Below are 40,431 nucleotides of genomic sequence, written 5' to 3' on the forward strand. Positions count from 1 at the left end.
AGGCCCGGGCGAAGCCCCGAAGCCCTCGGGGTGGGCCTGCCGCAGGGCCTGCAGGCCACCCCTGTCAAGCGCCGAGGGGACCCACACACCACGGGACGGCCCCACGAAGCGAGCCCACCCCGACACCGGTCAGGCCCGCGAAGCGAGCCCACCCGGGCGGCACCCACCCGGGCGGCGCCCCCATGGGAAGCACCCACGCACCGCCGTTCGGGCGTACCCGCGCCGTGGCGGGAATAGCCCCCCGATCTGGCCGGTTACCGCTGGGCGTACCCGCCCCCGACCCGAGGGAACGACCCGTCGTGAACCAGGCTCCGCACCAGGTCCCCACCATCCGGCTCAACAACGGCATCCACATGCCCCAGCTCGGCTACGGCGTCTGGCAGGTGCCGGACGCCGAGGCGGCGCAGGCCGTCGGGACCGCCCTGGAGGCCGGCTACCGCAGCATCGACACCGCCGCCGTCTACGGCAACGAGGCCGGCACCGGCAAGGGCATCGCCGCGTCGGGCCTGCCGCGCGAGGACGTGTTCGTCACCACCAAGCTGTGGAACGGCCCGGGCGAGCGCTGGGGCCGCGACAACGTGCTGCGCGAGTTCGACGCCTCGCTCGCCAAGCTCGGCCTCGACTACGTGGACCTGTACCTGATCCACTGGCCGCGCCCGATGCGGGACGACTACCTGGCCATCTGGAAGGCGTTCGAGGAGATCGCCGCGAGCGGGCGGGCGCGGGCCGTCGGCGTGTCCAACTTCCTGCCGGCGCAGCTGGAGCGGCTGCGCGCCGAGAGCGCGCTGGTCCCGGCGGTGAACCAGGTCGAGCTGCACCCGCTGTTCGCGCAGGCGGAGCTGCGTGCCCTGCACGCGGACCTGGGCATCGCCACGATGGCCTGGTCCCCGCTGGGCCAGGGCAAAGACCTGCTGACCCGCCCGGCGGTGCTCGCGGCCGCCGAGAAGCACGGCCGCAGCGCGGCACAGGTGGTGCTGCGCTGGCACCTGCAGACCGGCAACATCGCGATCCCGAAGTCCGTCACGCCCTCGCGCATCCGCGAGAACCTCGACGTCTTCGGCTTCGAGCTCGACGCGACGGACACGGCGGCGCTGGACGCGCTGGAGTCGGGCCGCCGGATCGGTCCCGACCCGGCGGAGTTCGACGCCTGAAGGAGGGCGGACGGCCCACGTCCCCTCCCGCACCGCCTCCGGTCGACGGCCCGCGCGGCCTCCCGCCGCCTACGAGGCTTCGTACGGACCCGACGCAAGGCCACCTGAGGCCCGCGCCGCAGCCCCGCACCACACCAGCCCCCGCACCAGCACCAGCACCAGCACCAGCACCAGCACCCCGAACGTCGGACCCGCCGGTACGCCACCATCCGGTACCGCGGGTCGGCGCGCGGCCGGTCCGGGGCCGGCAGGGCGAGGATCCGGACGGCCAGGGCCTCGGCGTCCTGGTCCAGGAGCGGCCGGGTGGTCGGGGTGCGCCCCCTCAGCTCGCGCCGTGGACCGGCGCGAGGGCGTGGACGCGTTCGGCGAGGGCGAAGTCGCGGTCCGTCAGTGCGTCACCGGCCGCGTGGGTGTTCACGGCGAGGTGGACGGTGTTGTAGCCGAGGGTGAGGTCGGAGTGGTGGTCCAGCTCGTCCTGCACCGCCGCGATGCCCACGACCAGCGCGGCGGCGGCGAAGTGCGACGGGGCCCGGAAGGTGCGGGCGAGCCGGTCGTCCTCCACGGCCCAGCCCGGCAGCTCGCGCAGCCGGTCCTCGATGTCCTTCTGCGACAGCGGCTCCAGTGCCATGGTCCCTCTCCTCCGCCAACAGCCGTTCCCGGCATGACATGTGACGTCCAGTTCCCGTTCTGCCCCAATCTTTCACAGCACACCGCGCGCTGACACGTTCCCGCCATAGTGCGGCCGGGTCCGTGTCGGACCGGGCGCCGCTCTTCCGTATGGCGTGGGCCGTCCCTATGCTCCTCCGCCGGACGCAACCTGTTACCGGCGGTAGCTCGGGGGTCTGGATGAGTTCACGACGTACCTTCCTGACGGGCGCGACGGCCGCGACGGCCGCAGCGACCGCGGCGACCGCGGCCGGCTCCGCGACCGCCCGCGCGGCGACCGGCGCACCCGGCCCGCACGGGGCGCCCGCCCCGGCCGTCCCGCACTCCGGGACCGGCGCGGCCCCCGCCCGGGTCGCCGTGCTCGGCGGCGGGGTCGCCGGCCTGACGGCCGCCCACGAGCTGGCCGAACGGGGCTTCGCCGTCACCGTCTACGAGCGCCGCGCGCTGGGCGGCAAGGCCCGCAGCATGGACGTCCCCGGCAGCGCCCGGGGCGGCCGTCGGCCGCTGCCGGCCGAGCACGGGTTCCGCTTCGTCCCCGGCATCTACCACAACCTGCCGGACACGATGCGCCGCATCCCGTTCGCCGGGAACCCGAACGGCGTGTGGGACAACCTCGTCACTCCCCCGGAGATGATGTTCGCCCGGGCCGGGGGCCGCGAGGACCTGCGCGCGCCCATCCCCTGGTCGGCCGAGCCCGCCCCGCTCACCCCGGAGGAGGTCGGGTGTGCACTGACCGGCATGCTGCAGACCTTCGTCCGGCTGCCGGCCCACGAGGTGGCGTACTTCGTCAACCGGGTCACGGTGTTCCTGACCAGCTGCGACGAGCGGCGCAGGGACGAGTGGGAGCGCACGCCCTGGTGGGAGTTCGTACGGGCCGAGCGGATGTCCTCCGAGTACCGGCGCATCCTCGCGGTCGGCATCACCCGCAACATCGTCGCCACGAAGGCGGAGGAGGCCTCCACCCGCACCGTGGGCACCCTCGGCGAGGCGTTCGTGTTCAACGCCCTGGGCCGGGGCGCCGACGGCCCGCCGGACCGGATCCTCGACGGCCCGACGAACGAGGCCTGGATCGACCCGTGGACCGCCCATCTGCGGTCCCTCGGGGTGGAGTTCCGCATCGGCTGGACCGTACGCGACCTGGCGTGTGTCGACGGGAGGATCGGCCACGCCGTGGTCGAGGACCCCGACGGCACGCCCGTGCGGATCACGGCCGACCACTACGTGAGCGCCCTGCCCGTCGAACACGCCCGCCGCACCTGGGGCCCCGCCCTGCGGGCGGCCGACCCGATGCTGGCGCGCTGCGACCTGCTGCGCACCGACTGGATGACCGGCATCCAGTTCTACCTCACGCGCAGCGCCCCGCTGGTCCACGGCCATCTCAACTGCATCGACTCCCCCTGGTCGTTGACGGCCATTCAGCAGGCGGAGCACTGGCAGCGGAGGCGGCCCGGCCGCGGTTTCGCGGACGTCTACGGCGACGGCACGGCGGTGGACTGCCTGTCCGTCGACGTGTCCGAGTGGGACAACCCCGGGATCCTGTACGGGAAGACGGCGAAGGAGTGCACCCGCGAGGAGATCGCGCGCGAGGTGTGGGCCCAGCTGAAGGCCTCGCTCAACGACTCGGGGGCGGTCCGGCTGCGCGACGGCGACCTGCACTCGTGGTTCCTGGACCCGGGCGTCACCGGGACCGGCACGCCGCATCCGGCCAACGAGGACGAACTGCTCGTCCACCCCGTGGGCACCCTGTACAACCGGCCCACCGCCGCGACCGCCGTCCCCAACCTCTACCTGTGCGGGGACTACGTGGCCGTGGACATCGACCTGGCCACGATGGAGGGCGCCAACGCCGCCGCCCGGGCCGCCGTCAACGCCCTTCTGGACCGGGCGGGTTCGACGTCGGAGCGGTGCACGGTGACGCCGATGTACCGGCCGCCGGAGCTGGAGCCGTTCCGGCGGCACGACCGGCTGCGCCACCGTCTCGGCCTGCGGAACGCGTTCGACCTGGGCTGACGCACGTCGACTAGGGTCACGGCCATGACGACTGCGACTTCGGCCGGGACGCCGGTACCGGACAGGGGAGTTGGGGCGGCGCCGGGCGGGGGCGGCCGCCCGGCTTCGGCGGGGAGCCTCCCGGACCCGGGGGCCGGCGTGGGACCGCTGCTGCGCGCCTGGCGGCAGCGGCGCCGGGTCAGCCAGCTGGACCTGGCCCTGCGCGCCGACTCCTCGGCCCGCCACATCAGCTTCATCGAGACGGGCCGCTCCCGCCCCAGCGAGGAGATGGTCCTGCGGCTCGCCGAGCACCTCGAGGTGCCGGTACGGGAGCGCAACGCCCTGCTCCTGGCCGCCGGTTACGCCCCGCAGTACACCGAGACCCCGCTCGCGGACCCCTCGATGGGCGCGCTGCGGGAAGGGCTCGAACGCCTGCTGACCGGGTACGAGCCGTACCCGGCGCTGGTCGTGGACGCGACGTACAACGTGATCGCGGCCAACCGCGGGATCGCGATGATGCTGGAGGGGCTGCCCGAGCACCTGCTCGCCGGGCCCCTCAACGCGATGCGGATCACCCTGCACCCCGAGGGGCTGGCCCCGCGGATCCTCAACCTGCGGGAGTGGCGCGGCCACCTGCTGGCGCAGATGGAGCGGCAGATCGCGCTGGCCCGGTCGGAGCCGCTGCGCGCGCTGTACGCGGAGGTGTCCGCGTACCCGCTGCCCGACCGGCACCCCGAGGACCCGGGCGAGGACCCGGAGCCGGTCCCGTACTTCGCCCTGCCGCTGCGCATCGAACTGGGCGGCCAGATCCTGTCCTTCGTCTCGTCCATCTCGACCTTCAACACGCCGATGGACGTGACCGTCGCCGAGCTGGCCATCGAGACGATGCTCCCGGCCGACCCGGCGACGGTGAAGTTCCTGCGCTCACTGGGTCCGTGAGCGCAGCGCCAGCTGCTGGAGCACGGCGAAGCCGAGGACGGTGACGGCCTGGAGGGGGATCCACACCGCGCCGGCGGCGGTGGGCGTGAGCCACACCACGAGGGCGACGACGCTGAGCGCGGCCCAGGCGAGGTTCGCCTCGACGACGAAGCGGACGCCGAGGGCGGGGGGCTCGCGGCGCGCCGCGAGCGCGCCCACCCCGAGGGCGTAGACGGTCAGGAAGAGACCGAGCTCCAGCACCAGGCCCTCCCCGACGCCCAGCAGCCGCCCGAGCGGCCCGGAGAAGGCGACGTACGCGAGCCCGTTGGCCCCCGTGACCACCGCGTCGAGCCCGAGGAAGCGCCGGAGCATGCCGCTCGGCTCGGCGGTCCGGGCGATGCTGCTGATGAGGGTCGCGGACATGACGAATCAGCCCCTTCGAGGTGGTGGGTGCGGGATGCGTGGACCGGGCCCCGGAGGCGAGTGCGCGCCCCCGGAACCCGATGCCCCCACTCTGCCGCCGCCCTTCTCCCACCGCGATTACCCCCGAGGTAATGGGCCCGCTCTACCCGCCTGCCCAGCGCTCCCGCTGGATGGAGGCGGAAGCGCGGGGTATGCGGGAGGAGCGGAGCTGGAGGCCGAGTTCCCGCGGGAGCAAGAGCGCCTGTCGGTGTCGGTGGCCTTCACGCCGGGGGCTCGGGTTCGGCGAGCGGGCCGCGGATGCGCTGCTCGGTCTCGTCGCGGATCGGCCGGATCGACGACGACGGCCGGATGCCGACCGCCCCGCCCCGTCATCGTGGTTCAGCGTTCCGAAACCCGGCGGTCGGCTGGCTGTGCACAACGGCACTTCTGCGTCGCACACTTGCCTGACAGGATCCACTCCATGCTGAAGATCACCAAGACCCGGACCGCGTCGAAGGTCGCCCAGCTCGCCGCGGTTGCGGCGACCGTGCCGATCCTCGTGCTGACGAACTCCACCTCCGCCGCGGCCTGGAACCCCCCGGGTGGAGTCGTCACCTGGGAGAACAACGAGACGCATGTCTGCCTCAACTGGAGCGACGACATGTACACGAGGAGCCCCAAGGCCCAGGTCGGGGACTGCCACAAGAGCAACTCGGACGTCTCCAACTGGTGGGAGGTGCCGGTTGACTCCACGTGGTGGACCTTCCACCCCACCCGCGTCGACAAGTACGGCAACACCGACAACCTGTGCCTGACCTCCTACAACTCCCTCGTCTACCTGGAGACCTGCCAGCCCGGAAACTGGTGGCAGCAGTGGCAGGAGTTGAAGATGGCCGACGGCGTCTGGAGGCTCAGGCACCGCGGCGCCGGCGCCTACGCGGGCTTCTTCCTGGACACCAACGGCCGGGACCTGTACACGCACCCGGAGAACTCCGGCAACTTCCAGAACTGGCACTGACACCCGGACCGCCAGGCCTCCGTGGTGACTACGCCGGCTCCAGCATGACCGCCGGCAGGGTGCCGGCCACGATCGGGGCCTTCGGTAGGGAGAGGCCGAGGAACTGCTCGACGACGCCCAGCGCGGTGTGGTGGACCTCCCTGCGGTCCAGGTCGGGGTCGGGCAGGCCGGCGGCGGTGAACAGGTCCTGGAGGCGGAGGGCCGTCGCAGCGTCTCCCGTGACCCCGGTGTAGCCCCACGAAGCATCCAGGTGCAGGTTGCACGCGCTCATGAGACGGCCGTCGTGGGCGTACTCGAACTGCGGGGGCACCGGCTTGCCGTTCTCCTCCTCGTATTCCAGTAGGCAGGCATGCACACCACCACGTGAGACCGGCTCCAGAGAGCCGAACTCGCCTTGCCAGCCTCCGTACGCGACCGCGTAGGCCCAGTCTCCCGCGCGGCCGAGGCGCAGGCCGATGCCGGCGTAGAGGTCTCCGAAGGTGTCGTCCAGGAGCTCTTCGAGCGAGCTGCCGGTGTGCTCCCCGGCGGCCACGGCGACGTGTCGCACTCCGTCTACGTTCTCGGCGAGGCGATCGGCGAGTTCTTCCGGAGTGAGACCGCGGGCCAGTACCACGTGGTAGCCGCCGAAGGTGATGGACCGGGGGGCAGCAAGCCAGGTTGTTCCGTCTGTCATGGCGGCCATCTTCGCCTGGCCCACTGACAACGCGGGGCGGGGCCGTGCGACCCGACCGCTATGACCGGAAGTCTGGTGGACTGACGGCATGAAGATCTTGTCCCCACGCGTCCTGCGAGGTCTGGAACGGCTCAATGCCGCCTACCCCTGGGACCACAACGCACGCTTCCACGGCTGGATCCTGCGGCAACTGCCCGAGCGGTTCGACCGCGCCCTGGACGTCGGCTCGGGGGCCGGGGATCTCGCGAGGCTGCTGGGACGCCGCGCCGAGGACGTGCTCGGGGTGGACTCCGATCCGAGGATCGTTGCCCGGGCCCGCCATGTGACGCCCCCGGACGCCCCGGTGGCCTTCAGCGTCGCCGACGCCATGACGGACGCGCCCGCGGGCCCCTTCGACGTCATCACCTGCGTGGCGACGATCCACCACCTGCCGTTCACCGAGGCGCTGACCGGCTTCCGAAGCCTCCTGGCCCCGGGAGGAAGTCTGGTGGTCGTGGGACTGTCGCGTGCCGAGAGCCGAACGGACCACGTCCTCGGCCTGCTGTCGATCCCGCTCAACCCGGCCCTGGGCTGGCTGAAGAACGGGGGCAGGCGGTCTCCACGGCCTCTGTCGATGACGGCACCCACGCGCGAGGCGGACATGACGTTCGACGATCTCGCCCGCCAGGCCCGAGCTCCTGCCCGGCGTGCGACTGCGCCGGCGGCTATTCTGGCGCTACACGCTCGTCTGGCACAACCGGTGAGAACGGCCGGTTCGGAGACGCCTCATGGATGCGTGAGCCGCCGAGGCGTGCTGAACTGCCTTCGTGTGCAGGGAAGTCACGCCCGCACCGTCCGCGGAGAGCGGCGCCGTGATCCGGAGTCGGAAGGCTCAAAAACTGCCTCTTCAACTTTCGTGCGGGCGCTGCCGTGTTCAACCTTTTCGGGAGGCAAGCGGGCCCTTCGTTCCCGGCGGACCGCGAGTTGCCGGGAGGGAATTCCGGAGGGAACGTGAACGGAGGGGCGACGTCGGGCGGAACCTGGAGCGCGTGATGACGAAGATCAAGTTCGAGAGCGTGTTCGCGGTGGTCATGGAAGGCTCTGGCCAGCGATCGATCATCCTCCGCGTGGACGACGAGGAGGTCTGGGAGGGGGCGATCGGCCAAGGAGACTTCGTCGACATCAACGTGACGTTGCCGATCACCACGTTGTTCGTCGAGTTGGGGACCAGGAGATTCGACGACCACGGAAATCCCGACGGGTTCCTGAACTACAAGCACCTCGTCGAGTTTCCACCGCCCTCGGAGGAGGACGTCTGGAAGGTCACGCTCTTCGACGAGAACATGACCAGGCCCAAATTCCGGAGCCGCATCGAGGGCCTCGGAGGAAGATTCGAACTCGAAGTCTCCTTCCACGGCTGACCGGGGCGACGCGCGACGCCCCGGGCGGGCTGCCCGGGGCGTCGTGGTGGTCTTCGCCGCGGTGCTCCTCGCGGAGGCGGAGGGTCAGGCGAGGTCGATGCCGAGCTGGGTGGCGGCGGCCTGGACGGTCTGCTCCAGGAGGACGGCGATGGTCATCGGGCCGACGCCGCCCGGGACCGGGGTGATCAGGGAGGCGACGGCGGCCGCGGAGTCGAAGTGGACGTCGCCGACGTTGCCCTCGTTGTAACCGGCGTCCAGGACGACCGCGCCCGGCTTGATGTCCTCGCCCCGGATGAGTTCGGCCTTGCCGACGGCCGCGACCAGGACGTCCGCCTGGCGGACGATCGACGGCAGGTCGGCGGTGCGGGAGTGGCAGTAGGTGACGGTGGCGTCCTTGGCCAGCAGCAGCATGCCGGCCGGCTTGCCCAGGATGGCGCTGCGGCCGACGACGACCGCGTGCTTGCCGCGCAGGTCCACGTCGTACTCCTCCAGCAGGCGCATGATGCCGCCGGGGGTGCAGGAGACGAAGCCGGGCTCGCCGAAGCTCATGGCGGCGAAGGAGTGCATGGTCACGCCGTCGACGTCCTTCGACGGGGCGATGGCCTCGAAGGCGGCGCGCTCGTCGATGTGCGCCGGGACGGGGTGCTGGAGCAGGATGCCGTGCACCTCGGGGTCCTCGGAGAGGGCGGTGATGGCCGCGACCAGCTCCTCGGTGGTGGTCTCGGCCGGCAGCGGTACGTGGCGGGAGGTGATGCCGGCCTTGGCGCAGCGGTTCCGCTTCATCTTCACGTACGTGACGGAGGCCGGGTCGTCACCGACGAGGACGGTGGCCAGGCAGGGCGCGGTACCGGTGGCCTCGGTGATCTTCCGGGCGTGTTCGGCGGTCCGCTCGGCGATGCGGCGGGCGACGGCGGTGCCGTCCATGAGGCGGGCAGTCTGGGCAGTCGTCACGGGGTCTCCTGAACGTCGCTGCGGTCGCGGCTAGCGGTACGCGGTAAACGGTTCGCGGTGTCGCCCAGGCGCGCGGCTGCGACGTACGAGGGGGCCCGTACGGCTCCCGGTACGCGGGCCGCTCCCCGGTGGTGATCCACCCGAACGCCAGTCACGGCCCGCCGACCACTGTAGTCGAACCCGTAATCGGGTGGCAGCCCGGCCCCGGCCGCTGGGATGATCACGGCATGACGCCCACTTTCGACAAATTGGTCGCCGAAGCCGAATCCGTCTCCGTCGAGGGCTGGGACTTCTCCTGGCTCGACGGCCGCGCCAGCGAGCAGCGGCCGTCCTGGGGGTACCAGCGGATGCTCGGCGAGCGGCTGGCCCGGGCGAGCGCCGCCCTCGACATCCAGACCGGCGGAGGCGAGGTGCTCGCCGGGGCGGGGCCGCTGCCGCCCCTCATGGTCGCCACCGAGTCCTGGCCGCCGAACGTCGCGAAGGCGACGCGGCTGCTGCACCCGCTCGGCGCCGCGGTGGTCGTGGACCCGGACGAGCCGCCGCTGCCCTTCGGGGACGAGGCGTTCGACCTGGTCAGCAGCCGGCATCCGGTGACGATCTGGTGGTCGGAGATCGCGCGGGTGCTGCGCCCGGGCGGCACGTACTTCTCGCAGCAGGTCGGACCGTCGAGCGTCTTCGAGCTGGTCGAGTACTTCCTCGGCCCGCAGCCGGAGGAGGTGCGGCGCGCGCGGCACCCGGACGACGCGGCCCGGGACGCGGAGGCCGCGGGTCTGGAGGTGGTGGACCTGCGCGCGGAGCGGCTGCGCACCGAGTTCGGGGACATCGGGGCGGTGATCTACTTCCTGCGGAAGGTGATCTGGATGGCGCCCGGCTTCACGGTCGCCCGGCACAAGGACCGGCTGCGGGAGCTGCACGACAAGATCGAGAACGAGGGCCCGTTCGTCGCGCACACCGCCCGCTTCCTGATCGAGGCCCGCAAATCTTGATCGACGCCGGTCCGCCGTCGACGCCCGCGGTCGTGATCAAGGCCCCGGCGGTCCTGATCAAGACCCCGCCGTCCCGGGACGCCCGCCGCCGACGCCCGCCGGCCGCCCCGGGACGGCGCGCACTTGACGCGCGCACGCCAATCAGGCCGCCCCCGGGAATGACGCTCCGGCCCGGTGCGTTGACGCTCGCGAGGGGACACATCGGGTGGTAAGGGGGCGGATGCTGCGGGGGGCGGAACGGTTGTCTCCCGGGAGCGTGGCGCAGGTCACTCAATTCCGCGCGTAACGAATCGACTCGACCCGCCGATGAACCGACAGGTGTCCTCGCGCGGCCCCGTTGGACCGACCCGGTGGAAGCCGGATTGGTACGGCGTCCTGCTGTCGCGCGATGATGTCCCGCCCGTCCTTTATCTGTTCGCAACGAGAGGCTCCTTGTGTCGCTCAGCCCGTCCCGTACGTTCCCGCCGGAGATCGCCGAATCCGAGGCCCTCGTCGCGCTCGTCGAGCGCGGCCGCGAGCAGGGTCACATCAACGGTGACGACGTGCGCATGGCCTTCGAGGCCGGCCGCATCCCGGTGGACCAGTGGAAGCGGGTCCTGCGCAGCCTGAACCAGGTCCTGGACGAGGAGGGGGTGGCCCTGCACGTCAGCGCCGCGCCCGCCGCCAAGACCGCCGCCAAGAAGCCGCGCAAGGCCGCGGCCGCCACGACCCGCAGCGTGGCCAAGAAGACCACTCCGACCGCCGCGCCGCGCCCCATCGGCGTGCGCAGCGCCAAGGCCACCGCGGCCGCCGCCGCGGCAGCCGCTGCCGCCCCCGCGGCGGCGATATCCGCTCAGCCGCAGGCCCCGGCCGCCGAGGGCACCGCCGTCGCCGACCCGGCCGCCGAGCCGAAGAAGCGCACCGTGAAGAAGGCCGCCGCCAAGAAGACGGTGGCCGCCAAGAAGACCGCCGCGAAGAAGACCACGGCCAAGGACGCCGACCCGGCCGCCGGCGAGGAGATCAACCTCGAGGGCGAGGACTGGGCCGCGGAGATCACCGGCGGTACCGAGGAGCCCGAGGAGGACGAGTCGAAGGCGGGCGGCGCCGGCTTCGTGCTGTCCGACGAGGACGACGACGACGCCCCGGCGCAGACCGTCATGGTGGCCGGCGCCACCGCCGACCCGGTCAAGGACTACCTGAAGCTGATCGGAAAGGTGCCGCTGCTCAACGCCGAGCAGGAGGTCGAGCTGGCCAAGCGCATCGAGGCCGGCCTCTTCTCCGAGTTCATCCTGGACGAGGACGAGGCGAACGAGCTCGAGCGCGGCTACAAGCGCGAGCTCGAGATCCTCGTCGAGGACGGCAAGCGCGCGAAGAACCACCTGCTGGAGGCCAACCTCCGCCTCGTGGTCTCGCTCGCCAAGCGCTACACCGGCCGCGGCATGCTCTTCCTGGACCTGATCCAGGAGGGCAACGTCGGTCTGATCCGCGCCGTGGAGAAGTTCGACTACACCAAGGGCTTCAAGTTCTCCACCTACGCGACCTGGTGGATCCGGCAGGCGATCACCCGTGCCATGGCCGACCAGTCGCGCACCATCCGCATCCCCGTGCACATGGTCGAGATCATCAACAAGCTCGCCCGCGTGCAGCGCCAGATGCTCCAGGACCTGGGCCGCGAGCCCACCCCGGAGGAGCTGGGCAAGGAGCTCGACATGACCCCGGAGAAGGTCATCGAGGTCCAGAAGTACGGGCGCGAGCCGATCTCCCTGCACACCCCCCTGGGTGAGGAGGGCGACAGCGAGTTCGGTGACCTCATCGAGGACTCCGAGGCGGTCGTGCCGGCCGACGCGGTCTCCTTCACCTTCCTCCAGGAGCAGCTGCAGTCGATCCTCGGCACGCTCTCCGAGCGCGAGGCCGGTGTCGTGTCCATGCGGTACGGCCTGAACGACGGCCAGCCGAAGACGCTGGACGAGATCGGCCGCGTGTACGGGGTCACCCGCGAGCGGATCCGGCAGATCGAGTCCAAGACCATGTCGAAGCTGCGCCACCCGTCCCGCTCCCAGGTGCTGCGCGACTACCTCGACTAGTCGCACCGCGCCGGTCCGGACGACCCGGCGGCACGTACCGGAGGCCCGGTCCCCTCTCGAGGGGGCCGGGCCTCCGGCCGTCGATCCCGCCCCACCGCGGCCGGAACGCGCCGCCGCACCCCGGCCGGAACGGGCGCGCCTCAGCGCAGCCGGAACACCGGTCCCCGCGCCGTGAACGGCAGCGACGCCCCCTGCGGGATCAGGAAGGCGTGCTCGCGCCGGATCCGCAGGACGTCGCACCACCCGTCGGTGATCACCAGCACCGGCGCGGCCGCCGGGAAGTCGGGGGCCCGGGCCAGCAGGTCGATCCCGGGCTGCAGGACCGTACCGCCGCGCCCGCGCACCCGTACCCGGCCGGCGATCTCGGCGGGCGGCAGGTAGCCGGCGTCGTGGGCGGCCGCGTCGCAGAAGACCACCCGGGCCGCCGGCACGTCGCGGGAGGCCGCGTACGAGGCGATGGCCCCGAGCGCCTTGCCGAGCAGGGCCCGGTCCATGGAGCCCGAGGTGTCCAGGACCACCCCGAAGGTGCACCGGGCGATCTCCTCGGGCGGGACGTACCGGCCGGCCCGCGGGATGTCCGGGGTGGCCGCCTGGCGGCGGGCCGGGCGGGCGAAGCTGCGCACCGGTTCCGGCCGCGGCACGTACTCGTCGAACCAGCGGGCCAGCCGGGCGTCCCACGGCACCGGCGGGTGGGCCAGTGCCCTGATCTCCTCCACCAGACCGGCGGGCAGCAGCCCCCGCTCCTGGTACCGGTGCAGGTCCAGGCCCTGCACCAGGCCGCGCCGGTAGAAGGCGTCCAGGTCGACGTACGGGCGGCCGGCCGCGTGCGGCAGCGGCTCGCCGAGCATGTCGCCCAGGCCCTTGCCGCGCAGGGTGGACAGTCTCCGTCTGCGGCGCAGGTCGGTGGCGACGCGGTCGTAGACCTCCTCGACCGACAGGTCCCTGAGGTCCGGGTCGTACAGCAGGCCCTCGGGCATCTCGCCCACGGCCATCTCGACGAGCCAGCCGTTGACCACGTAGTCGGCGGCGACGTTGAAGAGGTACGGGTCGCGCGGGCCCCGGCGCTCGCCGTGCCGCAGCGCGGCGTGCAGCATCTCGTGGGCCAGGACGAACCGCCACTCGGGGTCGGTGAGCGTCCGCAGCGGGTTGACGTAGATCTCGCCCGCGGCCGCGCTGACCGCGGCGACGGAGATGTCGTGGGCCCGTGCCAGCTCGGCGTCGGCGACCACGGTCAGCCCCGCGGCCAGCCCGCCGAGCAGCGGGTACGAGGAGACGAACCAGTTCAGGGCGCGGTCCCAGGGGCGCTGGGGCACCAGCTGCCCGGTGGCCCGGTCCCGGCGGCCGCCCGCCTCGTCCATGGCGGCCGAGACGCTGCGGGTCAGGGCGTGTGCGAACGCCGTCTCCCAGTCGGTGGGGGCGCGGTCGCCGTACGGCCACGTGCGCAGGACCTGGTCCGGCTCGCCGGGGGCGGTGCCGCACTCCTCGTACCCGGCCGGGACGCCGTCGCGGCGCCAGCGGGCGGCCAGCTCCTCCTCGTCGCCGCCGGGGTACTGCCCGGGCAGGCCCTCCGGGGCGCGCCCGGCGGGGAAGGTGAGCAGGAAGCGGTTGACCACGGCGCAGCGGGCCGCGCGGGCGGACCGGTCCGGGGCGGGACGGTCGTCCTCGCGGCTCGCCGGAAGGTGGCCGAAGCCGAGGTGGAGCAGGCTGTGGGCGAGGGACCAGGCCCAGGCCGCGGGCTCGGCGAGGCGGGTGGGGTGGACGTGCACGTAGCCGTTGGAGTCCACCCGGGTCAGGCCGTGGCGGGGGCTGAGGGTGCACGAGGCGCTGCGGCAGAACTCGGCCTCCACGGCGGCGAAGGCCGGGTTCCGTTTGATCAGCGCGAGGCCGGCCGCGAAGGCCTCGGTCGCGGGGTCGGGCCGGTCGGCGCGCCTGCGGGCGGTACGGGTCACCGGGTGTCCCCGTCCGTGCCGGGCGGCGTACGGCCCAGCGGTCCGGCCCCGGGCGGCGTGCACGGCGTACGGTTCACCGGCGGGCCTCGACCAGGCGGGGCATGTCGCGGGCCGCCTCGACGAGGAACCAGGCCGGCAGCACCGGCTGCCCGTCGACGTCGTCGGCGATCACCGTCTGGGCCACCTCCACCGAGATCTCGGCGAGCTGCACCAGCAGGGACTTGGCCCGGTACGCGGTCTGTCGGACGGCCGGCGAGACGTGCTCCTTGCGCGCGGGCAGCTCCTTGACCAGCCGGCCGCGGAAGGCCTCGGCGAGGTAGTAGAGCAGGTCGCGGTCCTGCATGCGGGCCGGCCAGGACGCGTCGCCCTTGATGATCGCCTCGATGCCGAAGGCATGCCGGACGATCTTGGCGTACCCGCAGAAGGAGACCGCGTGGGCGGGGGTGAGCGTGCCGTGCACGACGACCTTGAGGGTGTCCTCGTCGAGGTCCGGCCCGAAGGAGTGCAGGGCGTCGGAGAGCATGTGCCAGGAGCGGGGCGTGGAGAACGGCTCCTCGGTCTTGGGCGGGGCGGACCACAGGTGGTCGGGCCGGTCGGTGAGGTAGTCGGTCACCCAGGGGTGGATGCCGTGCTCCCCCGCCCACACCAGCCAGTCGGCGGCCGAGGCGGCCAGGTGCACGTGGGTGAGGCGGTTGACCAGCGCCGAGGCGATGGGGCGGGCCAGGGCGTTGTCGGTGGCGCGGTTGCCGGCGCCGATCACGATCGAGCCGGCGGGCAGCTCGTAGCTGCCGATGCGGCGGTCGAGGATCAGCGAGTAGAAGGCCTTCTGGACGTCCGGGGTGGCCGCGTTCAGCTCGTCCAGGAAGAGGCAGTACGGCTCGTCGCGGGCGATCGCCTCGGGCGGGCAGAACACCGAGCGGCCGTCGCGGATCTGGGGGACGCCGATCAGGTCCTCGGGCGCGAGCTGGGTGCCGAGCAGGCTCACGCACTCCAGTCCCAGCGACTCGGCGAACTTCCTGACCAGCGAGGACTTTCCGATGCCGGGGGCGCCCCAGAGGAAGACCGGCCGGACGGTGGCGAGGCCGAGGAGCAGTTCGGGGACCTGGGCGGGGGTGACGGTGACGGCAGCCTGCAAGGCGGGGGTTCCTCCGGGGAGTCAGGGGCGCCCGGTCCGTCGCGGATCCGGTGCGCCCCCAGTCTGGGCACACCGGATCCCCGACCGCAGCCCAATTACCGCCCGGCGGGCGCGGGTACGGGCGGCCCGGCGGGCTCCCGTACCGCCTCCCCCACGGCGTCCCCCACGGCCTCCTCCACGGCCTCCTCCACGGCCTTCCGCTCGGTCTCCGGTACGGCCTCCAGTACGGCCTCCGGTACGCGAGCGCCCGCGGCCCGGTCGCGGCGGGCGGCCATCCAGGCGTACACGGCCACGCCGGCGAACAGGAACAGCACGCCCTGGTACACGGCCGCGTACCCGGAACCCGCCACCAGCCACACCGAGAAGGCGAAGGCCGCGCCGGCCAGGGCGGTGTCGCGGACCAGCCGGCCGCGCCGGACCCGGTCGCGCTGCCCGGAGGCGAGGAAGTACAGCTGGGCGGCGCTGGACAGCAGGTACGGCACGGTGGCGGTGAAGGTGGTGACCAGCACCAGCGTCTCGAAGACCCCGCCCGCCCCGAAGGCGTAGTTGTACACGGTCAGGGACGAGGCGAGCACGGTGGTGACGAGCACGCCCGCCACCGGCACCCCGCGCCGCTTGACGGTGAACACCCGCGGGAACAGCCCGTCGTGGGCGGCCGCGTACGGGGTCTGGGCGCTCAGCAGCGTCCAGCCGTTGAGCGCGCCGGTCATGGACACGAGGGCCGCGACGGCGACGGCCGCGCCGCCCCAGGTGCCGCCGAACATGGCGTCCACGGCGGCCGAGAACGGCGCCTGGGAGGCGACGAGTTCGTCGTGCGGGACCAGGCCGAACACGGCGAGGGTGCCCAGCAGGTAGACCAGTGCGGCACCGAGGGTGCCGAGCACGGTGGCGCGGCCGACGTTGCGGCGCGGGTCGCGGACCTCGCCGGCGCTGACGGCGGCGGACTCCACGCCCAGGTAGCTGAAGAGCAGGATCGCCGCGGAGGCCGAGACGGCGCCGAGGGCGCTGTGGCCCTCGGTGCGGAACGGTCCGAGGTGGGCGGGGTCGAAGAAGAACAGCCCGCCGACCGCGACCAGCAGCAGGGGCACGAACTTCAGCACGGTGGCGACGACCTGGACCGCGCCGACGTACCGGGTGCCGGCCAGGTTGGCCAGCGCGGGCAGCCACTGCACCAGCAGGGCGGCCGCGCACATGGTCAGCGGGCTGCCGCCGACCGGGAGGAGCACGTCGAGGTAGCCGACGGCGGCCACGGCCAGGGCCGCGTTCGAGACCCAGGTGGTGATCCAGTAGCTCCAGGCGGCCAGGAAGCCGGCGAAGTCGCCGAACGCGGCGCGCGCGTACACGTACGGGCCGCCGGTCCGCGGATGCCGCTCGGCCAGCCGGCCGAAGACCAGGGCGAGGGCGAGGGCGCCGGCGGTCAGCACGCCGAAGGCGACGAGGCTGACGGTGCCGAACGGCGCCACGCTCGCGGGGAGCAGGAAGATCCCGCCACCGATGATGTTGCCCATGACCAGGGCGGTGGCGACCGGAAGACCGAATCGCCGGGTGTGGGGGCTCGTGGCCCGCTCGGACGTCTCATGCGCAGGGGTGGGCGTCATGGGGTGGTACAGGCCTTACGTCGTGCTCCGTTGCGAAAACCCGACCATGGTCCGGTACGCCGCAGGAGCCGCAAAATCACCGCGTTTCGTCCGGCACGACGGCCCCACCGGGCGGAATTGTTGCGTCCGCGGCGCCCTCCGGCCGGGGATCCTGCGGCATCGTCTCCCCCAGGGGGACCTGCGGCCCGGCCGCCTCGCGCAGCCAGCGGCGCAGCACCCGGTGCACCCGCTCCGCCCCGGCCGGCTCGCCGGGGGCGGACAGCTCGACGGGCCACATCAGGAAGGGCCGGCCCTGCTCGCCGCCCAGGCCGCCGTGCGAGCCGATCTGCTCCTCGAAGGCGTGCACCTCTCCGGTGTCCGGCCGGTACGCGGAATTGACCATGACGTCCGCGACGTGCGGGAAGGCGTCGGCGCGCCGGACCGCCTCGGCCGCGCCCGGGCCGAACGCGGCGAGCAGTGCCTCGGCGGCTCCCGGCTCGTCCAGCCGGGCCTCGACCCCGCCGGCCGCGAGCAGCACGGACCCGCCACCGGACCCGCCACCGGACCCGCCCCCGGACCCGCCCCCGGACCCGCCCCCGGCCGCACCGTCCCGGACGAGCAGGAAGCCGATGCCCGGATGGTCTGCGAGGGTGCGCAGCAGGGCCGGGTGGCGGCGCTCGATGCGTTGCCGGGTCAGGCGCCCGGGCACGTCCGGGAAGGAGATCAGCCCGAGGTTGCCCGAGGCCAGCACGACCGGACCGGCGCCGACCGCCACCCGCTCCCCTTCGCCCGCCTCCGGGTACCCGTCCTCGTCGGGCCGGTGCAGGGCGGCCCGTACGGCGGCCCGGGCCTCGGCCCCGCTGCGCGAGCGCCGGGCGCGGCGCGGTACGGGCAGCCCGCAGCCGGCCCGGACCAGGTCCTCCAGCGTGAGCCCGTACCGGCTGCGGAAGGTCTCGCCGGGGCTCTGGCCGTGGTCGGAGAGCACCACGAACCGGTAGGGGCGCGGGGCGTGTTCGGCGACCTTCGCGAGCAGGGCGAGGGACCGGTCCAGCCGCCGCAGGACCTGCTCGGCGTCCCGGCCGTGCGGGCCCGAGTGGTGGGCGACCTCGTCGTAGGCGACGAGGTCGGCGTAGACGGCGGCGCGCCCCGCGAGCAGGTCGCCGATCACCGCGGCGACCACGACGTCGCGCTCGACCACGGTGGCGAAGGCGCGGACGAAGGGATAGGCACCGCCCCGGGACACCCTGGGCCGGTCCCCGCGCAGCCGGGCGCGCACGGACTGTCCGATCTCCCGGCCGACCTCGGCGACCAGGGAGAGGGCGGTGCGGACCGCGTTCGCGGGGTCGGAGAAGTAGGCGAAGTAGCCGGCGCGGGAGCGGTTGGCGCGGCCGCGCCGGGCGGCCACCGACAGCACGAGGGCGAGCTGGTCGGCCCCGCCGCTGAACAGGTTGCCGCGGCTGGCCCCGTGGACGGTGAGCAGCCCCCCGTCGCGGGTGCGGGCGATGGCGCGGCGCTGCAGCTCGGCCGCGCCGGTGGGCCGGTTGCAGACCATGACCTCGCCGGTGTCCTTCTCGTACCAGCGGAAGGCGGGCACGTCGAAGGTCGAGCCGTGCAGGATGCCCAGCTGGCTGGCGCCGGTCTGGCTGGACCAGTCGGTGCGCCAGGGGGTCACCCGGTGGGTGCCCGCGTCGAGCCAGCGGGCCAGGGTGGGCAGCACCCCGCGCTCGACCGCCCGGCGCAGCACCTCGTGCCCGACCCCGTCGAGCTGCAGGAAGACGGTGCCCGGCGCGGACGCCGTCGGCCCCGCCGGACCGTGGGAACGCCGCCGCCGGCGGGCGGCCAGCCGGTAGAGGCGGCGGCGGTAGGCGTCGTCGTCACGGACCGCGAGGGCGGTGGAGGTGGCGGAGGCGACCGCGGACATGACGGCGGCCACGACCACGGCGGTCCGCGGATCGGCCTCGCCGCGCCCGTCGGGGACCAGGTCGAGGGCGAGCAGCAGCAGGGAGCCGTTGAGGAAGAAGACCAGCAGGCCGAGGACGAGCGCGGGCACCAGCAGCAGGGCCCGTACGAGCACCGGCCAGACGAGGGCCCCCAGCAGGCCGAAGGCGCCGGCTCCCCAGGCGGCGGTGAGGGCGATGCGGGTGACGCTGTCCCCGTCGTCGGACTGGAGCCGGAAGTCGGGCAGCAGGCCGGCGAGGACGAGCATGGTCAGCGTCGACACGGCCCACACCGCGGTCACCCGCAGCAGGGCCCCGCCCGCGGTGCGCCAACGCCGGTGCCTCCGCCGCATCCCGCACCCCCGCTCGTCGCCACCGCTCCCTCGTCAGCGTCGCACGAAGCGGGCACAAGCGGGAGTTCCGGACGGATCGGAGCGAAGCCCCCTCAGCTCCCGTCGTACCCGGCCGTGGGCATCGACAGCCGCCGGTGCACCTCGGCCTTCATCGCCGAGGTGTAGGTGGGCTCGGCCTGCCCGACGGTCTCCAGCCGCACCCCGCGCCGCGCGCACTCGGCGGTGAACTCGTCGACCGACCGCAGCGCCCGCTCCAGCACGCGCCGGTTGGGCGCGACGAAGAGGTCCACCTGCCCGGCCTCGACGTCGGACCAGAGCCCGCAGTGGTCGGGGCGCAGACCGTAGAAGAAGAGCTGGCGGGTGACGACGTACCCCTGGTCGGCGGCCCAGCGGGCGCACATGGCGTGCTGACCGCGGGTGTCGACCACGAACGGGTCGGCGTCGAGCTGTTCGAGCGGGGCCAGGCTGGCGATCGCGGCCACGCGCACCTCATCCATGGCGCCGAACCATACTCTGATCGGGGGCATCCGAGGAGGGGGCGGTACGGGGCGAAACGCGCACCGCACCGCACCGCGGACCCGCACCGCGTCCCACCAGGAACCCGGCATCGGAACGCCCGGTGGCGGACGGCCTCCGCGCCCCCCGCATACTGGCGTGCCATGAGCACGTACACCTCTCCCCCGCCCGCCCCGACCGAGCGCGTGCCGGACGTCTCCGTGATCATCGCGGTCTACAACGCGATGCCCTACCTGACCGAGTGTCTGGAGTCCGTGGCGGGCCAGTCCCTGGGGCTGGAGCGGATCGAGGTGATCGCCGTCGACGACGGGTCCACCGACGGCAGTGGCGCGGAGCTGGACCGCTGGGCGGCCCGGCACCCGCAGTTCCGGGTGGTGCACCAGCCCAATTCGGGCGGTCCGAGCGTGCCGCGCAACCGGGCGCTGGACCTGGCCCGCGGCCGGTACGTGTACGTGGTCGACGCCGACGACTACATCGGCCCGGAGACCCTCGAGCGGCTGCTGCGGATGGCCGACATGCAGGGCAGCGACGTGGTGCTCGGCAAGCTGGTCGGGCTGGGCCGGACCGTGTCCGACAAGGCGCACCGGCACGCCGAGCAGGTCGACCTGTACACCTCGGAGGTGTACCGGGCCCTGCACAGCGCCAAGCTCATCCGCCGCCAGATCCTGGAGCGCGACCGCATCCGCTACCCCGAGGACCTGTGGTTCGGCGAGGACCAGCTGTTCGTCACGGCCGCCTTCCTGGCGGCCGGGCGGATATCCGTGGTCGGCGACTACGACTGCTACTACCTGCGGCGCCGCGAGGACGGGCAGAACATCACCTCCCGGGGGCGCACCGCCCACGAGACGGTGGAGCACATCGAGCGCGTGATGCGGATGGTCGCCGAGCGGGTCACGGACCCGGTCGGGCGCCGCCGCATGCTGGGCCGCCACTTCCGGGCCCTGCTGGCCAAGGCGCTGCGGCCGGCGGCCTGGGCGCGCCGCGACTACCCGGAGTTCGCCGCCGAGGTCTACCGGCGCGGCCGGGCGCTGTGCGAGGCGTACTGGACGCCGGACATGACGGGCGAGCTCACGCAGATCGACGCGATCCGGATGTACTGCTTCCTGGGCGGGGCCGTGGAGGCGTTCGAGCAGCTGGCGGTGTACGACCCGGCGAAGAACCCGCCGGAGCAGCTGTCCGAGGGGGGCCGGCTGTACCGGCTGTTCCCGTACTTCCGCGATCCGGCGGTGGGGCTGCCGGACGAGCTGTACGACGTCACGGACACCGTCCGGGCCCATCACCACCTCCAGGCGATGGCCTGGAAGGACGGCCTGGTCCGGCTCACCGGGCACGCGTACCTGGAGTCGGCGGCCCCCGACGGCGTGACGGCCGGCGAGCTGCTGCTGCGCGAGCGGGCGACGGGCCGCGAGCTGTCCGTGCCGGCGGCCGCGCGGCCCACCCCGGAGCTGGCGCAGGAGGGCACCCAGCGCGGGGTGGACCTGACCCGGGCGGGCTTCCGGGCGGACGTGGACCTGAGCCGGGTGGACGGCGGCGGACCGCTCCAGCCGGGGGTGTGGGACGTCTTCCTGGCCGTCCGGGCCGCGACCGGGGTCGAGCGGACCGTGCGGCTGGGCCGGACGCACGGTCCGGAGCTGGACAAGACCGCGCGCCGCTCGCGGGTGCTCGCGCGGGACGAGGCGGCGGGGACGGAGCTGGCGGTCTCGCCGTTCTTCACGGCCAAGTTCGACAACCTGAGCTTCGAGGTGGTGCGGCGGTTCGCGCCGCCGGGCGAGTGAGGGCGCGCGAACGACGGCACCTCCACCCGTCGGCGGCCGAGTGGGGGCGTGCGAAGGACGGCACCTGCCGCCCCGTCGGGTGAGGGCGGTCCCGACCGGCGCGGGCCTACCCTCGTAGGGGGCGGGCCGTCGCGGTCGAGGAGGGGTGCGCGTGCCGGTGCGGATCACGTGGTGGGGTCATGCCACCTGTACGGTCGAGGAGTCCGGCGTACGCGTGCTCACCGACCCGCTGTTCGCCGGCCGCCTCGCGCACCTGCGGCGCCGGCGCGGGTCGCTGCCGCCCCCGGAGGCGGCGGCGGCCGACGTGGCCGTCGTCTCGCACCTGCACGCCGACCACCTCCACCTGCCGTCACTGGCGCGGCTGGCCCCCGGTACGCCGGTCCTCGTGCCGCGGGGCGCGCCCCGCGCGGTGCCGGGGCTGGCGCGGCTGGGGCACCTCGCCCTGGCCGAGGTCGGGCCCGGGGACGCTGTGCGGGTCGCGGGGCTGCGGATCCGGGCGGTCAGCGCCCTGCACGACGGGCGTCGGCTGCCGTACGGGCCGCGGCTGGCGCCGGCGCTCGGCTACGTGGTGGAGGGCGAGGACCGCACGTACTTCGCCGGGGACACCGGCCTGTTCGCCTCGATGGCCGCGGAGGTCGGCCCGGTGGACGTGGCGCTGCTGCCGGTCGGCGGCTGGGGCCCGTTCCTGGGGCCGGGGCACCTGGACGCGCGGCGGGCGGCCCGGGCGCTGGCGTCGCTGGCCGCGCCGCGCCGGGCGGTACCGGTGCACTACGGCACGTACTGGCCGATCGGCCTGGACGCGGTGCGGCCGCACGAGTTCCACGCGCCGGGTGAGGAGTTCGTGCGCCACGCCGCCGAACTGGCCCCGGAGGTGGCGGTGGCGGTGCTCGCGCACGGCGAGAGCGTGGTGGCGTGATGGCGCCCGCGGGGGCCGGCGCGCTGCTCGTGGGCGGCCCGGTGCCCGGCGGGCTGGTGGTGCTGGGTGCGGCGGCCGGGACGGTACCGGACGAGTCGACCCAGCAGGTGGTGGGCTATCCGGCGCTGTTCGTGCTGGTGGCGCTGGGGGCGCTGGTGCCGGTGATTCCAACGGGGGCTCTGGTGAGTTCGGCGGCGGTGGTGGCCTTCCACCACCGGACCCTGCCGGTGGGGCTGCTGCTGGTGTTCGCGGTGGCCGCGTTCGGGGCCTTCGTGGGCGACGTCGCGCTGTACTGGCTGGGGCAGCGCGGGGTGCGCTCGCGGCGCGGTGCGCGCCGGCTGTCGGCGCTGCGCGAGCGGGTGGCCCCGGAGCGGCTGGCGGCGGCGCAACGGCAGCTGACCGAGCACGGGGTGGCGGTGCTGGTGCTGTCCCGGCTGGTCCCGGCGGGCCGGATCCCGGTGATGGCGGCCTGTCTGCTGGCCGGGATGCCGCTGCGCACGTTCGCCCGCGCCGACGCCCTGGCCTGCCTGGCCTGGGCGGCGACGTACCAGCTCATCGGCATCCTGGGCGGCTCCCTCTTCGCCGAGCCGTGGAAGGGCGTGGCGCTGGCGGTGGGGCTCACGGTGCTGCTGAGCGCGGGTCCCACGGCTTGGCGGCGGCTACGCCGTCGGCCGTCCTGAGGGGGCCGGCGCGCAGCTTCTCAATCTGTTGCGAGAGCGGGTGGAGATCTCTCTCCTCCCAGCCGTCCTCCGCCCCCGCCCCGTCCGAAGACACACCGAGGCCGTCCCCACCGTGCGCAGGAGCGGCACCAGGGGCTGTCCTCCGTACGGCCCCGCTCCGATTGCCGCCCGCGAGGGCTGCGCGGACGATCGCCAGTGGCGGCGTCCGCACACTCCTGCGGCTGCCGGACGCCTCCCGTCGGCGGAGGCTGCGGGAAGGAGGAGCCGTGACGCATCTGGCTCGGATTCGGCTCGCGAGCGGCGGCTCCCTGCTGGTCGAGGCTCCGGCGACGACGGACGGACCGGTGAAGGCGGGGCGCATCGGCGACGCCGTCCACGAGCTGCCGGCGACCCTGCAGGACGCCCTGGGCCCGGTCACCGACGCGGCACGCGCCACGCTCGAGCAGTTGCGCAAGGCCGGTCCCGACGGGATCTCGGTCGAGTTCGGCGTCGACCTCGCGGTCGCGGCCGGCGCCGTGATCACCAAGAGCAGCGCCACCTGCCATCTGAAGGTGACCATGACCTGGAAGAGGGAGACCGGCGGGGGTCCCGGTACGGACGAGCGGTCGGGCTGAGCCGGTGGCCGTCACCGGCGAAGGCGAGAACGGCCGGACCGCGGGTCTGCCGCGCGCGGTCGCGCAGGTCCTGGACGCCGACGGCGGCGTGGCCGGTGCCGGGTTCCTGGTCGGGGAGGGCGTCCTCGTCACGTGCGCCCACGTCGTACGGGCGGCCGGCGGGGGGCCCGGCGCACGGGTCCGGGTGGTCTTCCCGCACGCGGCCGGGGCCCGGCCCGCCGAGGGCCTCGTCCTGGAGGACCACTGGCGCGCCCCGGAGGACGAGGACGTCGCCCTCGTGCGGTTGGGCGGTCCGCCGGTCGGCGCGGCCGTGCTGCCGCTGGGCTCCGCGGCAGGGTGCCAGGGGCACCCGGTGCGCTCGTACGGCTTCCCGGCCCAGGCCCCGGTCGGCGGGCACTTCGGCTTCGGCGTCGCCGGCGACCTGCTGCCGGCCGTCGCGGGCAGGGGCGTCCATCTGCAACTGACCGCGGCGAACGACCTGACCGCCGGTTTCAGCGGCGGACCGGTCCTCGACGAGGTGACCGGACTCGTCGTCGGCATGCTGACCGAGATCACCGCCCCCGACGAGCTCGATCGGGGGCAGGGGATCGCGTACGTCACGCCCACCCAGGTGCTGCGGACCGTCTGGCCCGAGCTGGCGGAGCAGGACGTCGAGCCCTACCGCGGGCTCGAACCGTTCACCGAGGAGGAGGCGCGCTGGTTCGAGGGCCGCGGGGACGCCGTGCGCCAGGTCCTGGCGAACCTGGCCGAGCAGCGGGTGACCCTGCTGCTGGGGCCCTCGGGGTCGGGCAAGTCGTCCCTCGTCCGGGCCGGGGTGCTGCCCGCACTGGCGGACGGCGCGATACCGGGCAGCGACACCTGGCTGCCACTGATCGTGCGGCCGCGACAGGACCTGCTGGTCGAGCTGGAACGAGCGGGGCTGCCGGGCGCGGTGGGTGACGGCATCGCCGCGGCGGTCACCCGCCTGCTCGAGGCGCGGCCCGCCCGCCGGCGCATCGTAGTGATCATCGACCAGTTCGAGGAGCTCTTCACGGAGCCGTTCACCGGCCGCGAGCAGGAACGCCGCCTGGCGGCCACGCACCAGATCACCGCTGCGATCCGGTCGCAGGCACGGCTCAGCGTGGTCCTCGTCATGCGCGACGACTTCTACCCGCAGCAGGCCGCCCTGGCGCCCAAACTGCTGGAAGCGGCGATGCCGGGCCTGCTGAACGTACCGGCCACGCTGAGCCGGGAAGCGCTGCACGACATCATCACGCTGCCCGCCCTGAAGGCGGGTGCACACCTCGAACCCGGGCTGGCCGAGCGGATCACCGGGGACGTACTGGCCACCACCCCCGACGGCCCCACGACCGGGCTCGCCCCGGTCACGGTGCTGCCGCTGCTGGAACTCACCCTCAGCCAGCTGTGGCAGCGGCGCCACGACGGCCACCTCAGCCACGACGCCTACCGGCGCATCGGCGGAGTCACGGGCAGCCTGACCACCTGGTGCGACACCGCCCTCGACCAACTGCCGGCCGAGCACAAGCCCGTGGCGCAGCGCATCCTGACCTCCCTGGTGCGCTCGGCCGATCCCCGCCACAACATCCCCGCCATCCGCGAGCAGGTCCCCCTGGCGGAACTCCGTGAACTCGCGGCCGGCCCCGGCGCCGATGCGGTGGGCGGCGAGGACGTCGACGACGTCCTCGCCGCCCTCACCCGCCACCGGATCATCACCACCCACACACCGAGCATCTCCCTGGTGCACGACTCCCCTCCCGCGCAACCGGTGGCCGAGCTGATCCACGACGCTCTCATCCGCGACTGGCCGACCCTGCGCGACTGGGTCGGCCAGGACCACCGCTTCAAGCAGTGGCTCGACCAGGCCCGTGCCCGGCACGCCCGGTGGGCCGACCGGAAGGACCCCGGGGACCTGCTCGCGGGAACGGCGCTGGCGGAGGGCCTCGAGTGGTCCCAGCAACGTCGGCTGCCGCACGACATCGCCGCCTTCCTCGCCGCCAGCAGGGAACGGCAGCGGGCAGTGATCCGGCGCAGCAGGCGCCTGAACGCGGTCCTGGCCGGGCTGCTGGCCCTGGCGCTCCTCGCGGCTGGTGGGGTGCTGTGGCAGTCTCAGGAGGTGCGCAGCGAGCGGCAGGCGGCCCTGTCGCGCCAACTGGCCGCGCGGTCCGGCACCCTCCTCGACGCGAACCCCGATCTCGCTTCGCTGCTCGCGATCCGCGCGTACCGGACCGCCCCCACGTCCGAAGCCGCCGAGAGCCTCGCGAACGCCGCCGGCCTGCCGCTGCGGGCACGCTTGACCGGTTCCGCCTCCGCGGTGAACCGGCTGGCGTTCAGCCCTGACGGACACACCCTCGCCACGGGGGGCCGGGACGGGACGGTGCTCCTGTGGGACGTCGTCACCGGCAAGCGGCGCATGACGCTCGAAGGACACCGCGCCGAGGTGTGGGCAGTGGCCTTCAGCCCCGACGGCAGGACCCTCGCCACCGGCAGCCACGACAGGACGGTGCGGCTGTGGGACCCGGACACCGGTGCGGTCCGGCACGTCCTGAACGACCACTCCGACAAGGTGTGGTCGGTGGCGTTCAGCCCCGACGGCAAGACCCTCGCCACGGCCGGCAGTGACAAGACCGTGCGGTTGAGGGACCCGGGCACCGGCAGGACGCGCACGGTACTGCACTCGGAGGCAGGAGTCGCTGCGGTGGCGTTCAGCCGCGACAGCAAGGCACTCGCCTCCGGGGGTGCCGACCGGACGGTGCGCATATGGGACGTGGACGGTGCCAGGCTCCGGGACGTCCTGGCAGGCCACACGGACACCGTGTACGCGGTGGCGTTCAGCCCGGACGGCAAGACGCTCGCCACCGGAAGTCAGGACCGTACGGCGCGGCTGTGGGACCTCGCCACCGGCAGGTCCCGCCACCTCTCGGGCAGCCGCAGCCACATCGACGCAGTGGGCGCGGTGGCCTTCAGCACCGACGGACGCACCCTGGCCACCGGCGGCTTCGACAACGCCGTGATGCTGTGGGACACGGCCACGGGAGCACTCGCCGCCGTTCTGTCCGGCCATACCGACGCCGTCAACGCCTTGGCCTTCAGCCCCGACGGCCGCACCCTGGCCAGCGGGAGCTACGACACGACCGTGCGGGCGTGGGACGTGGCCGCCAACCAGGTGCGCCGCACCCTGAAGGGGCACACGGCCCCCGTACGGTCGGTGGCCTTCAGCCCGGACGGCAGAACCCTGGCCTCCGGGAGCCACGACAGGACGGTCCGGCTGTGGGACGCGGTCACCAGCGCGCAGAGTCCACCTCTCAAGGGCCATACGGGCCTCGTCGATTCGGTGGCCTTCAGCCCGAAGGGGGAGATCCTCGCCTCCGGTGGCGAGGACGGGACCGTGCGGCTGTGGAACCTGGCCGCCGGCACCTCCCGCGTCCTGAGGGGCGACGGCGCTCCGGTCGTGGCGGTGGCGTTCAGCCCCGACGGACGCACCCTGGCCTCCGGAGGCTCCGGCACCTCCGTACAGCTGTGGGACGTGCGCACCGGCAAGCCCCGCGGCACTCTCGAAGGCCACACCGACGGCGTGCTCGCGCTGGCCTTCAGCCCCGACGGACGCACCCTCGCCTCCGGGAGCTACGACAACACCGCGCGCCTGTGGGACGTGCGCAAGAAGACGGGGCGCGTCCTCCAGGGGCACATCGACTTCGTGTGGTCGGTCGCGTTCACCCCCGACGGACGCACCCTCGCCACGGCAGGCCAGGACCGGACCGTGCGGCTGTGGGACGTGGGCACCGCGGCCAACCGCGCCACCCTGGGCGGGCACCGCGGCTCGGTGACCTCGGTGGCGTTCAGCCCCGACGGACGCACCCTCGCCACCACCAGTGGTGACGCCACCGTACGCCTGTGGGATGTGGACAGGCGCATCGCCCGTTCCAGCATCCCGCTGCCGAGCGTGGGGTTCTCGGTCGCGTTCAGCCCCGACGGCCGCACCCTCGCGTGGGGCGGCCAGGACAAGACCCTGCGCCTGCTGGACATCGTCCTGCTGCCGCCCGTCGAGGAGATCGACAAGATCTGCCACGCCGTCAACCGCGACCTCACTTCCCAGGAGAAGAAGGACTACCTGCCCGGGCAGTCCGTCGGCCCGGTGTGCCACATCTAGGTCCTCGTGGGAGGCAGCCCCGGTCGCCTGCTCCTCGGCACTGCCGGTGGGTCGTGTGGTGTGCGGGGGAGGCGCGTGACGGGGGTGGCAGGCTGGTCCGGAGGCAGGCCCACCCCGGAGCCACCGCACCCCCGACCCACCCGCACCATCAACCCAGCCACCCCACCCCGCACCCCACCCCCCCTCACCCCTCAGCCAAACTCCGCGACCCCCCGATGGCCAGGTCCCACAGGTCCTCGCGCGGCAGGCCGGCCCGTGCCCAGGCCTGCCGGACGCGGAGCAGCGGTTCGAGCACGGGTTCGGCAGAGAGGACGAAGGTGGCCCAGTGCATCGGGGCCATCCGGCGGGCGCCGAGGTCGAGGTGGGCCCGGACGGCCTCCTCGGGGTCGGCGTGCACGTCGCTGAGCCACCAGCGCGGGGCGTAGGCGCCGATCGGCAGCAGGGCCAGGTCGATGGCGGGGAAGCGACGGCCGATCTCGGCGAACCAGTGGCCGTACCCGGTGTCGCCGGCGAAGTAGACGGTGCCCCGGGTCGCGAGGTCGGTGAGGACCCAGCCGCCCCACAGGGTGCGGCAGGTGTCGAACGGGGTGCGCTTGGACCAGTGGTGGGCCGGTACGAAGTCGAAGCGGACCCCGCCCAGCACCGCCCCCTCCCACCAGTCGAGCTCGGTGACCCGGGTGAAGCCCCTGCGCCGGCACCAGCGGGCGAGTCCCGCCGGCACGAACAGCGGGGTGTCGCGGGGCAGCCGGCGCAGGGTGGGCGCGTCGAGGTGGTCGTAATGGTTGTGGCTGATGACCACGGCGTCCACGCGCGGCAGGTCTTCCCAGCGCACGCCGACGGGGGTCATCCGGGCGGGGGTGCCCAGGATGCGGCGGGACCAGACGGGGTCGGTCAGGACGGTCAGACCCCCTACGCGGAGGACCCAACTGGCGTGGCCCGCCCATGTGACGGAGAGGGTCCCGGGAGCCGCGGCCGGCAACGGCTCGGGGGCGAACGGCAGGTCGGGGATCCCCCGCAGCCCCTCGGTGGTGGGGCGGAACGCGCCCTCGCGGGCCAGCCGGGCGAAGGCCCGCACGCCGGGCAGCGGCGCGGTGAGGCGGTCCGCGAAGGTCCGGGGCCAGGTGCGGGGTTCGCCGAGCGGGCGGACTCCGGGTGCGGTGGCGACGGCCTGCTCCGGGCGCGGGCCGCGGGCCGTGCGCACGGCCCGTTCCGTCTGTTCCGTCATCGGGGCGACTCCATTCACAGGCGTTCGCGGGCGGTTTCGCGGCCGGTACCGGCGGCCGGCCCGCACCGGCCGGGGGCCGGCGCGGCCGGCCGGATCGGACCGCACCGCGGACCGGACCTCAGCTCAGTTCGTCGATCACCGCCCCGAAGCGGCTCAGCGATCGCCGGACGTGCGGCAGTTCGAGGGGGTCGGGGGCGTTGAGGGCGGCCAGCCGCTCGGCCTCGGTGGCGCCCAGCAGGGGTCCGGTGGCCAACCGGACGCGCGGGGCGCCGAGGTCGTCCGCGAAGCGGTGGCCGCCGGGGGCGGGCGCACCCAGCCGGTCCGCGAGGTACTCCTCCAGTTCCATGGCGTCGCCGATGCCGTGCCGGGCGAGGCCGGCGCGCAAGGGGGTGAGGTCGGCGTACAGGTGGCGGCCGGCCCGGGGCGGTCGGGCGAGGGCGCCGGCGGTGAGCAGGGTGTGGTGCAGGGCTGCCGCGATCCGGCCGTGCAGGGCCGCGGCGGTGCGTACCCCGGTGGTGATCGACTCGGGTTCGGCGAGGGCGTGGGCGGCGGCCGCGGCGACGGGGGCGGCGAGGAGGGCGCCGGTGGCGGCGAGGATGTCGAGGGTGCGGGCGTGCAGCCAGTGACCGCGGGGGGTGTCGGGGAAGCGGGCGACGGCCGCCGGCCAGGCCGGCGGCAGCAGTGCGCCGGACAGGTCGACCAGGACGGTGACCTGCTCGGGGGCCATCTCGGCGGGGCTGACGAGGACGGTCTCGCGGGGGCGGTGGAGGGTGTCGCGCCAGGTTTCGTCGCTGACGATGGACAGGCCGGCGTCGACGGCGGCCTCGCAGGCCTGGCTGAGGATGCCGGGCGGGGCGACGGTGGCGGTGGGGTCGTCGACCACGGAGAGCAGGAGCAGTCGCGGGTCCCCGCCCTCGGCGCGGACCCGGGTGACGGTCTCGAGCAGCGCGTAGGGGTCGGGGACGCCGCCGCACTCGGCGGGGGTGGGGACGTGGTACGCCCGGCGTCCCAGCAAGCGGACCTGCGGGGTCCACCAGGCGGGACAGGGGCGGGGCATGAGCACGTCTCCGCCGTACGCCCCGAGCAGTGCGACGAGCAGCGCGGGCGCGCCGGGGGCGGCCGCGATCCGGTCGGGGGCCCCGGCGGGGCCCGCCGGGGCGTCGAAGAGGCCGCGACGCTGCCAGTACCCGCGCGCGGCCTCCCGTACGGTCCGTCCACCGCCCGGCGGCTCCGGCGCCGCCCGGTCCGCGGCGGCGGCGAGTACGGCGGCCAGCTCGGGGGGAACCGGGAGGCCGGGGTCGGGGGCGGGTGGCCCGTACCGGACGGGGCCCCGGTCTTCAGGCACCGTCCGCCGCATCTTCCCCACCGCCCCTTCCGCGCCGCCGCCTCGCCCCGTCTCGCCACCACCGCATCCCACGCCCCTTTATACGGAGGTTTGCCAGGTTTCGCCCCTTTATCCAGGTCTCGATGACCGCACACGGGCCCGCACGCAGGCCCGCACGCGGACATCGACGCCCGGCACCCAGCCCAACCCCCGCAGCCCAAGGGCCCGACCCTCACCGCTCGCCGCCTCACCCCCGCGGCCCTCCCCACCCACCACCTTCAACCCCCGCGGCCCACCACCTCAGCCCCTCCGCCCCACCACCTCAGCCCTTCCGCCCCACCATGGCCAGCAGCCTGGTCTGGGCGTCGGCGCCCGCCGGGATCTCCAGCGGCTCGGCGTACGCGCCGCTCGCGGCGAGCCCGTCGGCGTAGGGCGCGATCTCCTTGAGCGCGAACTCGACCAGGTCCGCCGGCAGCCGGTCGTCCGCGCCGATGCCCCGGGCCAGGTCCCAGGCGTGCACCACGGTGTCGGCGGCGAGCTCCGAGCAGTACGCGGCCGCCTTGGCCTCCCCGTACGACAGCTTCACGGTCCGCTCCAGCGCGCCGGGCGCGCCGAAGGCGGCGGCCGCCCCGGCCGCTCCGCGGTCCCACGCGGCGGCGGGGTCGTCGCCGAGCAGGTCCCCGTCCAGCGCGCCGCCCACCTCGGCGACCGTCAGACCCTCGGTGACCAGCGGGGGAACCCACAGCTGTTCGCCGACGACATGGTTGACCAGGTCGCGCACGTTCCACTCGGTGCAGGGGGTGGGGCCGCCCCACTGGTCGGGGCCCACCGCGTGCACGAGGCCGCCGAAGTACTCGAGCGCCTGCGCGTGCTGGGCCAGCAGCGTGTCTGCCATTTCTCCCACCGTCCTCACCCGTCCTCACCCGTCCTCACCCGTCGTCGCCCGGTCCCACCCACCCCTCACCCGCTCCGCACCCGGCCCCACGCCTGGGCCCGCCCCCTGCTGCCCACTGTCCTCGCCCCCCGATCACCCTGCCACCCATCACCCCAACGCCCTTGCGCCCCTTGCGGGTTGTCCACATGTCGAAACGCATATCTCACCATCCGACATGATCGCGTACGGTGAGCAGCGTCCGAGGGAACCACCACAGACAGGGAGTTGCCGCCATGGGCCACAGCAGCGGCGCGAGCGACAGCAGCAGCAGCGCGCACGACGACCACGAGCAGGACCGGAAGCAGGACCGGGAGCAGCAGGACGGCCAGGAGCGACGGGACGACCGGACCCGGGAGACGGCGGTCTACACCCACGGCCACCACGAGTCGGTCCTGCGCTCGCACCGTTGGCGCACCGCCGCCAACTCGGCCGGCTACCTGGTCGGCGAGCTGCGCCCGGGCCTGGACGTCCTGGACGTGGGCTGCGGGCCGGGCACGATCACCGCGGACCTGGCGGAGCTGGTGGCACCCGGGCGCGTGGTCGCCGTGGACGCCGCGCAGGACGTGGTCGAGCAGGCCCGGGCCCACGTACGGTCGGAACGCGGTCTGGAGAACGTGGAGTTCGCGGTGGCGGACGTGCACGCGCTGGACTTCCCCGACGACTCGTTCGACGTGGTGCACGCGCACCAGGTGCTGCAGCACGTGGGCGATCCCGTGCGGGCGCTGGCGGAGATGCGGCGGGTGTGCCGACCGGGCGGGGTGGTCGCGGCCCGGGACGCCGACTACGCGGCGATGACCTGGTTCCCGGCGGTGCCGGCACTGGACGCGTGGCAGCGGCTGTACGACCGGGTGGCGCGCGCGAACGGCGGCGAGCCGGACGCCGGGCGGCGCCTGCTGTCGTGGGCGCGGGCCGCCGGCTTCGCGGACGCGGACGTCACCGCCACGGCCACGGCCTGGTGCTTCGCCACGCCCGAGGAGCGGACGTGGTGGTCCGAGCTGTGGGCGGACCGCACGACCGCCTCCTCGTACGCGGCCGTGGCGGTCGCCGGCGGGCACGCCACGCAGGAGCGGCTGACGGAGATCGCGGCCGGCTGGCGGACCTGGGGCGCCGCGCCGGACGCCTGGTTCTCGGTGCTGAACGGGGAGATCCTCTGCCGGGCCTGAGCCCCGAGGAGCCAGTCAGGGCGCCTGGAGCCGGCGAGCGGCCTCGCGCTGGCGGCGGGTGGCCCCCTTCAGGAAACGGAGCACGACCTCCAGCTCGTCGGTGTCGAACTCCTCGTAGAGCTCCGTCACTTCGCGGGCCCAGTCCTCGTACAGCGGGGCCACCTCGGCGAACTTCGCGGGGTTGACCTCGACCAGCACCCGGCGGCGGTCCGTCGGGTGCTTCAGTCTGCGCACGAAGCCCTTGGCCTCCAACCGGTCGACGAGGCCGGTCACGGAGGCGGGGGCGAGCCCGGAGCGCTCGGCGAGTTCCTTGGCGGTGAGCGGGCCGAGGCGTTCGAGCAGGTCGAGAGTCTTGGTCTCGGTGGCACCGAGCCCCATCCGGGCGGCGCCCGCCGTGTGGAAGGCCACGGAGGCGGCGCTGGAGTCGCGACCGGCCATGTTCAGTTCGGCGATCACCCGCACCCGACGGGCGTCGGACCCACCGGACTCGCCAGCCCCACCGGACCTGCCCGGCTCACGCGGCTCGCCCGACTCGCCCGACTCGCCGGATTCACTGTCGCTGCTCGTCATGGGCGAAGCCTAGCAATTCATTTCGTTCGGACGAACGAAGGACTTGCGACAAGGGACCCCGGGATGCAAGTCTTTCGTTAGGCCGAACGAAATAAATCTCCTCCCTCCCACGGAGCGCAGCCCTGACCGCGACCACCCCGCTCGACGCCGCGCCCGCCGCGGCCCTCCACCCCCGCCGCTGGGCGGCCGCCGTCGTGATGACAGTGGCCGCCCTGATGGACCTCCTCGACGTCACCATCGTCAACGTCGCCGTCCCCTCGATCGGGCGGGACCTCGGCGCCTCCGAGACCGCCCTGCAGTGGACCGTCTCGGCGTACCTGCTGGGCTTCGCCGCCGTACTGATCGTCTCCGGCCACCTCGGCGACCGCTACGGCCGCCGGACCCTGTTCCTGGCCGGCACCGCGGGGTTCGGCCTGGCCAGCCTCGGGTGCGGGACCGCCCAGTCGCCCGGGCAGCTGATCGCGGCGCGGGCGGTGCAGGGCGTGATGGCCGCGGTGCTGATGCCGCAGGTGCTGGGCTCGTTCCGGACGCTGTTCCACGGCAAGGAGCGCGGGGCCGTGTTCGGGATGTACGGGGCCGTGGCCGGCTTCGCCTCCGCCGTCGGCCTGTTGCTGGGCGGGCTGCTCACGGACGCGGACCTGTTCGGCTGGGGGTGGCGCTCGGTGTTCCTGGTCAACGTGCCGGTGGCGCTGGCCACCCTGGTCGCCGCGGTGGTGCTCGTACCCGCGACCCGGGAGCGGGGCTCCGGGCGGCCGGACGTGCTGGGCAGCCTGGTACTCGCGGGCGGCCTGGTCGCCGTCGTACTGCCGCTGGTCCAGGGGCACGCCAACGGCTGGCCGCTGTGGGGCTGGGTCTGCCTGGGAACCGGTGTGGCGGCGGTCGCCGGGCTGGGCGTCCTGGAGGCACGCCGGCGGAGCACGGCCACGGTGCCGCTGCTGCCGGCCCGGGCGTTCCGCCTGGGCGCCTTCTCCTTCGGGGTCGGGGTGCAGCTGCTGTTCTCCGTGGGCCTGCAGGGCTTCTTCCTGGCCTTCGCGATCTGGCTGCAGGGCGCCCAGGGCTACACGCCGCTGCAGGCCGGCGTGCTCACCGTGGCGTTCTCCGTGGGCGGCTTCCTGACCGCGCCCGCCGCGGACGGGCTGGCGGTCCGCTTCGGGCGGCGGGTGCTGGCCGCGGGCGCGCTCATGATGGCGGGCGGCTTCGGGTGGGTGTGGAGCGCGGTGCACTCGGCACCGGCCGCGCACGCCGGCGCATGGCCGCTGGTGCCGGGGCTGGTGCTGGCCGGTGCCGGGCTGGGATTCCTGGTGGTGCCGCTGGTGAACGTGGTGCTCTCGGCCGTACCGGCCGAGATCGCGGGCGGGGCGTCGGGCATCTTCGCGACGGCCCAGCAGTTCGGCGGGGCGCTCGGGGCGGCCGTCATCGGCACCGTGTTCTTCTCCGGGCTCGGCTCCGGCGGTGCCACGCACGCCCTGTCCGCCGCGATGCCGTACGTCGTCGGAGCCTTCGTCCTCTGCGCGGCGCTGTCCACCGCCCTCCCCGAGCGCGCCGTCGCGCCCGACGCGTGACGACCCGCCCCGCCACCGCGTGGCGACCCGCCCACCCGCCCCCCGCTCAGCGCAGCACGGCCGCCAGCAGGTCGGCCCCCAGGGCCGTCACCTCGGGCGCGTTGAGCGCGTAGCGCACGTACCGGCCGTGCCGGCGGGCCGTGAGCAGGCCCGCGCGGCGCAGGACGGCGAGGTGGCGGGAGACCTCCGGGGGCGAGAGCTCCCAGGCGTGGGCCAGCTCACCGGTGGTCTGGGGACTGCGGGCCAGGGTGCGCAGCAGCCGCAACCGCACCGGGTGCGCCAGCGCCTCGAGCCGGAGCGCGACCGTCTCCAGCGGCACCGGGGCCACCGGTGCCGCCTCGGCCACGGGGTACTGCACCACCGGCGGCCATCCGGGTGCGTGGACCGCCACCAGGTGCGGGCGGCCGAAGACGCTGGGGATGAAGGTGACACCGGTGCCGCGGGCGGAGGTCGCCTTGTCCTGCAGCTTGTCCACGACGACGCAGTCGCCGTCCGGCGTCAGGCCGATCGCTCCGGAGACCGACGCGAGCGCCGCCCCGAGGCCGTGGCGCTTCAGCAGGTCGTTCTTCACGCGCAGGTCGGCGGCGAGCTGCCCGGCGACGTCCGTCCACGCGGCGTCGAAGAACGCCCCCGCGCACTCCTCGAGGGTGTGGCGCACCCGGGCCCGTACGGCGGCCGGGTCCGCGAGCAGCCGCTCCGCGAAGGCCTCCTGGCGGGCGCCGCGGGCCTGCGCCACGTCGAGGGCCCGGTCCCGGGCGGCGGCGTCGGTGAGCGGCGAGCGCGCGCCGAAGTGGAGCCGGCTGCTGCCGCAGGTGGTGACCAGCGCGGCGGTCACGTACGTCTCGTCGTCGATCCGGTCCACGTCGTCCAGCTCCTCGGCGAGGGTCGGCCGGGGCCGGGCCGGGATCAGGAAGTCGGCCTGCGAGGAGCGCCAGAGGAACTCCGCCTCCCGCAACCGCTCGGCGAGCTCGGACCGCAGCCCGGCCCGGACGTCCGCGGCCCAACCGGCGTGCTGCGGGTGGTGCCCGGGTTCGGCCAGCACGTGCAGCATCGCGGTCAGCTCCGCCAGCGGGGAGGCGGCGAACCGCACCCCGTCGGGCGGCAGGCCGCGGATGTCGATCCTCAGGCTCATCCCGCCATCATCACCCGCACACCCGTCCGGCCACCCGGCCACCCTCGCACGCACGCCCGTCCGCCCGTCCGGCCATCCGGCCATCCGGCCATCCGGCCATCCTCACGCGCCCCGCCGGCCGGCGGCGGCGCCGGTTGACGGAGTTCGTCAACCGGCGTGCCCGGCCCGGCGGTCGGCCGCAGGTTCGACGCCATGGACACCAAGACCACCACGACCCGGGCCCGCGCCCTCGCCCTCGTCCGGGCTTCCGGAGGCCCCCGCTATGCCGTCGCGCTGGCCGTGGACGCCCTCGGCACCGGCCTGCTGCGGCCGTTCCTGCTGCTCTACGGGGTGACGGTGCTGGGGCTGTCCGCCCCGGCCACCGGCGCCGCGATGACGGGCGGCATCGTCGCCGGGCTGACGTGCATGCCCGCGGTGGGCCGCTGGCTGGACCGGGGCGCCCGCAGCACGGTCGTGGCGGCGGCGATGCTGGTGCGGGTACTGGGTGTGGCGGTGCTGCTGGCCACCCCCGCGGGGTGCGTCTGGCCGTTCGCGGCGGCGGCGCTCTTCCTCGGCGTCGGCAACCAGGCCTGGCCGGCCGCCCACGCGGCCCTCGTGGCCACCGTCACGCACGGCCGGGACCGCGATGCCGCGCTCGCGGCCGGCCGGGCCCTGCGCAACGCGGCCCTGGGCGTGGGCGCACTGCTGGCCACCGCGTGCCTGGCGGGCGGCACCGCGGCGCTGCGGGCGCTGGCGGCCGTCACCGGGCTCGCGTACCTCGCCGCCGCGGCGCTGGCCGGTTCGGTCCGCCTGCGCGCCCGGCCGGCCGCCGGCCCGGCCGGGGGCGGTGGCGGGGGCGACGGGCGCCCGCCCCGGATGGGCGCGCTGCTGGCCGCGAACGTCGTCTACGTCTTCTGCCTCAACGTCCCCGAAGTCGCCCTCCCGCTGGTCCTGGTGACGCAGCTGCACGCCTCCCCGGTCTGGCCGGCGGCGGTCTTCGTGGCCAACACCGTGCTGGTGGTCACCCTGCAGGTCCCGGTCACCGTGCTCATGTCCCGCTTCCCCCGGCGGACCGCACTGGCCCTGGCCGGCGGGCTGCTCGCCGCGTCCTACCTCGGCTTCCTGGCGGCCACCTCGCTGGGGCCCGGCTGGGGCGCCCCGGCCGTGGCCGCGGTGTCCGTGGTCTGCACCCTCGGCGAGATCGTCTACGCCGGCAGCGCCACCGCGCTGGTCACGGCCCTCGCCCCGGCCCGCGTCCTGGGCTGGGCCGTGGCCCGCTTCGAGCTGTCCTCCGGGTTCGGCCTCGCCGTCTCCCCCGCCGTCATCACCACCCTGGCCCCGTACGGCCCGGCCGCCCTCTGGGGCACGCTCGCCGCCACGACCCTGGTGTCCGCCGCAGCCGTCGCACCACGCCCGTCCGACACGTCCGACGCGTCCGACGCGTCCGAACGGTCCGTCCCCCGCACCCGTCCGACCGGCCGTCCGATCCGCACACGCACCGCCGCGGGACCCGCGCCCCGGAGCGGTCCGCCCGTGTGATGGGATCGGACGCACCCGCCGCACCGACGCCGGGCGCGTGAGCAGGACACGGCCCACCGGGCTCCGGCCCGCCGGGACGACAGCACGCCCGGACGGCGGAGAGGCGGAGGGGCCGTGGACAACGGTTGCGAGGACCAGGGGGCGCCCTTCCGCGCACCACCGCTGGCCACGGTCGCGCTGGAGCGGGAGGGCACGCGGGCCCGTCGGCTCCTCGCAGCCGGCGAGTGGCGGCCCGAACCGGCGGACGCCCGTGCGGCCGGGGCCGTACTGCACCGCCTGACCGCACCACTGCCGACCCGGCGGGGAGCGAGTGCGCGTACGGTGGCCACCGACCGGGACCGGCGGCTCCACCGCATCCTGCGCAGCGCCGTCCACCACCTGGACGCGGGGGCCGTGACCCCGGCGGCCGCCGCCGTCCTGGCGGCCACCGCCCGCGCCCTCGTGCCCTGGCACTCCGTCCCCAACCCGCCGCCCGCCGCGGCGGCCCCGCGGTTCGGACTCGCACCGGGGGTGGCGGCGCCCACCGCGGCCGGCGAGGCCCTGCTGCCCGTGCTGACGGCGCTCTTCACGGACCTGGCCGCCCCCGTCCCGGCCGGGTCCGGCCCGCTCACCCCGCCGGCCGCGACGCGGGAGGTCCCGCACGCGGGCCGGTTCCGGCGCTACGGAAAGCCCGGGTACGGCGTGTGGACGGCCGAGACCGTCCGGTGCGCGGGGTGCGGGGGCAAGGACGGGCCGTGGACCGTGTCGTGCGACTGGCGCCGGACCACCCTGCACTGCGACGCGTGCGGGGCGGCGACCACCGACCACGGCCTCGCCCCGTCCGAGGTGTGGCTCCTCCTGCCGGACGTGTGACCCGGGCGGACCCGCCCGCCCGGCCGCCGCCCCCTCGCCCGCCCGGGCCACCCGCCGCGCCGCCTCACGGCCGCATGCGGAAGTCGTACTCCGGCGGCACCGGGTCGGCGGACAGCAGGGCCCACTGGTCGGACAGGCACTCGTCGCCCTCCCGAAGGTCGGCCACCTCGAACCCCTCGTCGAACACGGCGCGGGCCGCGTCGATCCGGCCCTCCGCCAGCAGCAGCCGCGACTCCAGCAGCCGGAACCGGCCGCGCGCCCGCACCTCGGCCGGCAGCCGCGACCAGACGGCCCGGGCCGGGACCGGGCGACCCGCCGCGAGCTGGGCCGCGAGGGCCTCGCGGCCCAGGGCGGCCAGGGCGGCGACCCACGTCGGGCCGCCGCGGCTCTCCTCGCACAGGTCCGCGAAGGCCTCCCCGTACCGCTCCGCGGCCCGCTCCGACTGCCCGGACAGCTCGTCGGCGACCGCGAGGCAGCGCAGCAACGGCCAGCGCGAGGGCGCCAGTTCGAGCCCCCGCTCCCAGCTGCGCACCGCCTGCGCCACGTCGCCCGCATGCCACTGCGCCACGCCCAGGTGGTACTCGGTCAGCGGGTCGGCCGGCGCGGTCTCCAGCATGTCCCGCCAGTGCGGGGCCACCAGGCTGGGCCCCGGCGGCACCACCCGGCGCGGCACCGGGAAGGCCCCGGTGCGCAGCAACTCCAGCCAAGGAGACTGCTGTTCGTCCAGCCCCGCCTCCTCGAAGGGGGTGCCGGACAACTTCAGCCCGGCGCGCAGCACCTCCAGAGCGCCCCAGCCGGAGCCCACCACCAGCCGCTCCTCAGGCTCCCGGTCGGCGTACGGGCGCCAGGCCGCGTACGCCGCCTCGACCTCGGCCCGCGGCAGGGCGGCCGCGAGCCGTCCGGCCACCTCGGTCCGGGCCGCCCGCCAGTCCGCGCCGTGCACCGCGGCCGGGTCGGCCGCCAGCGGCCCGTACGCCTCCAGCCAGCTGAACTCCCCGCCCGCCTCGAGCCGGACGTGCTCGAGCTGGGTGCGCGCGAGCCCGGCCTGGATCTCGGCGTAGCCGGGGGTACCCGGCTCGGTGAGCCACTCCTGCCAGCGCCGGCCGCCGCTCCCGGAGCCCCAGACGAACAGCTTGCGGCCGCGCAACGCCTCGGTGGAGGTCTGCACGAGCCCGTGCCCGGCGCCGTCGAGCGAGGCGATCCACGGCCGGTCGCCACGCGGCAGCTCGTAGAAGTAGTCGGCGGGGTACGCGCCGCGCAGCGGGTACGTCCGGTCCGCACCCTCCCAGTCGGGCACCGGGACCCGGCGCAGGGTGCGCTCGTAGCCGAAGTGCCAGGCCTCGTCGGCGGGGGCGAGGACGCGGGTCCCGGAGTCCTCGGGGACGGCGATGTTGGACCACCAGTAGACGGGTGAGGGCCGCTCGTGCGGGTTGCGGATCCGTACGCCGACGTAGAGGAAGGCGGAGTCCTCCGGCAGCCACAGGTCCACCTGGAAGGGCAGGTCGCGCAGCCGCTCCCACTCCCACAGCCGCAGCATCACCCCACCGTCCGGCGCGGGCACGAGGGCGGTGTGCAGCGTCGCGCAGGACAGGGTGGTGTGGCCGGTGGCGCCGATGTTCCACTCGATGCCGCCGGAGAACCAGGCGCCGTTGAGGGCGAAGGCGGCGGGCTGGAACACCGGGTTGCGGTACAGCAGTTCGCGCTCGGAACCGTCCTCGGCCTTGGCGACCAGCGAGTGGACGCGGCCACCGAGCTCCGGCAGCACGGTCGCGCGCAGCCGCCCGTTCTCGAGGACCACCGCCTCGAACTCCCGCTCCGACCGCCGTCGTGCGTAGCCGTCCCGGATCCGCACGGGAAGCACCCCGCGCAGCGGCTCGTACCCGATCTGGCGGACCATGTCGCGCGGCAGACCGGACTGCGCGCGCCCGTCGAGCACGTGCACCTCGTCGAGGCCGCGCAGGGCGGGCAGCGGGTTCTCCGGGCCGAGCGGGGCGGCGGGCAGGACGAGTACGGCGCGTCGGACGGTCGTGGCCAAGGCAACCTCACCTTCGTGGGTGCGGGCCGCCGTGCGCTCCGGCGCGCCCCACCGGCCATGGAACACGCCCTGACGGGTCCTCACCAGGGGATCAGCGCACCAGGATTGGGCAAAACCGTCGCCGGTGTGAGCCACTGGTCCGGACCATGGCCGCCGCTTCGAACGGGTTCGGGGGCGGGGGCCTCGGCCGGCTCGCTTCGGGGGCGGGTCCCGTGGTGTGTGGGTCCCCTCGGCGCTTGACCCGGTATGGCCTGCAGGCCCTGCGGCAGGCCCACCCCTGGGGCAAGGGGGCTCCGCCCC

General features: G+C 74.5%; 31 protein-coding genes, 1 pseudogene and 1 riboswitch. Of the genes and pseudogenes, 17 read left to right on the plus strand and 15 right to left on the minus strand.

Going from position 1 to position 40,431, the window contains the following annotated elements; genetic code table 11:
* Positions 1-353: 353 nt before the first annotated feature.
* Positions 354-1,151, plus strand: a complete 798-nt coding sequence (locus tag ACIQCH_RS33705) for an aldo/keto reductase (RefSeq protein WP_402587365.1) — start codon at positions 354-356, stop codon at positions 1,149-1,151.
* A 322-nt stretch (positions 1,152-1,473) separates the two neighbouring features.
* Here ACIQCH_RS33705 and ACIQCH_RS33710 read toward each other — a convergent pair whose 3' ends face one another.
* Positions 1,474-1,779, minus strand: coding sequence for a 4a-hydroxytetrahydrobiopterin dehydratase (locus tag ACIQCH_RS33710; protein ID WP_402587316.1), 306 nt, complete (start codon positions 1,777-1,779; stop codon positions 1,474-1,476).
* A gap of 218 nt (positions 1,780-1,997) precedes the next feature.
* On the opposite strand from ACIQCH_RS33710, the gene ACIQCH_RS33715 reads away from it, so the two are divergent.
* Complete coding sequence (locus tag ACIQCH_RS33715; RefSeq protein ID WP_402587318.1) at positions 1,998-3,827, plus strand: FAD-dependent oxidoreductase; 1,830 nt, start codon at positions 1,998-2,000, stop codon at positions 3,825-3,827.
* Between the two features lie 24 nt (positions 3,828-3,851).
* The gene (locus tag ACIQCH_RS33720) at positions 3,852-4,745 is read left to right on the plus strand and encodes a helix-turn-helix domain-containing protein (protein WP_402587320.1); all 894 of its coding nucleotides are present in this window, start codon (positions 3,852-3,854) and stop codon (positions 4,743-4,745) included.
* Here ACIQCH_RS33720 and ACIQCH_RS33725 read toward each other — a convergent pair.
* Positions 4,731-5,147: a hypothetical protein gene (locus ACIQCH_RS33725; protein ID WP_402587321.1), complete on the minus strand. Its 417-nt coding sequence runs from the start codon at positions 5,145-5,147 to the stop codon at positions 4,731-4,733. The genes ACIQCH_RS33720 and ACIQCH_RS33725 overlap by 15 nt on opposite strands.
* A gap of 460 nt (positions 5,148-5,607) precedes the next feature.
* Between ACIQCH_RS33725 and ACIQCH_RS33730 the strand changes: the two genes are divergently transcribed.
* The gene (locus ACIQCH_RS33730; RefSeq protein WP_402587323.1) at positions 5,608-6,144 is read left to right on the plus strand and encodes a hypothetical protein; all 537 of its coding nucleotides are present in this window, start codon (positions 5,608-5,610) and stop codon (positions 6,142-6,144) included.
* A 28-nt stretch (positions 6,145-6,172) separates the two neighbouring features.
* Here the strand turns inward: ACIQCH_RS33730 and ACIQCH_RS33735 are convergent, their stop codons facing one another.
* Positions 6,173-6,817 carry a DUF6461 domain-containing protein gene (locus ACIQCH_RS33735; protein WP_402587325.1) on the minus strand — a complete coding sequence of 215 codons (645 nt, stop codon included), beginning with the start codon at positions 6,815-6,817 and terminating at the stop codon, positions 6,173-6,175.
* 88 nt (positions 6,818-6,905) lie between these two features.
* On the opposite strand from ACIQCH_RS33735, the pseudogene ACIQCH_RS33740 reads away from it, so the two are divergent.
* Together ACIQCH_RS33740 and ACIQCH_RS33745 are read left to right on the plus strand one after the other, a co-directional pair.
* Positions 6,906-7,560, plus strand: a pseudogene (locus ACIQCH_RS33740) (class I SAM-dependent methyltransferase).
* 288 nt (positions 7,561-7,848) lie between these two features.
* Positions 7,849-8,217 carry a hypothetical protein gene (locus tag ACIQCH_RS33745; protein ID WP_402587327.1) on the plus strand — a complete coding sequence of 123 codons (369 nt, stop codon included), beginning with the start codon at positions 7,849-7,851 and terminating at the stop codon, positions 8,215-8,217.
* Positions 8,218-8,301: 84 nt separating this feature from the next.
* Here the strand turns inward: ACIQCH_RS33745 and ACIQCH_RS33750 are convergent, their stop codons facing one another.
* Complete coding sequence (locus tag ACIQCH_RS33750; protein WP_030203291.1) at positions 8,302-9,168, minus strand: bifunctional 5,10-methylenetetrahydrofolate dehydrogenase/5,10-methenyltetrahydrofolate cyclohydrolase; 867 nt, start codon at positions 9,166-9,168, stop codon at positions 8,302-8,304.
* Between the two features lie 55 nt (positions 9,169-9,223).
* Positions 9,224-9,333: riboswitch (ZMP/ZTP riboswitch) on the minus strand.
* Positions 9,334-9,395: 62 nt separating this feature from the next.
* Here ACIQCH_RS33750 and ACIQCH_RS33755 point away from each other — a divergent pair.
* Complete coding sequence (locus tag ACIQCH_RS33755; protein ID WP_402587329.1) at positions 9,396-10,154, plus strand: class I SAM-dependent methyltransferase; 759 nt, start codon at positions 9,396-9,398, stop codon at positions 10,152-10,154.
* A 434-nt stretch (positions 10,155-10,588) separates the two neighbouring features.
* Complete coding sequence (locus ACIQCH_RS33760) at positions 10,589-12,217, plus strand: RNA polymerase sigma factor (protein ID WP_402587331.1); 1,629 nt, start codon at positions 10,589-10,591, stop codon at positions 12,215-12,217.
* Between the two features lie 140 nt (positions 12,218-12,357).
* Here the strand turns inward: ACIQCH_RS33760 and ACIQCH_RS33765 are convergent, their stop codons facing one another.
* From ACIQCH_RS33765 to ACIQCH_RS33785, 5 genes are all read right to left on the minus strand, one after another.
* Positions 12,358-14,166, minus strand: coding sequence for a hypothetical protein (locus tag ACIQCH_RS33765; protein WP_402587333.1), 1,809 nt, complete (start codon positions 14,164-14,166; stop codon positions 12,358-12,360).
* Between the two features lie 73 nt (positions 14,167-14,239).
* The gene (locus ACIQCH_RS33770) at positions 14,240-15,301 is read right to left on the minus strand and encodes an ATP-binding protein (RefSeq protein WP_402587334.1); all 1,062 of its coding nucleotides are present in this window, start codon (positions 15,299-15,301) and stop codon (positions 14,240-14,242) included.
* 95 nt (positions 15,302-15,396) lie between these two features.
* The gene (locus ACIQCH_RS33775) at positions 15,397-16,899 is read right to left on the minus strand and encodes an amino acid permease (protein WP_402587336.1); all 1,503 of its coding nucleotides are present in this window, start codon (positions 16,897-16,899) and stop codon (positions 15,397-15,399) included.
* Positions 16,900-16,975: 76 nt separating this feature from the next.
* Positions 16,976-19,168, minus strand: a complete 2,193-nt coding sequence (locus tag ACIQCH_RS33780) for a phage holin family protein (protein ID WP_402587338.1) — start codon at positions 19,166-19,168, stop codon at positions 16,976-16,978.
* Positions 19,169-19,260: 92 nt separating this feature from the next.
* Entirely contained in the window at positions 19,261-19,665 is a 405-nt protein-coding gene (locus ACIQCH_RS33785; protein ID WP_402587340.1) for a hypothetical protein, read from the minus strand.
* Positions 19,666-19,827: 162 nt separating this feature from the next.
* Here ACIQCH_RS33785 and ACIQCH_RS33790 point away from each other — a divergent pair, with 162 nt between their 5' ends.
* From ACIQCH_RS33790 to ACIQCH_RS33810, 5 genes are all read left to right on the plus strand, one after another.
* Positions 19,828-21,459: a glycosyltransferase gene (locus tag ACIQCH_RS33790; protein WP_402587342.1), complete on the plus strand. Its 1,632-nt coding sequence runs from the start codon at positions 19,828-19,830 to the stop codon at positions 21,457-21,459.
* Between the two features lie 151 nt (positions 21,460-21,610).
* Positions 21,611-22,375 carry an MBL fold metallo-hydrolase gene (locus ACIQCH_RS33795; RefSeq protein WP_402587344.1) on the plus strand — a complete coding sequence of 255 codons (765 nt, stop codon included), beginning with the start codon at positions 21,611-21,613 and terminating at the stop codon, positions 22,373-22,375.
* A complete protein-coding gene (locus tag ACIQCH_RS33800; RefSeq protein WP_402587367.1) occupies positions 22,375-23,055 on the plus strand; it encodes a DedA family protein in 681 nt (226 codons plus the stop codon). Before ACIQCH_RS33795 ends, ACIQCH_RS33800 begins: the two co-directional genes overlap by 1 nt.
* Before the next feature lie 266 nt (positions 23,056-23,321).
* On the plus strand, positions 23,322-23,669 hold the full coding sequence (locus ACIQCH_RS33805) for a CU044_2847 family protein (RefSeq protein WP_402587346.1): 348 nt from the start codon (positions 23,322-23,324) through the stop codon (positions 23,667-23,669).
* A gap of 4 nt (positions 23,670-23,673) precedes the next feature.
* Complete coding sequence (locus ACIQCH_RS33810; RefSeq protein ID WP_402587347.1) at positions 23,674-27,816, plus strand: trypsin-like peptidase domain-containing protein; 4,143 nt, start codon at positions 23,674-23,676, stop codon at positions 27,814-27,816.
* Between the two features lie 184 nt (positions 27,817-28,000).
* On the opposite strand, the gene ACIQCH_RS33815 is transcribed toward ACIQCH_RS33810, so the two are convergent.
* From ACIQCH_RS33815 to ACIQCH_RS33825, 3 genes are all read right to left on the minus strand, one after another.
* On the minus strand, positions 28,001-29,041 hold the full coding sequence (locus ACIQCH_RS33815; protein WP_402587349.1) for an MBL fold metallo-hydrolase: 1,041 nt from the start codon (positions 29,039-29,041) through the stop codon (positions 28,001-28,003).
* A 118-nt stretch (positions 29,042-29,159) separates the two neighbouring features.
* Complete coding sequence (locus ACIQCH_RS33820) at positions 29,160-30,398, minus strand: pyridoxal phosphate-dependent aminotransferase (RefSeq protein ID WP_402587351.1); 1,239 nt, start codon at positions 30,396-30,398, stop codon at positions 29,160-29,162.
* Positions 30,399-30,687: 289 nt separating this feature from the next.
* Complete coding sequence (locus ACIQCH_RS33825; protein ID WP_402587353.1) at positions 30,688-31,260, minus strand: TIGR03086 family metal-binding protein; 573 nt, start codon at positions 31,258-31,260, stop codon at positions 30,688-30,690.
* A gap of 272 nt (positions 31,261-31,532) precedes the next feature.
* Here ACIQCH_RS33825 and ACIQCH_RS33830 point away from each other — a divergent pair, with 272 nt between their 5' ends.
* Entirely contained in the window at positions 31,533-32,462 is a 930-nt protein-coding gene (locus tag ACIQCH_RS33830; protein ID WP_402587355.1) for a class I SAM-dependent methyltransferase, read from the plus strand.
* A gap of 15 nt (positions 32,463-32,477) precedes the next feature.
* Here ACIQCH_RS33830 and ACIQCH_RS33835 read toward each other — a convergent pair whose 3' ends face one another.
* Entirely contained in the window at positions 32,478-33,032 is a 555-nt protein-coding gene (locus ACIQCH_RS33835) for a MarR family winged helix-turn-helix transcriptional regulator (protein WP_402587357.1), read from the minus strand.
* Between the two features lie 197 nt (positions 33,033-33,229).
* On the opposite strand from ACIQCH_RS33835, the gene ACIQCH_RS33840 reads away from it, so the two are divergent.
* Positions 33,230-34,594: an MFS transporter gene (locus tag ACIQCH_RS33840; protein ID WP_402587369.1), complete on the plus strand. Its 1,365-nt coding sequence runs from the start codon at positions 33,230-33,232 to the stop codon at positions 34,592-34,594.
* Positions 34,595-34,640: 46 nt separating this feature from the next.
* On the opposite strand, the gene ACIQCH_RS33845 is transcribed toward ACIQCH_RS33840, so the two are convergent.
* Positions 34,641-35,726, minus strand: coding sequence for a DUF5937 family protein (locus ACIQCH_RS33845; RefSeq protein ID WP_402587359.1), 1,086 nt, complete (start codon positions 35,724-35,726; stop codon positions 34,641-34,643).
* A 192-nt stretch (positions 35,727-35,918) separates the two neighbouring features.
* Between ACIQCH_RS33845 and ACIQCH_RS33850 the strand changes: the two genes are divergently transcribed.
* Together ACIQCH_RS33850 and ACIQCH_RS33855 are read left to right on the plus strand one after the other, a co-directional pair.
* Positions 35,919-37,244: an MFS transporter gene (locus ACIQCH_RS33850; RefSeq protein ID WP_402587361.1), complete on the plus strand. Its 1,326-nt coding sequence runs from the start codon at positions 35,919-35,921 to the stop codon at positions 37,242-37,244.
* Positions 37,245-37,358: 114 nt separating this feature from the next.
* Entirely contained in the window at positions 37,359-38,096 is a 738-nt protein-coding gene (locus tag ACIQCH_RS33855) for a hypothetical protein (RefSeq protein WP_402587362.1), read from the plus strand.
* Positions 38,097-38,160: 64 nt separating this feature from the next.
* On the opposite strand, the gene ACIQCH_RS33860 is transcribed toward ACIQCH_RS33855, so the two are convergent.
* On the minus strand, positions 38,161-40,131 hold the full coding sequence (locus ACIQCH_RS33860; protein ID WP_402587364.1) for a DUF5107 domain-containing protein: 1,971 nt from the start codon (positions 40,129-40,131) through the stop codon (positions 38,161-38,163).
* Between the last annotated feature and the right edge of the window lie 300 nt (positions 40,132-40,431).

Source organism: Streptomyces sp. NPDC093225 (assembly GCF_044753805.1).
Lineage (GTDB): Bacteria > Actinomycetota > Actinomycetes > Streptomycetales > Streptomycetaceae > Streptomyces.

Coding starts and splice junctions, on each gene's coding strand:
- ACIQCH_RS33830 (WP_402587355.1), top strand. CDS start 31,533: ATGGGCCACAGCAGCGGCGCGAGCGACAGCAGCAGCAGCGCGCACGAC.
- ACIQCH_RS33845 (WP_402587359.1), bottom strand. CDS start 35,726: ATGAGCCTGAGGATCGACATCCGCGGCCTGCCGCCCGACGGGGTGCGG.
- ACIQCH_RS33835 (WP_402587357.1), bottom strand. CDS start 33,032: ATGACGAGCAGCGACAGTGAATCCGGCGAGTCGGGCGAGTCGGGCGAG.
- ACIQCH_RS33840 (WP_402587369.1), top strand. CDS start 33,230: ATGACAGTGGCCGCCCTGATGGACCTCCTCGACGTCACCATCGTCAAC.
- ACIQCH_RS33775 (WP_402587336.1), bottom strand. CDS start 16,899: ATGACGCCCACCCCTGCGCATGAGACGTCCGAGCGGGCCACGAGCCCC.
- ACIQCH_RS33720 (WP_402587320.1), top strand. CDS start 3,852: ATGACGACTGCGACTTCGGCCGGGACGCCGGTACCGGACAGGGGAGTT.
- ACIQCH_RS33735 (WP_402587325.1), bottom strand. CDS start 6,817: ATGACAGACGGAACAACCTGGCTTGCTGCCCCCCGGTCCATCACCTTC.
- ACIQCH_RS33790 (WP_402587342.1), top strand. CDS start 19,828: ATGAGCACGTACACCTCTCCCCCGCCCGCCCCGACCGAGCGCGTGCCG.
- ACIQCH_RS33725 (WP_402587321.1), bottom strand. CDS start 5,147: ATGTCCGCGACCCTCATCAGCAGCATCGCCCGGACCGCCGAGCCGAGC.
- ACIQCH_RS33800 (WP_402587367.1), top strand. CDS start 22,375: ATGGCGCCCGCGGGGGCCGGCGCGCTGCTCGTGGGCGGCCCGGTGCCC.
- ACIQCH_RS33820 (WP_402587351.1), bottom strand. CDS start 30,398: ATGCGGCGGACGGTGCCTGAAGACCGGGGCCCCGTCCGGTACGGGCCA.
- ACIQCH_RS33815 (WP_402587349.1), bottom strand. CDS start 29,041: ATGACGGAACAGACGGAACGGGCCGTGCGCACGGCCCGCGGCCCGCGC.
- ACIQCH_RS33785 (WP_402587340.1), bottom strand. CDS start 19,665: ATGGATGAGGTGCGCGTGGCCGCGATCGCCAGCCTGGCCCCGCTCGAA.
- ACIQCH_RS33705 (WP_402587365.1), top strand. CDS start 354: ATGCCCCAGCTCGGCTACGGCGTCTGGCAGGTGCCGGACGCCGAGGCG.
- ACIQCH_RS33850 (WP_402587361.1), top strand. CDS start 35,919: ATGGACACCAAGACCACCACGACCCGGGCCCGCGCCCTCGCCCTCGTC.
- ACIQCH_RS33825 (WP_402587353.1), bottom strand. CDS start 31,260: ATGGCAGACACGCTGCTGGCCCAGCACGCGCAGGCGCTCGAGTACTTC.
- ACIQCH_RS33755 (WP_402587329.1), top strand. CDS start 9,396: ATGACGCCCACTTTCGACAAATTGGTCGCCGAAGCCGAATCCGTCTCC.
- ACIQCH_RS33730 (WP_402587323.1), top strand. CDS start 5,608: ATGCTGAAGATCACCAAGACCCGGACCGCGTCGAAGGTCGCCCAGCTC.
- ACIQCH_RS33780 (WP_402587338.1), bottom strand. CDS start 19,168: ATGCGGCGGAGGCACCGGCGTTGGCGCACCGCGGGCGGGGCCCTGCTG.
- ACIQCH_RS33745 (WP_402587327.1), top strand. CDS start 7,849: ATGACGAAGATCAAGTTCGAGAGCGTGTTCGCGGTGGTCATGGAAGGC.
- ACIQCH_RS33715 (WP_402587318.1), top strand. CDS start 1,998: ATGAGTTCACGACGTACCTTCCTGACGGGCGCGACGGCCGCGACGGCC.
- ACIQCH_RS33710 (WP_402587316.1), bottom strand. CDS start 1,779: ATGGCACTGGAGCCGCTGTCGCAGAAGGACATCGAGGACCGGCTGCGC.